This is a genomic window from Vibrio penaeicida, from assembly GCF_030689305.1.
In the GTDB taxonomy this organism is placed as follows: Bacteria; Pseudomonadota; Gammaproteobacteria; order Enterobacterales; family Vibrionaceae; genus Vibrio; species Vibrio penaeicida_B.
This window is the reverse complement of sequence record NZ_JAUYVM010000002.1, coordinates 1-57,671: the sequence shown is the minus strand read 5'-3', so window position 1 is coordinate 57,671 and position 57,671 is coordinate 1. Positions and strand designations below refer to the sequence as shown.

The 57,671-nt window shown below is 43.3% G+C and carries 46 protein-coding genes and 1 pseudogene (1 of these 47 running past the window's edge); 36 read left to right on the top strand and 11 right to left on the bottom strand.

All coding sequences use genetic code 11. The annotated features are described in order from the left end of the window. The 8 genes from Q8W40_RS03450 to Q8W40_RS03415 form a co-directional block, all read left to right on the top strand. Window positions 1–203 carry the 3' portion of a LysR family transcriptional regulator gene (locus Q8W40_RS03450; RefSeq protein WP_305395895.1) on the top strand. It extends 679 nt beyond the left edge of the window, so 203 of the gene's 882 nt are visible here — the last part of the coding sequence; the start codon falls outside the window, past its left edge; the stop codon is at window positions 201–203. A 316-nt stretch (window positions 204–519) separates the two neighbouring features. After that, a complete protein-coding gene (locus tag Q8W40_RS03445; protein WP_305395894.1) occupies window positions 520–1,794 on the top strand; it encodes a cytochrome P450 in 1,275 nt (424 codons plus the stop codon). 75 nt (window positions 1,795–1,869) lie between these two features. Further along, window positions 1,870–2,526: a hypothetical protein gene (locus Q8W40_RS03440; RefSeq protein ID WP_305395893.1), complete on the top strand. Its 657-nt coding sequence runs from the start codon at window positions 1,870–1,872 to the stop codon at window positions 2,524–2,526. A gap of 15 nt (window positions 2,527–2,541) precedes the next feature. Continuing rightward, entirely contained in the window at window positions 2,542–3,237 is a 696-nt protein-coding gene (locus tag Q8W40_RS03435; protein ID WP_101115203.1) for a hypothetical protein, read from the top strand. After that, window positions 3,237–4,838, top strand: coding sequence for a Dyp-type peroxidase (locus Q8W40_RS03430; protein ID WP_305395892.1), 1,602 nt, complete (start codon window positions 3,237–3,239; stop codon window positions 4,836–4,838). The genes Q8W40_RS03435 and Q8W40_RS03430 overlap by 1 nt, the downstream gene beginning before the upstream one ends. 41 nt (window positions 4,839–4,879) lie before the next feature. Next, on the top strand, window positions 4,880–7,195 hold the full coding sequence (locus tag Q8W40_RS03425) for a patatin-like phospholipase family protein (RefSeq protein ID WP_305395891.1): 2,316 nt from the start codon (window positions 4,880–4,882) through the stop codon (window positions 7,193–7,195). Window positions 7,196–7,223: 28 nt separating this feature from the next. After that, on the top strand, window positions 7,224–8,597 hold the full coding sequence (locus tag Q8W40_RS03420; RefSeq protein ID WP_305395890.1) for an OmpP1/FadL family transporter: 1,374 nt from the start codon (window positions 7,224–7,226) through the stop codon (window positions 8,595–8,597). An 11-nt stretch (window positions 8,598–8,608) separates the two neighbouring features. Then, the gene (locus tag Q8W40_RS03415) at window positions 8,609–9,625 is read left to right on the top strand and encodes a hypothetical protein (protein ID WP_305395889.1); all 1,017 of its coding nucleotides are present in this window, start codon (window positions 8,609–8,611) and stop codon (window positions 9,623–9,625) included. Window positions 9,626–10,048: 423 nt separating this feature from the next. Here the strand turns inward: Q8W40_RS03415 and Q8W40_RS03410 are convergent, their stop codons facing one another. Beyond that, complete coding sequence (locus Q8W40_RS03410; protein WP_101115198.1) at window positions 10,049–10,438, bottom strand: hypothetical protein; 390 nt, start codon at window positions 10,436–10,438, stop codon at window positions 10,049–10,051. A 119-nt stretch (window positions 10,439–10,557) separates the two neighbouring features. Next, window positions 10,558–11,703, bottom strand: coding sequence for a glycosyltransferase family 4 protein (locus tag Q8W40_RS03405; RefSeq protein WP_305395888.1), 1,146 nt, complete (start codon window positions 11,701–11,703; stop codon window positions 10,558–10,560). A gap of 345 nt (window positions 11,704–12,048) precedes the next feature. Between Q8W40_RS03405 and Q8W40_RS03400 the strand changes: the two genes are divergently transcribed. The 5 genes from Q8W40_RS03400 to Q8W40_RS03380 all read left to right on the top strand — a co-directional run bounded on the left by Q8W40_RS03400 (window position 12,049) and on the right by Q8W40_RS03380 (window position 17,651). Then, a complete protein-coding gene (locus Q8W40_RS03400) occupies window positions 12,049–13,494 on the top strand; it encodes a lipopolysaccharide biosynthesis protein (RefSeq protein WP_305395887.1) in 1,446 nt (481 codons plus the stop codon). A 416-nt stretch (window positions 13,495–13,910) separates the two neighbouring features. After that, on the top strand, window positions 13,911–15,803 hold the full coding sequence (locus Q8W40_RS03395) for an alkaline phosphatase family protein (protein ID WP_305395886.1): 1,893 nt from the start codon (window positions 13,911–13,913) through the stop codon (window positions 15,801–15,803). A 127-nt stretch (window positions 15,804–15,930) separates the two neighbouring features. Further along, window positions 15,931–16,536 carry a ferritin-like domain-containing protein gene (locus tag Q8W40_RS03390; protein ID WP_305395885.1) on the top strand — a complete coding sequence of 202 codons (606 nt, stop codon included), beginning with the start codon at window positions 15,931–15,933 and terminating at the stop codon, window positions 16,534–16,536. Window positions 16,537–16,624: 88 nt separating this feature from the next. Then, entirely contained in the window at window positions 16,625–17,017 is a 393-nt protein-coding gene (locus tag Q8W40_RS03385) for a c-type cytochrome (protein WP_305395884.1), read from the top strand. Beyond that, window positions 17,007–17,651 carry a sigma-70 family RNA polymerase sigma factor gene (locus Q8W40_RS03380; RefSeq protein WP_305395883.1) on the top strand — a complete coding sequence of 215 codons (645 nt, stop codon included), beginning with the start codon at window positions 17,007–17,009 and terminating at the stop codon, window positions 17,649–17,651. Before Q8W40_RS03385 ends, Q8W40_RS03380 begins: the two co-directional genes overlap by 11 nt. An 11-nt stretch (window positions 17,652–17,662) precedes the next feature. On the opposite strand, the gene Q8W40_RS03375 is transcribed toward Q8W40_RS03380, so the two are convergent. The 4 genes from Q8W40_RS03375 to Q8W40_RS03360 all read right to left on the bottom strand — a co-directional run bounded on the left by Q8W40_RS03375 (window position 17,663) and on the right by Q8W40_RS03360 (window position 20,697). After that, complete coding sequence (locus Q8W40_RS03375) at window positions 17,663–18,529, bottom strand: alpha/beta hydrolase (protein WP_305395882.1); 867 nt, start codon at window positions 18,527–18,529, stop codon at window positions 17,663–17,665. Window positions 18,530–18,613: 84 nt separating this feature from the next. Further along, complete coding sequence (locus Q8W40_RS03370; RefSeq protein WP_305395881.1) at window positions 18,614–19,087, bottom strand: GNAT family N-acetyltransferase; 474 nt, start codon at window positions 19,085–19,087, stop codon at window positions 18,614–18,616. After that, a complete protein-coding gene (locus Q8W40_RS03365; RefSeq protein WP_305395880.1) occupies window positions 19,080–19,634 on the bottom strand; it encodes a GNAT family N-acetyltransferase in 555 nt (184 codons plus the stop codon). Before Q8W40_RS03365 ends, Q8W40_RS03370 begins: the two co-directional genes overlap by 8 nt. Window positions 19,635–19,752: 118 nt before the next feature. Further along, window positions 19,753–20,697, bottom strand: a complete 945-nt coding sequence (locus Q8W40_RS03360) for an NADP-dependent oxidoreductase (RefSeq protein WP_305395879.1) — start codon at window positions 20,695–20,697, stop codon at window positions 19,753–19,755. Between the two features lie 114 nt (window positions 20,698–20,811). Here Q8W40_RS03360 and Q8W40_RS03355 point away from each other — a divergent pair, with 114 nt between their 5' ends. Then, window positions 20,812–21,741, top strand: a complete 930-nt coding sequence (locus tag Q8W40_RS03355; protein WP_305395878.1) for a LysR family transcriptional regulator — start codon at window positions 20,812–20,814, stop codon at window positions 21,739–21,741. 66 nt (window positions 21,742–21,807) lie between these two features. Further along, window positions 21,808–22,599 (top strand): thioesterase II family protein, encoded by a 792-nt coding sequence (locus Q8W40_RS03350; protein ID WP_305395877.1) that lies wholly within the window; start codon window positions 21,808–21,810, stop codon window positions 22,597–22,599. On the opposite strand, the gene Q8W40_RS03345 is transcribed toward Q8W40_RS03350, so the two are convergent. Then, window positions 22,579–23,868 (bottom strand): acyltransferase domain-containing protein, encoded by a 1,290-nt coding sequence (locus tag Q8W40_RS03345; RefSeq protein ID WP_305395876.1) that lies wholly within the window; start codon window positions 23,866–23,868, stop codon window positions 22,579–22,581. The genes Q8W40_RS03350 and Q8W40_RS03345 overlap by 21 nt on opposite strands. A gap of 287 nt (window positions 23,869–24,155) precedes the next feature. On the opposite strand from Q8W40_RS03345, the gene Q8W40_RS03340 reads away from it, so the two are divergent. From Q8W40_RS03340 to pelG, 18 genes are all read left to right on the top strand, one after another. Then, a complete protein-coding gene (locus Q8W40_RS03340) occupies window positions 24,156–25,106 on the top strand; it encodes a LysR family transcriptional regulator (protein ID WP_305395875.1) in 951 nt (316 codons plus the stop codon). Between the two features lie 1,420 nt (window positions 25,107–26,526). Further along, on the top strand, window positions 26,527–27,414 hold the full coding sequence (cyoA, locus tag Q8W40_RS03335) for a ubiquinol oxidase subunit II (protein WP_305395874.1): 888 nt from the start codon (window positions 26,527–26,529) through the stop codon (window positions 27,412–27,414). 28 nt (window positions 27,415–27,442) lie between these two features. Next, the gene (gene cyoB, locus Q8W40_RS03330; RefSeq protein ID WP_201797035.1) at window positions 27,443–29,473 is read left to right on the top strand and encodes a cytochrome o ubiquinol oxidase subunit I; all 2,031 of its coding nucleotides are present in this window, start codon (window positions 27,443–27,445) and stop codon (window positions 29,471–29,473) included. A 16-nt stretch (window positions 29,474–29,489) separates the two neighbouring features. Further along, window positions 29,490–30,107 (top strand): cytochrome o ubiquinol oxidase subunit III, encoded by a 618-nt coding sequence (gene cyoC, locus Q8W40_RS03325; protein WP_305395873.1) that lies wholly within the window; start codon window positions 29,490–29,492, stop codon window positions 30,105–30,107. Next, window positions 30,107–30,445: a cytochrome o ubiquinol oxidase subunit IV gene (cyoD, locus tag Q8W40_RS03320; protein WP_101115180.1), complete on the top strand. Its 339-nt coding sequence runs from the start codon at window positions 30,107–30,109 to the stop codon at window positions 30,443–30,445. Before cyoC ends, cyoD begins: the two co-directional genes overlap by 1 nt. Before the next feature lie 12 nt (window positions 30,446–30,457). After that, entirely contained in the window at window positions 30,458–31,372 is a 915-nt protein-coding gene (cyoE, locus tag Q8W40_RS03315) for a heme o synthase (RefSeq protein WP_101115179.1), read from the top strand. Beyond that, window positions 31,372–32,004, top strand: a complete 633-nt coding sequence (locus Q8W40_RS03310; protein WP_101115178.1) for an SCO family protein — start codon at window positions 31,372–31,374, stop codon at window positions 32,002–32,004. The genes cyoE and Q8W40_RS03310 overlap by 1 nt, the downstream gene beginning before the upstream one ends. Continuing rightward, the gene (locus Q8W40_RS03305; RefSeq protein WP_101115177.1) at window positions 32,001–32,507 is read left to right on the top strand and encodes a copper chaperone PCu(A)C; all 507 of its coding nucleotides are present in this window, start codon (window positions 32,001–32,003) and stop codon (window positions 32,505–32,507) included. The genes Q8W40_RS03310 and Q8W40_RS03305 overlap by 4 nt, the downstream gene beginning before the upstream one ends. A gap of 33 nt (window positions 32,508–32,540) precedes the next feature. Next, window positions 32,541–33,044, top strand: a complete 504-nt coding sequence (locus tag Q8W40_RS03300) for a hypothetical protein (protein ID WP_305395872.1) — start codon at window positions 32,541–32,543, stop codon at window positions 33,042–33,044. Window positions 33,045–33,296: 252 nt separating this feature from the next. After that, entirely contained in the window at window positions 33,297–35,195 is a 1,899-nt protein-coding gene (locus tag Q8W40_RS03295; protein ID WP_305395871.1) for a hypothetical protein, read from the top strand. Between the two features lie 1,211 nt (window positions 35,196–36,406). Beyond that, window positions 36,407–37,204 carry a hypothetical protein gene (locus Q8W40_RS03290; protein ID WP_305395870.1) on the top strand — a complete coding sequence of 266 codons (798 nt, stop codon included), beginning with the start codon at window positions 36,407–36,409 and terminating at the stop codon, window positions 37,202–37,204. 189 nt (window positions 37,205–37,393) lie between these two features. Continuing rightward, the gene (locus Q8W40_RS03285; RefSeq protein WP_305395869.1) at window positions 37,394–40,174 is read left to right on the top strand and encodes an endo alpha-1,4 polygalactosaminidase; all 2,781 of its coding nucleotides are present in this window, start codon (window positions 37,394–37,396) and stop codon (window positions 40,172–40,174) included. A 33-nt stretch (window positions 40,175–40,207) separates the two neighbouring features. After that, entirely contained in the window at window positions 40,208–43,726 is a 3,519-nt protein-coding gene (locus tag Q8W40_RS03280; protein ID WP_305395868.1) for a tetratricopeptide repeat protein, read from the top strand. Between the two features lie 9 nt (window positions 43,727–43,735). Next, the gene (locus tag Q8W40_RS03275) at window positions 43,736–44,284 is read left to right on the top strand and encodes a hypothetical protein (RefSeq protein WP_126607959.1); all 549 of its coding nucleotides are present in this window, start codon (window positions 43,736–43,738) and stop codon (window positions 44,282–44,284) included. Then, entirely contained in the window at window positions 44,281–45,657 is a 1,377-nt protein-coding gene (locus Q8W40_RS03270; RefSeq protein WP_305395867.1) for a PelD GGDEF domain-containing protein, read from the top strand. The genes Q8W40_RS03275 and Q8W40_RS03270 overlap by 4 nt, the downstream gene beginning before the upstream one ends. Further along, complete coding sequence (locus tag Q8W40_RS03265) at window positions 45,620–46,588, top strand: HEAT repeat domain-containing protein (RefSeq protein ID WP_305395866.1); 969 nt, start codon at window positions 45,620–45,622, stop codon at window positions 46,586–46,588. The genes Q8W40_RS03270 and Q8W40_RS03265 overlap by 38 nt, the downstream gene beginning before the upstream one ends. Then, the gene (gene pelF / locus Q8W40_RS03260) at window positions 46,585–48,090 is read left to right on the top strand and encodes a GT4 family glycosyltransferase PelF (protein ID WP_305395864.1); all 1,506 of its coding nucleotides are present in this window, start codon (window positions 46,585–46,587) and stop codon (window positions 48,088–48,090) included. The genes Q8W40_RS03265 and pelF overlap by 4 nt, the downstream gene beginning before the upstream one ends. Beyond that, window positions 48,078–49,451: an exopolysaccharide Pel transporter PelG gene (gene pelG, locus Q8W40_RS03255; protein WP_305395863.1), complete on the top strand. Its 1,374-nt coding sequence runs from the start codon at window positions 48,078–48,080 to the stop codon at window positions 49,449–49,451. The genes pelF and pelG overlap by 13 nt, the downstream gene beginning before the upstream one ends. Window positions 49,452–49,513: 62 nt before the next feature. On the opposite strand, the gene Q8W40_RS03250 is transcribed toward pelG, so the two are convergent. From Q8W40_RS03250 to Q8W40_RS03235, 4 genes are all read right to left on the bottom strand, one after another. Then, window positions 49,514–50,854 carry a thrombospondin type 3 repeat-containing protein gene (locus Q8W40_RS03250; protein ID WP_305395862.1) on the bottom strand — a complete coding sequence of 447 codons (1,341 nt, stop codon included), beginning with the start codon at window positions 50,852–50,854 and terminating at the stop codon, window positions 49,514–49,516. A gap of 392 nt (window positions 50,855–51,246) precedes the next feature. Then, window positions 51,247–51,639 (bottom strand): GFA family protein, encoded by a 393-nt coding sequence (locus Q8W40_RS03245; RefSeq protein WP_305395861.1) that lies wholly within the window; start codon window positions 51,637–51,639, stop codon window positions 51,247–51,249. A gap of 155 nt (window positions 51,640–51,794) precedes the next feature. Then, on the bottom strand, window positions 51,795–52,340 hold the full coding sequence (locus Q8W40_RS03240) for a hypothetical protein (RefSeq protein ID WP_101115165.1): 546 nt from the start codon (window positions 52,338–52,340) through the stop codon (window positions 51,795–51,797). Between the two features lie 2 nt (window positions 52,341–52,342). Next, the gene (locus tag Q8W40_RS03235) at window positions 52,343–53,515 is read right to left on the bottom strand and encodes a DUF1611 domain-containing protein (RefSeq protein WP_305395860.1); all 1,173 of its coding nucleotides are present in this window, start codon (window positions 53,513–53,515) and stop codon (window positions 52,343–52,345) included. 426 nt (window positions 53,516–53,941) lie between these two features. Between Q8W40_RS03235 and Q8W40_RS03230 the strand changes: the two genes are divergently transcribed. The 3 genes and pseudogenes from Q8W40_RS03230 to Q8W40_RS03220 all read left to right on the top strand — a co-directional run. Further along, on the top strand, window positions 53,942–55,729 hold the full coding sequence (locus tag Q8W40_RS03230; protein WP_370693362.1) for a methanol/ethanol family PQQ-dependent dehydrogenase: 1,788 nt from the start codon (window positions 53,942–53,944) through the stop codon (window positions 55,727–55,729). Between the two features lie 43 nt (window positions 55,730–55,772). Then, the gene (locus Q8W40_RS03225) at window positions 55,773–56,411 is read left to right on the top strand and encodes a pentapeptide repeat-containing protein (RefSeq protein WP_101115232.1); all 639 of its coding nucleotides are present in this window, start codon (window positions 55,773–55,775) and stop codon (window positions 56,409–56,411) included. 677 nt (window positions 56,412–57,088) lie between these two features. Beyond that, window positions 57,089–57,671, top strand: a pseudogene (locus Q8W40_RS03220) (hypothetical protein); the annotation flags it as partial.

Sequence of the window (57,671 nt, the reverse complement as noted above, 5' to 3'; positions counted from 1 at the left end):
TGCCTTTGTTGGCACGGAACTGTGGAGTCGCCCTTTTGCCCGATTTTATGGTGAGAAAAGAACTCGATTCTGGAGCGCTCATAAACCCGCTTGACGTGAGATTCGACAGCCCTTATGGCTACTACTTGATCTGCCCAAGCTATAAGTTGAGTGAACCTCATATTACCTCATTCACTCGTTGGGTTCGGTCACTGGAGCGATGAAAACAGCGTGCCCTATAGTGTGTTTTTTGAATAAATGAAGTAGTAATTGAAAATAACTTTATATTAACCTTTCATTTTCATATACAGATCAACATTACGTACCGTTTACATTCATATCAGTTACATTCTCTCTGCCTTGTGATCCTAATCTGAAGATATTTTCAGTTTACCGCACTTAAGACCAATATATTTATAAGGAATGGTTGCATATTAATTTAAACAACCACTCTTCTAACAATAAATACACTGGTTCACATTAGATGAAACACAGATTTCACGGTGTGCGCAAACAGATAAACGTCAATTGGCAGAAATTATGAGCATAATCGCGCGGCTAAAAGCGTGGGCGTCAGACAACGTCCCACTAATATTTTCTATACTCCGGTTTATTCAACCCAATGTTCTTTATAAGAATTACGCACTGATCACCCGATTTAAAGACGTTCAGGAAGCACTGTCTCGTCCCAGTGAGTTAGGCGTAACTTACGCCGATAAGATGCGAGTAATCACCGACGGCAGTAACTTCTTTTTAGGAATGGATGATATACCGGACTACACGAGAGATGTGTCGAATATGCGTTTAGCGGTTAGACGTGACGACCTAGATAAAATCGTAGCGCCACTAACGGATAAACTCGCCAAGCAAATTATGGAAAACAGCACAGGGAGAATTGAGTTAGTCTCTGAGCTGACCAGTGTTGTGCCATGCCAATTCACTGCTGAATATCTAGGCGTTTCTGGGATCGAGCCGGAAAAACTATTTAACTGGACTTGTAACCTATTTCAGTACCTTTTCTACCCAGACTGCCCGAAAGATATTGAAGAAGCCGCGATACGAGACGCCGCTAGCTTGCGCGCTCATATCGATCATTTGATCGAAGAACGCCGACTGCTTTCAGCTAACGAACGTGATCAAAAAGACGATATTTTAGAACGATGTTTGAAGTTACAAGAGTCTGGTACACCTGGAATGACCGACTACGATATCCGCAACAACTTAATTGGCATAATCATAGGCTTAGTCCCTACCACCTCGAAATGCGCTATTCTCGTATTAGATTACCTATTAGATAACAAAGCACTTTTTATAAAGGCGCAACGTGCCGCACATTTAGGCGACATGCACACATTGGAGCAATTCGTTCTTGAAACTTTGCGTTTTAAATCCTTTGGTGCAGGTCTTTTCCGTATTGCCAATTGTGATTACACGATAGCGCAAGGCACATGGCGTTCTAGGAAAATAAAGAAAGGAACACAAGTCTTGGTCGCTACACAGTCTGCAATGCTGGATGGACGCGACTTACCTCACCCCAAATCATTTAAGTTAGATCGCCCAAGGCACGTTTACATGCATTTTGGTTACGGTATGCATACCTGCTTCGGTCAATACATTAACCTAATCCAAATCCCTAATATTCTGAAAGCCATCTTGAAGTCGGAGCATATTCTCAGAGCCGAAGGAGAACTTGGAGTAGTTCAATACCGTGAACCCTATCCGATAAGTCTAACGATCACACACGAGCAATTATCCCGTCACACCGATGAGACATCACCGGATACGACAATAGAGAAACCATCAAAAGTCGCATAATCAACAAGTCTACCGGTCTGCCTAAAGGCGCCAGTAGACAATAATAAAATCCATCACTTTATACAGGAATGTGGTATGTCAAATATTGCGGGTAAGGCGTATGCCATGAACGTAGTTACACCAATAAAATGGTATTGGCGCTGGCTAAACAAATTCATATTTTGGACAGTTAACTCTGGAGCCATGAAATTAGTTGGGGCGTCTTTAAATGGGTTAACCACGCTTTCTCTGATTCATTACGCTCGTTGGGCGATCATAAAACCAAGTGAATTTCCTAGGCTTTCAGAATCACAGCCCAAAGAAACCATTAAGTACAGCTACATGTTCTTCTTTAGCAATTTTAATGGCAGTTGGGCTCAATACGTTGACTCTTTCCATAGCGCGATTCCATCTGGTTTGGATCTATTCTGGAAAAACAACGTGAAATACCCGGGTTCAGTGCCACTGCAACCCTTTCACGATTACATCACATCAAATCAAGTATGGACAAACCACTACTACAGCGCCTACCCAATGGCGGCTTCGAACGACGTAAAGTCTGGGCAGCACATTCGAAGCTCACTCTCAGAATTCATTAAAGAAACGCCAGCCAATGAATCAGCGGACGATTTTCAAAAGCGTTACGACGAATTGACTCTTTCGTTACAAGATCACATTGGAATGATGGCACCTTCTCCAATCGTCAGCCTTTCTGCCGAAGCCGTAGAAAAACGCCTTGCTAAAGCCAGTTAAAGAGAGGAATAAATCATGTCTAATACCAGTGGCAACGCCTACGGCTTAACAGCATTGTGCCCAATCATTAACGGGTGCAAAGACGACACCTCATACAGTGCAATACTTCGAGACTACCTACATGCGCTACCGTTAGATAGGTTCAGCCCGATGGCTAAGGTTCCCAACACGTATTTAGCCCGCTTTTACGTGCTCTCGGATGTGTTTTATCAAGGTCATCCCGCGAGAGAGGAACACTTACAGTCTCAATATCTCGTTTTCAGTAGCAATTTTTATGGCGATCTGGACTCCTACCTCTACGACATGTGGCAACACGCTGAAGGGGAAGTGAAGAAAATCTGGCAACACTGCGTCGCTTTTGACGAAGTAAGCAATGCAGACCAATTCATCGAATACGTTAAAAAATGCCAAATCGATAACCAGCTCTTTTTTAATGGTTCGAACGACTTGTCTCTAAAAGCTCAACTGAAAAGCTTATTTTTGAAGCAAGAATTTTCTCGCTTTGTGTACGCAAACCAGGGTAAGCCAGCTCATGAAATTCAAAAACTGTTTCGAGAGTTTGAACGAGCAATAGACATCGACAATCTTTCATCACCGAGTTGGAGCGCAGGGGCGAGTAGCTTAGAAGAAGTCGCAACAACCGCCCATATCTATAGCCAGAACAGCGCATCTTCTGTCGCTGAAAACAAACCATCACTGGAGACAGAATAATGTCAGATACGCCTTCCCCTGCTGCAATAGATCTCCACGATATCCAAGGTAATATTATTAAGGGTTATGGACGATTTGGTTACCCACATGCGCGCTATCTATTTCTGTCGGTACGAAAAGAAGCCGATGCAAGGCGCTTTTTAAGACAAATCATCAATAACGTCACAACCTCTGTCCCATGGGGGCAGCCAGGTCCAAACCAAGAGCCAGTCCCTAAGCCTTTGGCCACCACCAACGTTGGTTTCACTTATAACGGGTTAAAGGCAATCGGTGTGCCGCAGCAGTCACTTCAATCTTTTCCACAAGCTTTTGCTATGGGTATGCCAGCGAGAAAAGACATACTCGGAGACGATCTATCAAGCGCACCCGAGCATTGGGACCCTATTTGGCATTCACCAGAAAAAGTGCATCTTTGGTTATCGATAAATGGACAAACTCAAGCAGACATTGAAATTCGCTACAAAGAGCTGCTTAGGTTGATAGAAATATGTGATGCCGGCGTAGAGTTGTTGCAAGGTCACCGTGCCAGCAATGGGGAGTTACTCCCTTATCAAGACGCTGCTGCATTAAAAGAAAATGAAAAAGTCACGCCAAAAGAACACTTTGGCTATGTAGATGGCATTAGCGATCCTTTTTTCAAAGGAACAGGTGCACCGGCCGAGCGCGTCCTAGGAGCCGGAAAACCAACAGGGAAAGACCCATCTAAGATGGAAGGTTGGGAGCCACTAGAAACAGGCGAATTTATACTTGGGCATCGAGACGAATCGTTTGAATACCCTAAAGCTCCAACACCACCGCTATTGGCTAAAAATGGCACTTTTATGGTGTATCGAAAGCTCCACCAAAACGTCAAATCTTTCAAGCGTTACACTGAAGAAGTCGGCAAAGATTTTGAAGGTGGAAGCGAAGCGCTATCGGCAAAATTTGTTGGTCGCTGGAAGAATGGTGCCCCAATAGCCTCTTTCCCAACTCAAAAGGAAGCTGATGCGTTTCACGATAAATTACGCAAAGCGCAGAAAGACGCAAAAGAAAATCCGACAACTGCAAATAAAGAAAAGTACCTCGAATTAAAACAGCAACTCACGGCTTTCAACTACAGTGATGACATAAAAGGCTCGGTATGCCCAATGGGCTCACACGTTCGTAGAGCCAACCCACGAGGTGCACTCGAATACGGTGTGAAAGATGCGTTCAATACGCCAGGCGCGTTAGTGAATCGCCGACGTATCCTTCGCCGTGGTCTACCTTATGGCACCGTGAGTGAATCGCCTGAAGACTCCGGTAACCAAGGCATTATATTCATGGCGTTAAATGCCGATATAGAGCGCCAATTCGAGTTTGTTCAACAGCAATGGATGAACTACGGCAACGATTTTAAACGCTCCAATGAGAAAGACCCAATCATCGGCAATATGTCTAATAACCCAGACATCTCAGCAGATGGCAGCATGCTCATTCAAGGGAACGAACAAACCGGCAAGAAGCCATTTTTCTGCTCTCATATCCCAAGATTCGTGGAAACGCGAGGTGGTGATTACTTCTTTATTCCAAGCCTCACTGCATTGCGAATGTTAGCAGAAGGCATTATCGACCCTACTTAGGGTCTCGTGACCTAATACGTGTAAAAAGACAAGGACGTCATATGGCTGATCAAATAACAAAGCACAATCATTATCTCTATCAAGTTGTGCTACCGGAAGAATTGAAACACGTATTGCAACGAAAGGTAGTAAACAGAGATGGTCAGGCATTAGAGCGCTCCCCCCGCTCGTTGCCTGATTTTGAGCAGACGCTGATACCTTGGGATCAGCGTTCTGTTCCTCTTAATCAAACCATCGAGTCCCTTACTGATAAAAACCAAGAACAGATGTGGAATGAGGACTCTAGTGTTCTTCACCCTGGCTTAGTTGGATTATGCTTTTCTGGTGGTGGGATTCGTTCCGCTACATTTAATCTCGGTGTCATTCAAGCATTCAAAAAGAGCGGCCTACTTAACAACGTTGATTATCTCTCTACGGTTTCAGGTGGAGGCTACATTGGTTCTGCATTTTCAAGCGCGATGACGGGGGCGGTGACAAACGAGCAGTACGCCGATAAAAAAACGGAAGCAATCGATGCTCTTTTTACCCATGAGCAAGGCGATGTAGAGCCGAGTGAATTCCGCCACTTACGGAACAATTCGAATTATATGGCTCCCAATGGCGGTCTAGACACAATACGTGTTCCCGCCATTTTTCTTCGGGGTATCGTACTTAACGCCTTAGTTGTGCTGCCTTATCTGCTTATTTTTGCCATGGTAATGGCGTTTCTCTCAACATCACCACTTGGCTTTTATAGCGATTATGCCTCGTGGTTAGAGCACATTGGTTTAGGTGCGCACTTCCCAGTGACGAAATCACTCATGTTGCTTTTGTTGCTTAACTATATTGGTTCTGCACTGACGACAAACGCCACTGAAAACGTAAGCTCCTCGAACAACCAGTCTTGGATTTGGCGAGACAGAATCACCTCAGCAATCGCCATTAACGTTGCAGCGATATTCGGCAGCGCCATTGTTGAAGCTCAACCCTTGGCGCTTGAATGGTATCAAACTCTTGTACTATGGGGGATATCATTGCACCAAATGGGCATTAATGGTTTCGCTATCGCCATTGTATGCAGTTTGCTTCTAGCAAAAGTTATTTCAAACCTAAGCAAGATCAGCAATCAGCTTGTTGTCGGTTGTATCGGCTTTTCCGCTATTTTCGCATGCTGGGTAGTGGTGTTGGATGTAAGTGATTCGCTTGTAACTCAAGAGACAAGCTATACCGCAATCGTGTCGCTAACAATAGCACTCATGTTTCTTAACCAGTTTACTGGCAGTGCCAATTTTACCGCGGTAAATCGATTTTATCGCGATAGGTTAAGCCTCGCTTATTTGTTTAAAAAACAGAGCCCTTTTCCTCATGCCCCCATCATTCATACCGACAAACTAAAGCTCTCAGAATTGGATAGCGAATATGCGCCTTACTCTTTGATCAACTGTACTCTGAATGGTGGACAAAGCGTCAACGCCTATAAAAAAGATCGACTGGGCGAAAACTTCATCTTCTCCAAATGCTTTAGCGGAAGTAATAAAACGGGTTTTTGTAAGACTCAAGATCTTGAAGCGTCTCAGCCAAGCATTAACCTCGGAACCGCCACGGCAATATCGGGAGCAGCAGTTGCGCCAAATATGGGGCGAAACACCGTAAAACCTCTCGTATTCTTACTGGCAATGCTCAATATTCGTTATGACTATTGGGTAAAGAACCCATCTAAAATCCATAACCAAGAACAGAGTTCTAGCCGTACTTGGTGGAAAAAGCTATTCAGAAATGACCGTGTCGGTCCTTCTTACTTTCTCAAAGAGCTGTTAGGCAATATCAATACTAGTCAGAATTACATCAACTTATCTGATGGTGGTCATTTCGAGAACCTAGGATTGTACGAACTGGTTCGTCGTGAATGCAGGCTCATCATCATATCCGATGCAGAAGCAGATTTAGAGGGAACCTTCTCTGGCTTGATGGACGCCATACGAATGATTCAAACCGACTTTGGTATCAAAATCACGATGACAGGGCTAGACGAGATAAAGCAAAAAAATCAAGCGCATGCTCATGGAGAAATCCACTATAGAAATGGGCGAGTCGGCAAAATCCTTTACATAAAATCGGTCATGACCCACCCAGAAGATATGATGTCTACCGACGTTCCTAGCAACAATGATTATTTCGATAAATATCGGTACATCGCAAATTATCAATCCAAAAACCCAGCGTTTCCTAACCAATCATCTGGAGACCAATTCTTCGATGAAGCGCAATTTGAAGCCTATCGCGCACTCGGGTATCAGGTGGCCTATCAGACCCTATTTAATCAAGAACAAAGCATTTCAGAATCAGAAGATTCCTTCTCTAATCGACGAAGCGCTTAAATTAACTTACGGATAAGTGATGTACACAATGAATAATAAAAAATCGATAAACAACGTCAATTTCAAGCTGAATAAAGTAATGTCCTATTCGCTTCTATCTTCAGCAATTGCAGTATTGCCCATCAGTAATGCGTTGGCGAATGGCTATCACTTTTTGCACCAAAGTGCTGAAGGTTTGGGAAGCGCTTATTCAACCAACGGGACAGGCGCTAATGATATCAGCGCCATGTTTTCAAACCCTGCCTCTATTGCACGGTTTGATGGAACACGCTTTTCCATTGGAGCGGTATTAGATATGCCGACGTCCAAACTAAGAAATGCCACTGCAACGGCGCCATATACGTCTGGAACCGTGGATGTTTCAGGGTATCCCGCCGAACCAAAACAGCCAATAGATACCGCCTATGGCAGTGCTTTGTACTTTACCCATGAATACCAGCCGGGGTTAGTACTGGGGCTTAGCATTGGTGCCCCCTACGCATACGTTTCCGATTACCCTGATACCGCCGTTTCTCGTTACACAGCCACCAAAACGGCACTTTTCGCTTATAACTTAAGCCCAACAGTCGCGTGGAAAATGAACGACCAATGGTCTTTTGGGGCGGCGGTAAATCTCCAATATTACACCGTAGAACTAGGCACGATGGTCGCAACATCCACGACATCTCCAAGTGTGGATACCGATGTAGCCAGTACCATTACGGGTAAAGATCTTGCCTTTGGTTTTTCATTAGGAACCGAATACCAGATGACCGAAAACACTCGGTTTGGTTTGTCTTATCGCTCCAAGATTTCACACTCATTCAACGGCGATGTAGAACTTACAGGATCGTCAGCCAACTACGCTGCCTTAGTGAGCGCGGCTGCATCTTTAGGCGTCACCATCAGCAGCCCAACGGGCAGCGCTCAATTTGATATCGATACGCCCTCCATGCTTCAAATTGGGGTATTGCATAAGCTAAATGAAGATTTCGAACTGTATGGAAACGCCAATCGATTTGGCTGGAGCGCATTCACAGATACTACCGTGACTTACGGAAACGGTTTGGCGGATACGATAGTAGACAACAATTGGCACGACAGCTGGTTCGTCGCTGTCGGAATGGGCTATCAATACAACCAAGACATAAAACTACGCACTGGTTTCGCATACGATTGGAACCCTACGCCAGCTGATGCTGTTAGCCCGCGAGCGCCAAATAATGACCGCTGGAATGTTGGATTAGGCATGAGCTATCAATACAACGAAAACGTGAAGCTCGATATGGGTTATCAGTACATCAAATTTACCCCAGTCACGATTGATCTCGAAGGTGGAAACAATATACCTCGCGGTACGTTATCGGCTGATCTGGACCTCTATGCCCATATAATTATGGCACAGCTTAATTACACGTTCTAGGAAGGTGCACAATGGATATACCTCACACCGAAGATCTAGAAAAACAGCAACCCACAATGGTAACCAACAGCGGTTTTTTAGATCAGTTGGAACATGAATGTGAAGCACTTGCACACTACGCATTTTCAAAAGGGATTACCGTTCCAGGAAATTTAATGCGACTGCTTAACTCAGGCTTATCAGAGGAGCAAGATGTCCGCGCACATCAGGTAACCGATATCTACAATCAACTCTCAGAGTTAGTCGCCCCTGCGAAGCCTCAAACTATCCTACTGATGTATGACGAAAACAAAAAGGCACCTCCCTTCTTATTTTTGGGCAGTGTGCCATTGATTCGTAGAATGATGGCAGTAGCGCTCGTTTCCCTTTTTTCATTGATTGGGCTGAGCCTTTCAGGAGCTGTTAACAATGAAAATATGGTCGCTAGCATGTTCGATTTGCAAGGCACCGATTTGTTGTTTGTGCAAGCCATTCTGTTAGCCGCATCTGCGATTGGTGCTTCCTTTGCTGGGCTGTTTAAAGCCAATAGCTTTGTTACCCAAGGCATCTATGATCCAAAACACGAGAGCTCATATTGGGTTCGATTTGTGGTGGGATTAATATCAGGTATTACACTCACTCAGCTTATTCCAATCAACTTAGATGCCGTCGCACAATCCACGACAGACATGATAGCCGTTGATACAAATTCAGAGGCAAATCACGCGGCTATTCGTATAACAACCGCTTTACTTGGAGGGTTTTCTGCAAACTTGGTGTACAACTTACTGGACAGGATCGTCGAAACCCTTAAATCCTTTATTACTCCTAAAAAAGTACAAAACCCAGCGGTACTGAGGCAACAATTAGAAAACCAATATCGGAAAGAAAAACTTCAGTTTGTAACGCAACTGTCGCAAGAGCTTTTGCTTATAAAACAAGAGTTAGCCAGTGACGATGAGATGTGCAAAGACAAAATGCAAAAAATGCTCACCCAGTATTTGGATATTCTCGTTAATGGGGAAAAAAGCATACCGACTAAAAAATAGCTCTTATTCAGCCAGTTATAATGAGCTTAATCTCAATGAGCACAAGTGTTCAGAAAGCGAGACGTTTTTTCATCATTTTACATTTACATTTTGAAATAGAATGGTGTATTGTACAAAATATCGCTTTTAAGCACCTTTGCTTGCAAACTAACCGACAACAAGTCGGTCTCTGACACCGTCAGAAAACTAGAAATAGCAACACTATAAAAAATCAATATCTATAAAAACCAAGATACATTAATGTCAAATCCCCAGCACTAAGCTGGGGATTTTTTTGTGCCTAAGCTTTATTTGTGCCTAAGCTTTACTTGTGACTAAGCTTTGCGCATTTTCTGATTAATAACCTAAGAAGTCGCTCTCTGCGATTACTTGCTAAACAGCGATGCGATGGAATACCAAGCAAGGCGTTGTTTTTAAATCAAATTATTCAATCACTTTAGGCTGACTTGAAAATGTGCCAGTACCATCTTTACGTAGCTCGATGAAGGCGTCGCTATCCCCATGAGAGCAGGCATAACGTGAACCTTGCTCCGACTCAGACTTCAAATCGCAGTTTTCCTGAACAGATCCAGTATCTTGTGGATCATATTCAAATGTTGCCATAACGACATTCGTGTCTAGATCGTGTTTTTCTTGGATATTAATGGCAGATTTAGGCAGAAAAGCTGGAAGCCAGCCCTGCTCGACAATACCGGACGCTTCCATTTCCTGATAGTTCTCAAACTTTGTGCTTACGCTATCGCCAAAAATCCCCGCCCAAATTTGAGTCGATACAAGAAGTGCCAGAGGCACAATTACGTTGCGTGTCTTCATAACGTTTATCCTTTCAATTTAAATTCCAAATTCCCCGTACAGCAGAATTGTTTTATAAAATGAAAGTGCAACTTTTGTCATAGCAACGTCATGGGTAGGTTAAGGTTTTTAACGCGAATTTAAGCCAAATTTTCTATCCAGTTCGAAAGCTGTTTTGCTTGATCGATTGCGTTGAAATGTCTTAGTACTCTATCTCTCGCAGCACGTCCCATTTTTGCTCTCTCCTCAAACGAAAGTTGAGCAAACTCCGAGATTTTTTGTGATAGCTCAGCCACATTCTTTTCCGGAACCAAGTATCCCGTTTCTGGAGTAACTATTTCTTTGCATCCCATAATGTCTGAGCAAATCACGGGGGTTCCCACCGCCATTGCTTCTTTTAGAACCAGTGGACCGGTATCAACACACCCTGTGTCAGAAAAACAAAACGGTGCGACCAAACAATCATATTCGGCCAAGTGATCTTTCACCCAATGATGGGGTTGAGGACCTAAAAATCGAACATAATAGTCCAACCCGAGGCGGTTAACCTGAGATTCTAACTCTCCTCTCATTTCCCCATCTCCAATAATGTCTAAGCTGATATTGTAATGATGGATCAATGGAAGCAGAGCATTGATTAGATAATGAACACCTTTCGTCACCACTAATCTTCCCAAAAACACCAATCGAACATGTTCAGTCGGTGACTTTTCTTGCATAACAAATCGCTCTGTTTTTACTCCACAGTGCAGCAGCTTTATGTTTCCCTTTGCCATGCTGTCGAAGTCACTTTGCATATCTTTGCAAACAGCCACCACAAAATCGCTGGTTTCTATTTTTCTGTCGATATCAAGTGGGGATTCATAAACATCGTGCCCGTGCCCTACAAAAGAACAGCCGATGTTCAATATTTTAGCCGCGACAATAGCATGTGCAGCGGTATGCTGACAGAAATGCGCATGAACGTGGTCGACGCCCTTCTCTGCCAGTTGCAAAGCCAATTTAGCACCGTAATAGTAGAGCGATTTCTTCGGCAATCCATTTTGAGTCGTGACAAAGTGGAGAGCCTTTAATCCGCCGAGCAACGAAGTGCGTCTCAGCATGCGCATCGGGACTTTCTCACCAATAGTGACAACGTCATAATTAAACACATTATTCGAGTGCTCTTTTTCAAAAGTAAACACACAGACTTGATGTCCACACGCTTGAATAGAGTCCACTTCAGTCTGAATGAAGGTTTCACTCAAAGCCGGATAGGTAGGCGTAATAAATGCCACTTTCTTCATGACCAAATTCTCACTTGATGTACCTTGTACCCTACACAGCAAAATACACGCCAATCATTCCTCCCTTTAAAATCAATTAATTAGATTCAAACAACAAAAGAAAAGGTCATAAGTTCTCAATTTGAAAAGCAATATGAATGTACACGGCTTGTTTATCTTCAAATTGTATCGCTTTTTCTTCACCCGTATTTTTTTATCTATTTTTCAAAAAGTTATGGCTTGGCATGTTTTCTGCCTAAGTTAATGTCTATACCCAAGTGACCTCCACCTTGATTTAATTGGTATGAAGCAAATCGCAAGTTGAAGTCCTTATCGCCTGAAATCAAAACAGAAGGCAAGAAGCGAATGAAAGCATTAGCACAGTCGGCGTACTACGCCATTGGAATCATTATGATGAAAGGGGTTTCCCTTATGATGATCCCATATCTCACCAGAAAGCTCTCTGTAGTCGAATACGGATCGCTTGAAATACTGCTTTTGTTAGCCGATATCGGAACCATTATGTTTAGCTTCGGTATCATAAACGCGATGTACCGATATGTTGGGACAGCAGAAGGTGAACACAAGCGCGCGCTCATTTCGAACTGCTTTACTCTCAGTGTTCTTTTTAGTGGCATTGGAGCAATTATTATCTTCATCACGCTCCCTTTACTCATTCGCATGCTGCCAGCAGCATTCGAAAGCTATCAAATCGTATTACTTGCCATTCCCATTTTGTTGGATGGGCTAATTACTATTCCTATGACTCTTATGCGAATGAACGATCTCGCAAAACGGTTTTGTGTATTAAATGTAATGAAAGCCTTAGGGCAAGCACTGATGACTTTCATTTTGCTTGAAGCTGGCTATGGCATTGATGCAGTCTTGATTTCTTGCATGGTATCGAGCGTGCTATTGATGCTGTGTTTGCTTGGGTACCAAAAACAAGAAATGGGGTCTTTTGGTCAGCTTAAATACTCAAAATTGCTATTGAAATTTGCCTTGCCGACGTTAGGCGGATTCTTGTGTATCTACATGATTACGGGGTTAGATCGTTGGCTACTTGCTAGCTTTACAGGTGTAGAAGAGCTTGCGGTGTATGCCATTGCAGTGAAGTTTGCCTTAATTTTAGGGCTGGCTCTTGAACCCTACGCTTTATGGTGGTTCCCCAATCGAATTGCATTGCTACAGCAATACAATGGTAAACAGATCTGTGCCGATAATGCGATGCTTGGTACTAACTTAGGCATTTATCTGGGGATGCTGATGATACTCACGGTGCCTGGTTTTATCACCCTAGCGCTACCACCTGATTATCATATGTCGGCAACGCTTGTTGTGGGGCTGATTTTGGTGAACATGATAAAAACCGCTGGAGATTACTTAAACTTAGGCTGCTTTAGCGGGGATTCCAGCCAAGCACAAATGTGGATCCAGTGTGCCTGCGCAGTATTTGCTGTCGCTGGCTACGTTTGGCTTGTGCCACAATTTGGTGTCATTGCTGTCATTGCGGTTCTTGGTGGTGCTTATTCTGTTCGTTTAATGCTGATCTACTTGGTTAGCCAGCAAAAAGAACCGCTACCTTACCGACACGCCAACTTGGTCAAAAGTATTATGATTGCATTTTCAGCGTGGCAACTGCATCAATGGCTTGATGCATCCCTCACGTTTTTTCCCAGCATAGTGTTGGGCATGATCGTCTCGGTGCTTGCGACCATAGGATTCCTGCTTTTCGGTATTATCCCTATTCCTGAATCACTCAAAATCAAGTTGAGCAACTTTGTGAAATCTCATATGCCTACGGCGCACTAGTGCTACCGAGCACAATCCAAATCAAACGCGATCAAAATGCAAGATTTGCAGACAATACCCGTGCTCTAACGGCACGTTCCGGATAAACTCTATAATTAGGGTCTGTTGATCTTTCGCGGTTAAATTTTGTTCGAGTTCTATGCCTTTTAATCGCGACGCAAGGTGTGACGCCTAGTCATTCTAAGCAAATACCTTGCAACAAAGAGTAAAAGGCATAGAAACGAACCCTTTGGGCAGCATTTGTGGCTTATTTCTACTGCGTTATCGCTTATTGATGTAGAGCGACTACACCGAATAAGCTCTGCCTTGTATAAATCACCCACAAATTGCTGCAAAAATCATCTCGAAAGATCAACAGACCCTAAGATCTGTTTTCGATAGCAAAGCAGTTGTAAGCGTTATTCGATAGAGAGTTTATGAATCAGTCTTCGCCATTACCTTTCCTAATTGCAGGTCCCATGCTCAGAAAAGCCACATCTAATGAATTGGTTTTTTGGGTGGTCACCACAGAGCCACTGTCTGGTCACTTTCAGCTTTATCAGCAAGACTCAGACAAAGCGATCTTCTCTCACGATCTAGACCAGTGTCAGCCGATTCAAGTGGGTACTCGTGCCTTTGTAACCCTTGCTCACTTTCATGGCAATTTCCCTGTAGACGAACGCCTTGAATACGAATTTATCTCTCAGAAAGGTAACTTCATCGAACTGTGTCCGCACTTACTCTATGAAGAAGAAAAAAGACTCTCGATAAAAATACCGTCCACCGCCGATTATATTTTGCACGGTTCATGCCGAAATCCACACCACAATGGAAAAGACGCACTGATCGCGGCGGACGCTAAAATAGCCAAGCAACCTTGGGATGAGCGCCCCGATATGCTGTTAATGGCCGGCGATCAAATCTATGCAGACCATGTCGCTGGTCCGATGCTGAGTGCGATTGTGCAAGTGATCGATTTACTAGGTTTGCCTAATGAAACGTTCAACGATGCCAAAATCGCATCGACCGCAGACTTACACGCCCATGCAGACGGCTTTTACGGTCGCGAATCTTTACTACCTAGCTATCAAGCAGAAAGAAGTTGGTTATTCTCGTTTATGCCCTCTATGCCGTCTCCGGTTTTTAGTTCTAGAGATTGCGGCAACCATTTGATCAGCTTTTCAGAGTTCTTCGCCATGTATTTGCTGGTTTGGTCGCCACAACTTTGGCCGCATGTTGCTTATTCGTGCCCGCCAACGACACTGACAAACAAACTCAAAACTCGATGGGAAAAAGAAAATACCCAAATTACACAATTTGTAGAAGGGCTGCCTTTTGCTCATAGGCTATTTGCACATTTGCCTACTTACATGATCTTTGACGACCACGATGTCACCGATGACTGGAACCTGACCATTGGTTGGGAAAAAGCAGCGTACAACAATGCCTTTTCCAAAAGAATCATTGGTAATGGTTTATTGAGTTACTGGCTTTGTCAGGGATGGGGAAACGAGCCCTCTAATTTCAACTCGGAGTTTTTGGCATTGGCCAATGCCTTTTTTGGTTCGCCAAATGTACAGAATCAAGATGCTTTCATACAGCACTTGTACCAATTCGAGAAATGGCACTACACCATACATACCTCGCCCAAAGTTGTGGTTTTGGATACTCGAACTCGCCGCTGGCGCTCAGAATCAAAAATGAACAAGCCCTCTGGGTTGATGGACTGGGAAGCGTTAATTGAGTTTCAGCAAGAACTAATGCATCAAGACAAAGTTATTGTGGTTTCTGCTGCGCCAATGTTTGGTGTGAAATTTATCGAAGCACTCCAAAAAGCGGCAACTATGATAGGTCAGCCTTTAATGATCGATGCTGAAAACTGGATGGCACACCCCGGCAGCGCAAACACCTTACTCAGCATTTTCACTCACACAAAAACGCCTACCCATTTTGTTATCTTGTCGGGAGATGTTCACTATTCTTTTGCCTACGACATCAAACTACGATTTCGAAAGTGCAGCCCAAACATCCACCAGATTACATGTAGCGGCATCAAGGCTCAGTTTCCAGAACCACTTCTTGGATTCTGCGATCATGCGGATCGGTTGCTCTATTCTCCTCGCTCACCACTGAACTTTTTTACCAAGCGAAAGCGTCTGAAAGTTCAAAAACGCAACCCAAGTATCGAAGGAACTCGAAGACTGGTCAATGCCACAGCCATTGGAGAGGTAAAACTCGATGCGAAAGGAAAACCAGAGCGCGTTTCTATTCTTACAGGGGAAGGTAGCGAAATCGAATTTCTGCCTCTCAGCCGCAGCAGTAAGCAGTAAGCAGTAAGCAGTAAGCAGTAAGCAGCTTATCTTCACTTTTTAAAATTAATTTGTTCCTTTTCTTTGGTGAGTGCGTCTTTACCTATTATGCGCAGTGTATTTGCTGCGCTTTATAAGGAGAAAGCACATGAGCATCAAAGAAACCAACGATATCTATCATAAAGATATGTTCAACCGCCGCGGATTTTTAAAAGGATTTGGCGCAGCAACACTTTCCGCAACCGCACTCACCATGATGAGTGGCTGCTATTCCGCCCAAGCCAATCATCATGGACGAAAAGCTTTGTCAGATAACGCCGTACAAAGTGACATTGTCATTCTCAATACCGCAATAGAGGCAGAACAAGAAGCCGTTGCCGCTTATCAACTTGGTGCAGAAAGCCAATTACTAAGCAAAGATCTATTAAACGTTGCCGTTCAGTTTCAAGGGCATCATAAAGAGCATATTGAATTGCTGGCTTCTGTGGTTACACAGTTAGGTGGAACCCCATCTGAACCCCTCAAACAGTATCAATTTCCAGTCGAGAAATTAAAGCAGCCTTCCGATGTTCTAATGTTTGCCGCTCAACTGGAGCGAGGCGCAGTGAGCGCCTATGCCGGGGCTATACCGCTTTTTGATAATCGCGACTTTTCCAAAGCGGCTGCAAGCATTTTAGCCGACGAAGCCATGCATTGGGCTGTCTTAAGGAACGCATTAGGCTTAGATCCAGTGCCAGGTGCCTTTTTTTCCTAACCCGTATTTGTTGTCGACAACAAAGCCAATGTTAGCAAAGCGATTTTTACTAATGGCTTTGCTTATTCAACTCTATTGAGGAGCCAAAATGCGCCATCTTTATCTATTCTTTATTGGATTGGGTTTTGTGCCTTTTTCACAATCCAGCACGGTTGCCCAAGGAGAACACCTGTACCAAAGCTGCGTTGGGTGTCATTCTCCCTCTTATAACCGGACGGGACCTAAACACTGCTTCTTATTTGGAAGAAAAGTTGGTACTCAAAAAAACTATCGATACAGCAAAGCAATGCTTGACTCGGACTGGGTTTGGAATGAAGACACACTCAATCGTTTTCTAGAAAATCCAAGAAAAGCGATTCCTGCCACTAAAATGACAGTAGCAGGCGTAACAAGCCAAACACAGCGAATCGCCATTATCGCCTATTTAAAAACATTGGATCAGCACTCCGAAGAATGCGAGGGGTTACACGATGACAGATAATACACTCACATCCTACTCCGATCTGGCACTCATTGAACTCACGTTGGCGCGTAACAACCAAGCGGCTGAAGTACTCATCCGTCGCTATAATCAATTGCTGTTTCGGATCGCTCGTGGTTTCACGAACAGTACTGATGACGCCATGGACATCGTTCAGGAAGCTCATCTGCGTGCATTGCAGAATTTATCTACGTTTCGTGGCCCATCAGGATACGCGGGATGGCTTTCCGTCATCACTCGAAATGTCGCGTTAAATCGCCTGAGGTCGGAACAGAGGCTTGAGTATTATGGCGACCGAGAAATACCCAGCGATCAATTTCATCAATCTGTTTCGGAGCCCGTTATGAACCAGAACATACTTCAACTCCTTGAAAATGAAATTGATCAGCTACCGCTTAACTACCGTTCGGTGTTCATATTGCGCTGTGTACAGGGTTTATCTTCCAGCGAAACTGCACACTCTCTGGGGCTCGATGTCACCGTGGTTAAAACACGATATCGGAGAGCGCGAATGCAATTGCAATCGCAAATTCGAATTCATATGGAAAAAGAGTCAATGTCACTCTACGAATTTGCTGGTGACCGATGCGATATCATTACCCATTGCGTTTTGACCGAGTGGAACAAGCCATGAATCGCCTAGGGTTATTCTTCAGGTTCTAAAGATAAATGTGAAGAGAGTAACTGCATAATAAACGTATGGACTTGTTCGGTATAAGGTGAGTCTTCGCCTAACTTCACATTGAGCTTACGGTGAGAAAGCTCGACAGGAAGCACTTTTGCGTAGCCACCAAGAAGATTCACCTTCTTTGCAAACACCTCGGTTTGTTGGCAGGAATCTTGTTTTCGCGTTGAAGAACATACGGCGAGAAACGGAGGAATCGAAGATTGAAGTTGCAGTAACGGTGAAGCGAGTTGCCAAGTTTTTTGGCTCTCACCAAAAGCTTTTCTGTAAAAGCGATTCACTCTATCTGCAGACATGATTTTGACAATGTCATACGCCGCAGTATCAAGTGATACTGTACCAAGCCAAAGTTTTGCACCTCGCTGAGTGATGAGTTCTGGTTGGACAGAAACGAGAGAAATGAGGTGCCCACCCGCTGAATGCCCCATAAGAATGAACTTGTGCGGACTACCACCCCATTTCGAAGCATTATTCTGTGCAAATATTAATGCGTCTCTCACATCTTGAGCCTGAACCAATGGCGGGGTTTCCGGTAACATTCTGTAATTCACCGAAATGAAAACAAACCCTTCTTTTACCCACTTGTCTATTTTGGATTTTACCTGCGAGCGAGCTCCCTTATCACCAACTCTCCATGCGCCACCGTGAACAAAAAAGATCACCGGAGCGTCTTTAGCGAATTGTGGAAAGTAAACGTCCAGCTTTTGCTTCTTGTGCGCACCATACGCAATATCGCGAAAGGCGTTGTGGTCGGTGGATGCGAGTGCAATGGTACTGACAGGTATTGAAATCAACACAACCCAAACTAAGCGTATAAATGAGGACATAGCCACCCTATTCAAAGTGAATTACATCAAGCTTAGTTCTCAGTACATTGAACCTCCAGCATGCAGTTAAATAGTTTTTATCCGTTATTTGAGCGACATTTTCATAATGTGTTGAGGGCCTGCCGGACCACCATGGTAAAGCTCACCATTGTCTTTAAAACCATTGAGCTCATAACAACGATAAGCCCCAGGGTTTTTGCAATTCACCGTAAGATAAATGAATTCAAACGTCTCATAACACTGCTGCAAATAGGAATGAAGCGCAGCCACGGCTTGTTTACCATAGCCACTTCCTTGGTAACGTGTATCAACAAAGAAAGCTCTTAGCCCTAGCGCTCCACAAACAGCAAAGTCGTACTGCTCACCGTAGGTCGTATCGACAAGAAAGAACCCAACCACCTTATCGCTTTCATTCACCATCACGTGCGGGTGTACTTTGTTATCTACGTTCACCAAAATCTCTTCCATTGTACCGACAAACTTTAACTGCTCTTCTGCGACATGCAGCTCGGATACTTGGTTCAAATGTTGTGAGCTCATTGGTTGTAGGCTAATCATCTTGGCTTCCTTTCCTCATTTCCCATTCCGAACGTAACATAGCGTAGATAACGGTATCCCACCAACGTTCTTTAAAGTATCGATGTTCAATAAACTGAGCTTCCTTTCTCATTCCAAATTGGCGACACATCGCTATCGCGGCTTTGTTTGCTCCAATCGTTTCGGCATACAAACGGTGAACCGCCAGCTTTTCAAATCCAAACCCTGCTATAGCTTCTGCTGCTTCTTGCGCGTAACCAGCACCTTGAAACTCACGCGCCACACCACATCCCATCGAAGCTTGCTGATCGGCTTCCAATCGAATGCCACACGTGCCAATCACTTCACCTGTTTGCTGTAAAACGATAGCGAGCTGATATTTACTTCGTGGTAATTCATGCGCTTGCTCAATGAAAAGATTAACCAAAAACTCAGCCTTCTCTATCGAACAATCGTCTTCATCATAGAAGCGCTGATACTTTGAGTCTTGAGTCAACTCTATGTATGAGGAGACATCTTGGATCTCAAAATCCCTTAATATCAGTCGTTCCGTAACAATTTCAAACACTTCCCTCTCCATTTGATATTTCTCTCTCCCTATTGTGGAGCTAGCGCGACTATACAAAAGGGAATGATATCGCGCTACTCACATGTTTAATTGCTTGATCTATTGCATGATGAAGAAATTAATATTTGAAAATCGGATCTACCGTTAACACAATTTTTCCCACCGCCTGGAACGTTTCAACTCTCTCGTGAGCTGTTTGAATGTCATCCAGCGGATAAATTGTATCTATTGGCGTAAGTACAGAGCCAGAATTCACCAGTGACAAGACCGCTTCCAAAGATTCTCGGCTTGGCATGACCATCATACGTGTAAATTCAATTTCTGCTTGTTGAGCTTGAGCGGCAGGGATCTCGTCAAAGGTGGACACAACTTTTCCTCCTTGTTTAACCGCATGAAGGGTACGACGAATCAGGTCATCGCCTGTCTTTGCTACTAAGGCGATATCGAAACGGGCTGTGCCACTCCAATTAGGATCCATTTCTGTGTACACCTCATCTGCCCCAAAAGATCGCACATAGTCGTGCTTATGTGCAGATGATGTTGCAACAACATGCGCACCCGCTGATTTCGCTATTTGAACAGCAAAACTCCCGACCGCACCAGACGCATTATGTATCAAGACTTGTTCACCTTGCTTCAAACCCGCAATATCATGCAGCCCCTGATACGCGGTCATTGATGCCAGAGGTAAAGCAGCCGCTTCCAAAAAGCTCATCTTTTCTGGCTTAATCGATACAATATCCGCATCGGTTACGATGTATTCCGCATTAGTACCTTGCTCTCCGATAGCGGTGTACGCAACAACCTTGTCGCCTACATTGAACTCCGTAACACCAGCTCCGACTTCTTCGATAATACCGGAACAATCCCAACCCAGAATTAGCGGCAAAGTATGCATGCCACTGTCTTTCAACATCCCATTGCGTATATGAAAGTCCACAGGATTAACACCGCTAGCGACGACTTTTATTAGGACCTTTCCTGTCTGAACTTGCGGTTTTTCAATGTCGCCAATCACTAGCTCATCTTTGTTTCCATATTGATTAATAAATGCTGCTTTCATCTGTTTTTCCTTATGATTTGAGAACAGCTTCAGTATTACGCAATCAATTCATTCCAAATAATGCATATATAATATAGTTTTCATTCCCTCAGGGAATAAGTTAAGAATGGAACAATGTCCAAACCAGATTTAAATCTTATATTGATCTTCGATGCCATTATGCGAGAACAATCCATTACGATTGCAGCAGAGCAACTAGCGATGACCCAGCCTTCGGTTTCCAAAGCGGTATCTCGAATGCGCTACATCTGGAAAGATCCGCTGTTTGTTAAAAAAGGGCGAGGCATTCAACCTACCCCCTATGCGATCAATTTATGGGAAACCATCGCTAACCCGATAAAACAGATCGAACAAGCGGTAACACCACAAGCCTTTGACCCAATGAATACGCGAACACAGCTTCGCGTGGCACTGACAGACGGTGTCAGCTATCTGTTTTGGCCGCATTTAAGGCGCGTGATTGAACAAAGAGCAAAAGCCATTGATTTGTATGCCGTACCCTTTAGAGGAGATGGTGAGCAACTGCTCCTTGATGCGCAAGTTGATTTGGTTTTAGATTATTACCCCACATCACACCCGCACATCCACTCAGAGCTCATATTTGATAATCACTTTACATGTGTGATGCCACCATCTCACCCAAGAGCAAAAGACGACATGTCACTTGAAACATTCTGCACAGAAGAGCACTTACTGGTCTCTCTGTCGGGGGATCCGAAAGGCATTGTTGATAACCGTTTAAAAGAAATGAACCTGTCTAGGCGTATCGCCATTACAGTTAACAGCTTTTCTAGCGCAATTCATTTACTCAAACAATCAAACTTAATAAGCGTTATGCCACGTTCCGTGGTTTGTGGAGATATACAAGCCGGTACACTCATCGAAAAACCATTGCCGTTAGTTGTTCCGCCTGCACCTATTTCAATCGCTTGGCATAAAAGAAGTGCCAACAGCCAAGCGCTAAAGTGGCTTATTAATGAAGTTCATACTTGCTTATCGGAACAGAGTGCCGTGTTTAACTGGATGCCAGTATCACCAAATTGAAACAAAGGTATCCATTCTCTGTATTCCTCGCTATTCTCCTTGCCTTCTGACAATAAGGGATTAAATATGCGCAGAAACACTTCACTTAATCGCTGGCTTGCCATTCCAAAACCAAGACCCAATGCCCCGTTACGCTTAATCTGTCTGCCTTATGCCGGAGGCAACGCAAACTCATTTGTTCCCTATAGTGCTTTGCAGGAACTGAATGCCGAAATTTGCGCGGTACAGTTACCAGGAAAAGGCAGCCGATTAAATGAAGCACAGTACGAAAACATGGATACGTTAGTGGAGGATTTAGCGGAAGCATTAGCCCCTATCACCGACAAACCTTATGTCATTTGGGGGCACAGTTTTGGTTCACGAATTGGTTTTGAGCTGATCCGCTATTTCAAAGAGCATAAAATGCCGATGCCTATTCATTTCATTCCGGCGGCATCAAGAGCGCCTCATGAATTGAACACTCGAAACCCGATTCACGGACTGTCGGATGAAGGGTTTAAAATAAAGTTAAAGGAAATGGGCGGAACACCAGACGAAATTATTGAGCATGATGAACTCATGTCCATACTATTGCCTGGTTTGAAAGCGGATTTTAAGCTTGCCGAAACGCACAAAGTTAGCGCTATTGAACAGCTCAACGTTCCCGTTACGCTATTGGGTGGCACTATTGATACCATTATTCCACCTGATTCGTTGCCGAACTGGCAGGCACACTTTTGTGGCGACTTTGAATTGGAGATGATAGAGGGCGACCACTTCTTTATCGACAAGCAATTTGAGTCTGTAAGCAAAAAGCTTGTCGATATTATTCAGCGCGTTACCGAAAAAAGAACGGGTTTAGCTCAACCAGCAATCTGATTCCGTTTTGCTTAATATACGGTCCCAGCGAATATTGACCCCGTATTGACCCAGTGTTTTTACCGATGTCAGAATACAGTCACATGGGAAATTGGCAGGCAGTACCAAGTCTTCAGACAAAATGTCCGGCAGCAAAGGAAAAGCACATAAACTATTAATCCTTTGCTGTTCAACGAGCTTTGACATGCTTTCACCGAGACCAATTTCAATTAGTATACAACTTCCCAAATCTTCAGAGACACATTGTAGCCCTTTTGCAAATTGAACCGTTTGTTGGATTTGACTCGCCCAGTATTGCGAATGTTCAACGTCTCCTTGCTGTACCCATCTTCCCGTTATCGTGGAAACAAAAGGCGTATGAATCGGGTAACTGGGTATGCCCTCGATATAAGTGCCGAGCGTTTTGGATACATCTGTCATCAAATTGGAGTGCAGTGCATACCTTTGAGAGACGTACTCTCCACTTTCTGCATTTTCAACATATTGATCTAACCAACGACTTAGAGGCTCTGCACCTCCCGAAACAACACATCTATGTGGAGTACTCACATAGGAAAGAGAGATTTTTTGATCGGAGCTAGGATGAGTCTTATTCCAATCATCCAACCATTTCACTACCTCCGCTTTCCCCTTAGGAACAGCAAACATTGCGCCAGCTTGCGCATCATCCATCAGCCGTTGGCGAGAACAGACCATGGCAAGCACATCTTCAATGTTCAATAATCCACTTATACAGCCCGCTACGTATTCACCGAGACTGTCACCGATAAGCGCATCAGGCTTAACCCCCCAATGGATAAGCGTTGAGGCGAGAGCATATTCAAATACGTAGAGCTGCACCTGACTTACAGGCTGCTTGCTGTGCACTTGACACTCACTAAAAAAGAACTCCGTTTCATCCGCTAAGTGCACATCAATTTTTGTGAGATGCCATAAACATTCTTCCACTCTCTCGTGAAAAAACTCAAAGTTCTCGTACAAAGATCTCGCGCAACGATGAGGCTGTTCTTCAAGACCGCTAAACATAAAAACAACAGCAGGTTTGGATCTCGAGTATGAAGAACTTCCTCCCATGCTCTCATGAATGTGATTGAAATGGTTAGGTCCATAGCTTGGTGTATTTGTGTTTCCCAGACCTGTTATAGGGCTATCTGTTATAGGGCTATCTATTATTGATCTATCTGTTATTGAACTACCCGATTGCATGAAAAGTGTTTTTGCTTCTTGATTATCCAACATAAAATCTTGACGTTTTTCTGGATGAAACATGGTTTTCGCTCCTTGAATGGAACTACGAGTCTGATGTAGCAAACGTGACTAATAGCTGTCCGAAATGCGGAATACTTGAAAAATTCAGATCGTTATTCCAGATTTTTTATAGTTTATTGATTGATTTAGAAAATTGACGTCGAATCAACGAAAGTCGTGCTCATTTGTGCAAATTTGAAAGATTTTCGGGTCCGAAGCCTACTGCTCGGCTTTTGCCATTTTGTATTGAGAATACTTTTAAATACCGCAGTACATTCAATTATTTATAAATTTAAAATAATCACTAGATGCAAATATGGACATGGAGTGTTGCAATTTTGAATGCTAATAGCTTTTCTCACCTAAAAAGAATGGCAATGTTCGCAGCGATAGTCGAAGCTGGGAGCTTTGCCGCAGCGGCTAGAAAACTAAAAACGGATCGCTCTAAACTCAGTAAACAATTGTCAGAGCTGGAAGCTCAGCTAGGTTCTCGCCTAATACAGCGTTCAACCAGAAAGCTTTCGGTGACAAGAGAAGGACAGAAGGTTTACCAAGAAGTTAAGCAATTACCTTACTTGTTTGAACATATTGAATCCATCATCGCCCCCAAAGAGGTATCTGGGCGAGTATCGTTAACAATGACTTACGATATCGCTCTGAATCAGGTTTTACCTATCTTAGAAGAATTCAGAGAGACCTACCCTGAGGTGGAACTCGATTTGATCCTGAACGACCATAAGTCAGACATAGTGGCAGAAAATATCGATCTGGCGTTACGTGTTGGCAGCCCGCAAGACAGTTCGTTGATCGCCCGACAAATGTTCGAGCAAAGTGCCCACCTATTTGCAAGCCCCGAGTACATCGCAAAACATGGGATGCCCAACACAGCGGAGGAGCTAGAGTCACATTATTGGGTTTTACTCGAACAGCAATCCGCTAGTAACAACCTACAAAAGCTCTATTGCGACGGAAAGATGATCGCTATTGCGCCGAAGAACTATCACTGTTGCAATTCTCCGCTAGTAATGCAGAAGCTCACTTTGATGGGCGTCGGAGTGGGGTTATTGATTCCATGTACCGTACAAAAAGAGATCGATACTGGTGAGTTGATTCAGGTGGCTTGTGGCATTAGAAGCGAACCCAAGATCTTTAACCTAGTGTATCCTTCTAGGAAACAAATTCCGGCACGGATCAGGCACTTGATAGATTTTCTTCTTGCCGCTGATATTTTTTCAGGTATGTCATATAAGGGTTGTTGAGTCAGGTGACGCATATTCCCAAGTAGCCTCAAGATGCTTGGGTATATACCCAAATGGCCTCAAGATGCAGGATTCAGAGCTTCATATTCTGGTCCAATTCAAGCCTTTCTACTTCAAAATCAGGAACGCAGCGTAATGACTGGTCCTTTTCAAGTTTTTTGACGATGAAGTGGTACAGAATATGTGCTCCCAAGGGCGAGTTTAATTGGCTTTCATGCTTCGTTACCGACTCTTGATTTAGACTTACTAGATCTTCAAGCCGGTGCCTTGCCTGAAAGCCAATTAATTCTCGCTGAACCAAGCATCTTGAGGTCACTTGGGTATATGTTAATAAATCAAATTTAACGATCTCAAAAATGCCATGGGTATTGAGCCCTGCCCTTTAACATTTTTGATACCTATTTCATTTAAATATGCGCTCTAGCCACTATTAGAATGGTTAAATTAAAACCAGCTCGATTAATATTCAACCAAAAGCGTTTCATGAAGTTATAAAGATAAATACCTCAAACAAACAATGCTGGTTATTCTTTTTCCTAAATGCTCTGATGAATAATTTAGAAAAGAGTAATTTAATACCATTTGTAACAATAGGCACAATAATATTGTGTCTATATAAAAATTGGAATAGGTAAATAGAGTTTTCAATGATGAGTAACAGTTGGAATTAAATCCGACGAAAAGACACTTTAGGCACTATTCCACTTTGTTGTTAATACGTACTTGAGAGAGGTCGAAAGAAACTTAGCACGTTAACGTATGACAATACCCATAAAAGGAACAAGCTTAATCACTTCACAAACCATCACCCTACTGGGAGCATGGATAAATCACTCAAAATAATTTAATGTAAAACCATAAAGAAAAGCCAGTATGATATTACGATTTCTTTGCCAACTAAAAGTTTAATAATAGTTATACATGCCAAAAGGAAATATCCCTATTGACGCCAACTTTTAACCACTAATTAATTATGGTTAATAACCAGAAAAAGACCCACCAAGAAAACATTCTCACAATAAAATAAGGGGTATTAGGTGGCTTATATATAATTCGCTCTGTAAAACAGGTCACTGCAGGTCTAAGTCTTGCTCTACCTCATTTTTTGGAAAAATGAAATTAATATTTTTGTAATTTATACATAGATTGAAATTTACAGTTCTGAACAAGTTAAAGCTTGCTAATTTAACAATTTGGTACTTTAATTCACGCTTTAGTATCTAAGTTCCAATATCACTGCATTTTGTAAGTTAATTGTTTCAAATGATAATGAATTGTTAACAAAGTTTTTCCTTTTTGTTTGACGTCATTTCACGTGCAATTTTCTTCAAAGCGAAGTGATTGATCTATGTATTTGGATACTTCGTATTTTAAGTATTGTCTTTGAATTTATTCTGGTTGTGAGTTCCAGGGAGGACAAATGAAAATAAAATGTAACATAAAAGTTGCATTAATATTAACATCAGTCATCGGGCTGATTTTATTAGGCGTACTATTCTTCGGTAGTAACATGGTGTTATTCGATCCTAAGGGACCCGTTGGTCAAGCTCAGGAATCGTTGATTATCACTTCTGTTTTACTCATGGCCATCATCATTGTTCCGGTGTTGTTCATGTGCGTGTACTTCCCGTACAAGTACCGCTCTTCTAACAAAGAGGCTGAGTACAAACCAAACTGGGAGCACTCCACTAAAATCGAAGTGATAGTCTGGGCTGTTCCTTGTCTTATCATTTTGGCATTGGGTTGGATTACTTATGAAACGTCCCACTCTCTTGATCCACGCCGTGAAATCGAGTCAGACAAGACACCTCTAACTATCCAAGTTGTTTCCATGAACTGGAAATGGTTGTTCATCTACCCTGAACAACAAATTGCAACTGTAAACGAAGTTGCTTTCCCAGCCGATCGTCCTGTGGAGTTTCTCGTTACTTCTGACACCACAATGAATTCGTTTTTTATTCCCCAGCTTGGTAGCCAAATCTACGCAATGGCGGGAATGGAAAATCGCGTCAACTTGATGGCTACAGAAGAAGGCGTCTACCGCGGTATGTCTGCTAACTACAGCGGTTTCGGATTCGCAAACATGCACTTTAAGGCTCATGCCGTTAGTGAGTCTGGTTTTGACGAATGGGTGAACAAAGTGAAATTGTCCGAGCAAGTGCTGAATGACACTAGCTACGACGCTTTGACTGCTAATGCAAAAGAGCAGATCAAAAAATACCACCCTGTGACCTACTACTCTTCTGTCGATCCACTGCGATTCAAAGATATCATCGAGAAACATTCAGGAGCTCAAAATGGCCTATAAAGGCGACGTACATGCCGAACCTGATTTAATATTCGGAAAACTAAACTGGGACGTCATTCCGTACACTGACCCAGTTATTTTGCCCGTTATGATTGCCGCGATCCTTGGTGGTCTCGGTCTGCTAGGTTTGATTACCTACATGGGTAAATGGAAATACTTGTGGGCTGAATGGTTAACCTCTGTTGACCACAAGAAAATCGGTATCATGTACATCATCGTTGCGCTAGTCATGATGGTTCGGGGCTTTTCCGACGCCATATTGATGCGTTCGCAGCAAGCATTAGCTACGGTAGATGCCTCGTATCTGCCCCCCGAACACTACGACCAAATTTTTACGGCTCACGGCGTAATCATGATTTTCTTCGTGGCCATGCCTTTGGTTGTCGGTTTGATGAACGTTGTTGTGCCTCTTCAAATTGGTGCGCGCGACGTTGCTTTCCCATTCCTAAACTCCTTGAGTTTCTGGTTATTCGTTGTAGGTGCAATCCTAATCAACCTTTCTTTGTTCGTTGGTGAATTCGCTTCGACAGGTTGGTTGGCATATCCGCCTCTTTCAGGAATGGAATACAGCCCGTGGGTTGGTGTGGATTATTGGCTCTGGTCGCTCCAGATCTCTGGTATCGGTACGCTTCTAACAGGTGTTAACTTCGTTGTTACTATCTTGCGTATGCGTGCTCCAGGTATGAAGCTGATGCAAATGCCAGTATTCACTTGGACGTCTTTGTGTGCCAACGCACTCATCATCGTTGCTTTCCCTATTCTTACCGTTACGCTGACACTTCTGACTCTTGACCGCTACATTGGTACGCATTTCTTTACCAATGACATGGGCGGCAACCAGATGATGTACGTGAACTTGATTTGGGCATGGGGCCACCCAGAGGTATACATTCTGGTTCTACCAGCGTTTGGTATCTTCTCGGAAATCTGTGCAACGTTCTCTCGTAAACGACTGTTTGGTTATACGTCTCTTGTATGGGCGACGGCAGTAATCATGGTTCTTTCGTTTGTCGTTTGGCTACACCACTTCTTTACCATGGGGGCCGGGGCAAGTGTTAACGCCTTCTTCGGAATAGCCACCATGATAATATCCATACCCACCGGGGTTAAGATATTTAACTGGCTCTTCACCATGTATAAAGGACGTGTAGAGTTCACGGCAAGTATGTGGTGGACAATGGCATTCCTTGTTACCTTCACCATTGGTGGTATGACAGGTGTAATGCTCGCGGTACCTGCTGCAAACTTTGTACTACACAACAGCTTGTTCGTAATCGCTCACTTCCACAATGTAATCATTGGTGGTGCAGTATTCGGTTACTTTGCTGGCTTTACATATTGGTTCCCTAAAGCAACTGGCTTCAAACTGAACGAGAAGTGGGGCAAGGTTTCTTGTGCACTTTGGACTATCGGTTTCTTCGTTGCCTTTATGCCGGTATACGTACTTGGTTTCAACGGCATGACTCGCCGTCTAAATGCAACAGACAACCCAGAGTGGGCACCATTACTTATGATTGCTGCATTCGGTGTTGCCATCATCGCAGCTGGTATTGCCGCTCAGTTCTACCAAGTCTTCATCAGTATTCGTGACCGTAAGCAAAATATGGACGAAACAGGTGACCCTTGGAATGGTCGTACTCTTGAGTGGGCGACGTCTTCTCCACCTCCATTCTACAACTTTGCAACTCTGCCAAAAATTCATGACAGAGACGAGCACCACTACCGCAAAGAACATGGAATGGCGTATCAAAAACCTGACCGCTACAAGCGAATCCACATGCCAAGTAACACTTGGGCAGGTGTAGTAATCAGCTTCTTCTCGCTGATTATGGGCTTCGCATTTGTATGGCATATCTGGTGGATGGTTGTTGTTGGCTTCCTTGGCATGATCGTGTCTTGGATCGTATACAGCTTCCAGCGCAATAAAGATTACTACGTTGAAGTTTCTGAAGTTGAGGCAATTGAAGGTCCTCATCTAGACAAGGTTTATCAGGAACGTCCTGAATTTAACCCAGCGTCGAAAGAAACTGACACGAAACCTGCATCCCCAGCGGTTTAAGGATTTAGGAGATAATATGACTGCACATGATAAATCAGTGCTGGACAATGGTGGTCACGATGATCATGACCACCATGATTACGCTGGCGACACAATCTTTGGCTTTTGGATTTATATCCTAAGCGACTGTTTGTTATTCGGTACGTTGTTTGCCACATTTGCTGTTTTCTCAAATAGCTTTGCTGGCATCGTAGAACCAAGTGAACTATTCAACCTGTGGTTTGTAGCGGGCGGTACCGCTTTGCTACTGCTTAGTAGTTTCACCTTCGGCATGGGTATGCTGAAAGCGAAAGAGCGTGATGCGAAAGGCATGTGGTTCTGGCTTTGGACAACCTTTGCTTTAGGTCTGGGCTTCTTGATTATGGAACTTTATGAGTTCCATCACTTCAGCGCAGCAGGTGCAACGTTTGACAGCAGTGCATACTGGTCGTCTTTCTATGCACTAGTAGCCACGCACGGTTTGCACGTTTTCGCTGGTTTGATTTGGATGATCGTTTTGTATTTCCACTTTAAACGAGATGGCTTTACTGAAGACAACGAAGCGCGTCTGTCTTGCTTAAGCTTGTTCTGGCACTTCCTAGATGTAATCTGGATTTGTGTGTTTAGTGTGGTTTATCTAATGGGAGTGATGTAATGGCACAGACTGCAGAACACGGTCATGGCGGTCAAGCACATGGCAGCGTTAAAGAATATGTAATGGGTCTTATTTATTCCGTCTTACTCACAGTGATCCCATTCGCTATGGTAATGATGGATATAGGCTCTCCACAGTTGAAAATCGGCGTTATCTTGATCTGTGCTGTTGCGCAAATTTTGGTTCAGCTGGTGTTCTTCTTGCACATGAATACCTCTTCCGAGCAGATGTGGAACACGACCTCGGCAGTATTCGTGGTCGTCTTAGTTGCCATCATATTAATTGGTTCGCTTTGGATTATGGAACACCTGAACCACAATATGCTGATGGGTCACTAATCGGAATACATAATGATTTCGAACTATTTACAACTCACTAAACCTGGCATTATCCGCGGCAACCTAGTTGCTGCGGCTGGTGGCTTCTTTCTGGCCTCTCAAGGCCAGATTGACTGGGCCCTTTTCCTTGCCGTGTGTTTAGGTACGACATTCATCGTTGCGTCAGGCTGCGTTTTCAATAACTTCATCGATAAAGACATCGATGCCAAGATGAAGCGCACTTGCCAACGTGAGCTAGTACAAAAAGTCGTCCCAGTGTCCAATGCTTTAGCTTGGGCTACCATTCTGGGTATTGCAGGGTTTTCTACTCTGTTTTTCTTCACCTCTACCGTCGCTTTCTGGTTCGGTGTTCTTGGGTTTGTTGTGTATGTTGGCTTCTACAGCCTTTACTACAAAAGGCACTCTGTACATGGAACGTTAATCGGTGGCTTGTCTGGTGCTTGTCCTCCGGTCATTGGGTATTGCGCAGTAACCAACCAATTGGATCTTGGTGCTGCAATTGTGTTCCTTACCTTTTGTATTTGGCAGATACCACACTCATACGCAATCGCCATTTATCGTTTCGATGATTACAAAGCGGCATCGATTCCTGTATTGCCGATTAAAGAAGGTGTAGATAAAGCGCGTACTCATATCATGGGTTATATCGTTGCTTTTGCTATCGCTTCTTTAGCTCTAACTTACTTAGGCTATGCCGGTAGTTGGTATGCTTTAGGTATGGGTCTGGTCAGCATGTACTGGTTGTACTTAGCGAAAGTAAGTTTTCAAAAAATGCCTACCGAGCAATGGGGTAAGCAACAAATGCTGTTCTCTATCGTTTGTATTATGGTGTTCTGCATTTTGATTTCTATCGACTTCTCTCCGTCAGAAATCCATGAAACTCAACAAGCATCGGTGAACATACTTCAACTCAAGGAATTCATCTAATGATTCGAAACCCAGTGAAGATAGTATTAGCATTGGGTGTCCTTGCTCTGGCAGGTATTCTTGCACTCTACGTGGACAATACAACGCTCCCTATAGGAGAGAAGCCTCGCCAGTTCAAAGACTTAGGTGGAAAATTCCACTTAAACAGTGCTAGTGGCTCTGTCGACCTTGACGAATATAAAGACAAGGTTGTTGTTTTGTACTTTGGTTACCTAAATTGTGCTGAAGTTTGCCCTTCATCAATGGGGGTAATGTCTGCATCGTTCAAATACCTATCTGAAGAGATATACGATAAGACGCAAGGGTTCTTTGTGAGCGTCGACCCAGAGCGAGACGACTTAGAATCAATTAATGAGTTTGCACAGTATTTCGACAAACAAATTTTGGGTTTAACTGGCACAGAAGAAGAGATTCAAACCATTACCGATCAATACGGTGTTTATATTGATTTGGTTGACATGTCATCGTCTGAGCTTGCCTATACAGTAGACCACGCTTCCCGGTTTTATATCATCGACCCTGCAGGTCAGCTCGTTGACTCTCTAAGCCACAGTACAACGCCTATCGAGCTAGCGGCTCGTATTGAGAGAGCGTTGGAAGAGTACAATTCAAATACCGGAAATGCTTCATGAAATTAGCCAAAATTGGCATTGTGTGTTTTATCGCATTTTTGCTGGCTTTTTCCGTCGCCTACTACGAAAAAACCAAAAAGCCTTTCTATCAGCCTGATCCTTTACCATCAAGTGAAGTTCAGCGCTTAACGGACAAGGCTTACGTCGATTACGCTCGAATCAAAGCCACAATTCCAGGCATTAAAGTGACGTCAGGTTATCTGAACATCACAAATAAAGGTGCAGATACAATTCGCTTTACGCACGTCGAGACCGATGCTGCGAAGCATACTGAATTCCACCGTATGTTCTTACGCGACAGCCGAATGGCAATGCGAAAAATAGAGGTGATTGAAGTCAAACCTAACGAGACTTTCAAGTTAGAGCCCAACGGATATCACTTAATGCTAATGGGATTAACTCAGCGTTTTAAAGCGGGTGAAACCATAAAAGTCACATTGATACGCGATAACGGAGAGCGCTATACTCTCGACTTTCCTGTTATGGCTGTCAAAGCAAAATAGTTTGAAGATACATCTGAATACCAAGGAGCATGCATGAAACCTACGTTAGTTCTGCTTTCTGGCTCGCTCGTGTTTTCCCCTGCTCTCGTTGCAGAAGAAGCACCTGTGACGACATCAATGGACATCATTGCAACCGAGCAAGCTCTACCATGTGCAGAAGAATTGCGAGAGCTTGCACGCTCCAGCTTAAAAAAGAACCCACACCGTATGCTCGCATACAAAAGCGACTCTAACGATATACATTTGTTCAACGCTTTAGCCGTGACCAACTACCGCGATAGAGACAGCCATGTGACATTCCACGGTATAAAAAATGCCAATGGAACCTGTGACACCTCGGTAACCGAAAGCTATGTGTTGCAAACACCTTGTGCAGATGCGCGTCACGAAGCATTTAGTAAGTGGGACTTCCAAGGAAAACTCACCGACAGAACACTAGTACTCAACAGTAAACGAGTGGCCGGTAAACAAGCATTTTTAACCGATCAGTTTACAACTCTATGCTTAGTCACCACTCGACAACTCGTTAAAAACTAACGGTTAAAGTTAAGTAATTCCAGCTGCTCAATACAGATTTATCTAAAGAGCAGCGTAAAGCTTCCTACCTGCACTACTTAACGCCCCCAATTTAGGCAACAAAGCCCCACTACTCTATTCAGCGTGAGTTTGTTGAGTATTATTTATTCGCCCTTGAGCTTATAAATAAACTACACTTTTATCTATAACTAATAATTAGGGCAAGCCCAAATCAACATCATTGGACCTATACATTTAAACATGGAAAGGGCAATGCGACATCATCTCACAATTTTTCTATCACTATCACTGACCAGTTGCTATACCGATGGACACTGTACTTTAGTCCCAAGGACGGATAACGGTAAAATAGAAATAGTGTGCTCAGCTCTTGAAGATATCACGCAAGATACCCCAACCACATCCGATGAAAATGACGTGCCTCCAACATCGGAGGACTCCGAAAGTACTCCCCAACAACCAGAACTTGTGGAGCCTAACCCGGAAGTAGAGCCTGAACCTGAGCCAGAGCCTGAACCTGAACCTGAACCAGAGCCTGAACCCGAACCTGAACCAGAGCCTGAACCCGAACCTGAACCTGAACCAGAACCAGAGCCTGAACCAGAGCCTGAGCCATCACTGTCAGAGATTTCTGAGATATCAATTTCTGGGGATATGGTTCCAGGTTCGACCATCATCCCAACGATTAGCTGTACTGAATGTGCAGGAACAACATTCTATCGGTGGCTTATTGATGATGTAGAAGTGAGTACAAGCCCGCAGTATCTTTTCACTCTATCTGATTTTGAAAAAACGCTAACCCTTGAGGTTAAAGTAACAGATTCTAATGGGACAATTTCTGATACGAGCTTTGCGAAATTCAAGCGAACACATGTAAGTAACATTATTACGAACCCTTTCGCTTATGCCGCACTTATGAATGACAAGAGTGTTGTAACTTGGGGAATCGCAAATAATGGGGGAAACTCAAGTTCAGTTGCTTCTCAGTTAACCGATATAGATTCAATAGTCGCTGGCTACGGCTCTTTTGCTGCGATAAAAACCGATGGAAGCGTAGTAACTTGGGGGCTGACATCCAGTGGGGGAGATTCTAGTTCAGTCAAAGATGACCTCACCAACGTAACGGCAATCACTTCAAACAACCATGCTTTTGCAGCATTGAGATCCGATGGAACAGTCGTAACCTGGGGGAATAGCTCGCGAGGAGGTGACAGCAGTGCCGTCCAATTGAACTTAACCAATGTAACCGAAATTGTTAGCACGGAGTTTGCGTTCGCCGCGAGAAAATCTGATGGAACAATTGTCGTGTGGGGTGATCCACTACGAGGTGGTGATTTAGAGGGCTTATCTCTTTCTAACATTACTCGTGTCATCGGTGGTAAGTATGCTTTTGCCGCGATAGACCAAACAAATACCGTTTATTTTTGGGGTCTTGACTCTGCCGGAGGTTTACCGATTTCTGCAATTCCAAATTATGCAGCATCAGGCGTCTCAACTATCATCGGTAATGACCTTTCCTTCGCCATGATCAAGACAAACAAAGAGCTGACAGCACATGGCTTTAATAACTACGGTGGCGATATGGATACGCTCGCCAATCGCATAACAAATACTTCCTCTGTTTACGGCTCAAGATTTGGGTTCGCTGCATTGCTGGAAGATGGCTCCGTCGTAGGTTGGGGTTCAATTGATGACGTTCTATATGGCACGGCAGCGAAACCAAATTTTTACACCCCGACTGTTACCAATATTTCAACGATTACAACAACACGAGATGCGTTTGCTGCTCTCGAAACCACTGGTACAGTTGTGACCTGGGGAGATGCCGATGATGGTGGTGATAGTACATCCGTTACGGCAGAATTGGTCAACGTTTCATCAATACATTCCGCTCGAAGTGCATTTGTAGCATTAAAAGAGGACGGCAGTGTTGTCACTTGGGGAGATACTAGTAGAGGTGGTGATAGCTCGTTGAATTTGACGGGTACCTTGGCAAATATCGAAAGCGTATATAGCTCTCTTTACGCATTCTCGGTTATCACAGAGCAAAAAGACATAGTCACATGGGGGCTACTTTCCCACTCCGATATCAGTTCAGTGATAAGTAGTCTTGAACCCACAGTGGAACGAATAGAAACATCATACGATTAGCTCCATCGTAAATATTTTCAAATGCAATATGAGTACACTCAAATAGTTGTGAGAAATCATTTATTTAGACAATTCTAATTAGTCAAAAATCTCCATCAGTATTTAAACTTTGCAAATAGAAAAACTGTCCACCAAAAAAAATAAGAGCCTGATTTAAAACAAAAAATAAACCAACACCTTTTGCCATAAATTTTATTATTTAGCACCAGATTCAAATTGTAGGGTTTTAGGTTCATCTGACTAAAATAAGGTAAGAAAACCACTAACACATTAACCAATTGTTTTTAAATAAAAAATATCAGACATCACAACAAAACCATCCAACAAGGTCAATATCCCACAAAACTTCAAGATTTAGCTGTATTGAAGAAGGTATTATTGAAGCCGATAATACTTGGGTTGGGAACATTCCCTATTGGAATGATAGTCCCCTACTTTCCCTTCAACACCTTAATCAATCTGGGTTTATACCCTACCCAAAGCCAGAACTCTGTTTCTGGCTTTTTAACGTGATGTAAGTAAAGAATAACCAGCCCGGCTTGAGCTTTAAGAAAAATTTGATGGCTATAATCTTTAATGATTTCTCGGATGTCAGTGGAAACTAAATTTGATGTATCTTTCTTAAGGTTTGTTCTTATAGACGACGAGCAAGATATTCGTCTATTCCACCTTGGAAAGGTTAAACAATTAATCCAAACTGGTTAACAACTGGAATCTAAAGACGTATCCCCTAGCGCTAAAAAAGCCAGTATCGATGCTCGAACAGAACGGTTGGCTTTTTCATTGCGCTCAAAAAACCGTCTATTTTTCACAAACCACAGATCAATTTCGAATGCTAATCGTACAAATAACAAATAGTTGCCGTCCGTTTCTTTTATTAACAACCAGTGAGAAAAATGAAGATTATTGAATTGTAGCTCTGCCTGCATATGTTACTAATGCGTTATTTCCCCCGTACAATACCAACCTCAAATTTCGCTGTATATTTAGTCTCAGCTTTCAGCTACACTTCTCCGCTTTGCCGAAAAGCTTGAAAAACAAAGTCGTGCGGATAGCCCTCTATTCTCATGGTTCTTGAGCTACTGCATGTCCGACATTAAGCTCAATCAGAAACTCAATATTGTGTATTCATTTCAACGGAAGACACATAGAAAGCACAAAGATTTATACCGACAAATTGGAAACCGAAGCGAAACTTCAATCGAAAAAATATGACTAACAGCACCTACTACCCTCCTTTATCATCACTCTTATTCTTGATGTTTTGCTTAGCTTACGCGCAAGGGTTTTACACGCTTGTAGAAAGCTCTGTATGGGTAGGTTTTTTCCTTACGCTCGCTCTGCCAGCTTTATTTTGGTCATTTGTAAAACCCGTTGATAATGCACGTGAACTCAAACGTATTTTTTTGCTAGAAACCAGCTTTAACCTACTCTGCTTTTTGCTTTTAACAGGCATCATTGGTTTAGGCAGCTTCGATATTGGCATGAAAACATTCATCATTGCCCACACCGTAGGCTTCCTGTACGTACAATGGAAAAAACAGGCACATTCTTCGTTCTTTTTGTCGGCATACCTCGCGATATCCATATACCTTTGGCTTGTAAGCGGAAAAGAAACATACCTGAATGAGAATGGCTCTATCATACTTTTTGGCACCAGCGTGCCTTGGCAGCTCATCGTGCTCTATTGCGCATGGGTACTGCAAATGTTGCTAGTAGAATATAAGTGGGTACTCCCTAAGCTCACCTTACTGATCACCCAAACAGCTTCTATTGCGGTCGCCATTTACGCAGATGACTTCTTTCATGCACGAATTGTTACGTCCAGCCACTTAATGTTCTTAAGTTTATGTTTTCACATGAAAGACAGAGATTGGGGAGGACGCAACTTTATGGTGGCACCCGCGTTAACGCAACACATCATAAAACCCGATGTTCAATACGGTATTACCGCAGTACTCGTTGTTATTTCAGCGTGCACATCATTCAGTTTGTTTTTCTGGCGTTGATATAATCTCTAAAAGCATTTGAGGCAGTGATGCGCTCGCCTCGCTATCACAGATAAACGTGCATTTCTTAAATTTTCCATAAACTTACACCAACGTATCTTTTACTTTATTTCCTCAAAACTTTGCATCTACCGCCTGCTGTAACTACATTTTTACTATAACCAATATAAAAACTGATGCGTATTTATTATGCCTACTCTGAGAATATGGATTTTTCTCATAAGTTTGTTGCCTACTTCTGTTTTTGCTGCAAAAGATCCTGAGTTTGCTGCCAAAAAAAGTGAATCTATCGCCTTCTATTATGGGGCGATAGATTCTGTCAGAGAGCTCATTAATTATGACCGCGTTGTCGTCACACCCACACTAATCTCAGATCGGAACATTAAAGCCTTGCACAAAGCCAACACTCGCGTTTTTGCTTATTTGAGTGTCGGAGAGCTAAGCGGTCAAACCATACCTAAGTCTTTGATACGTTCAGTTAAAACAAAGAACAAAAACTGGAACAGTCATGTCATGGATTTGTCATCCAAACCATGGCAACAGCACTTACTCTTAGAGGCTGAGAATTACAGTAAACGAGGGTTTGACGGTATATTTCTTGACACACTAGACAGTTACTTTTTATTCGCGCATACAGAAACGCAAAAAACACATCAGCAAGCCGCCCTTATCGACATCATTCGCTCACTAGCAAAAACCTCCGACTCACCAGAAATATTAGTTAACCGAGGCTTTGAGGTGCTGCCTAGCGTGACATCAAAAATTGCTGGCGTCGTCGCAGAGTCTCTTTACTACGGGTACAAGCCAACCAATCAACAATACGTAAAAATGAGCTCTTCTGACTCCAATTGGTTAAGCAAAAAACTTAAACCCATAAAAAATTCGGGATTAGAGGTCATAGTGATCGACTATCTCCCAGCAAGCCAGAGAGACGAGCAGCGAAACGCCGCAAAAAAGCTTCTGAAGGAAGGCTATACACCTTACATCAGTGACGGAATGCTTTATCAGTTCGGCATAAGTACAATAGAGCCCATTCCAAAGCGTGTGCTTGGAGTATATGACAGCAGCTTTGAAACCTATACGCAGTCCCGATGCCATCGAATGTTCTCAATGCCAATTGAATACAATGGATATGTGCCGGAATGTATGGATGTCAACCAGCCTCAATTCACTGATCTTGATTTAACCCGTTATGCAGCCATCTTTTTTTGGCTTGAACAAGAAACTTACACCAGCACACCGCTACTCACCGACTGGATAAGAAGCGCACTTAACCGTATTCCTATTTTATTCATCAAAACGCTGCCTCAGGATCAAGATCTTCTGATCAAGATGGGGTTAAAACAAGATGGATTTCTATCAGGTAAATTAGACATATCTCGCGGTAATGAATGGCTTTCAAACCACTACCCTTTGCCTCTTAGTGAGTTTGAGCGCTACCCCAAATGGCAGCCCACTGATAAAAACATCACACCTTTAATTCAAATCACAGATTCAACCGGACGCTCTTCCACATTGATGTTTAAAGCCAAGTGGGGCGGTGCTTCACTTAGTCCGTTACCTGTATTAAACCTTGCAAATCAGCGAGAAACTTGGCTTATAGACCCCTTTCAAATGATGGACAAACTGCTTGATCTTCCTGATATTCCTATCGCTGACGTCACCACAAATTCTGGGCGACGGATTTTGACGAGCCACGTCGATGGTGATGGCTTCCCATCGGTAAGTTGGTTTCCGAAAAAGCAATATACCGCCGAGACGCTATACCAAAAGGTGTTCAAACAATTTAAGTTGCCTCAAACCGTTTCTATCATTCAAGGCGAGATATCCAAAGAGGGTATTTTCCCCTCTAAAAGTGCCGAATTAGAAGTCATCGCAAAAAAAATATTTGCCTTACCCAACGTTGAGATTGCCTCTCACACCTTTAGCCACCCATTCTTTTGGGATAAAAGACAAACCGTTGAAGAGAAAATATATGGAGATAATCTTCCTATTGAAGGCTACAAATTAGATTTTCACAAAGAAATCAAAGGTAGCGCCGACTATATAAATCAACGTCTAGCCCCGAAAGGCAAACAGACCAAACTCATGCTCTGGTCAGGCGTTGCAAACCCGACAGAAAATGTACTTAGGATTGCGGAAGACGCAAACTTACTCAACGTGAATGGTGGAAATACATTTTTAGTCAATGGCGGAGGGAAATTTGCGCCTATATCACCCACCATTGCTTGGTATACAAGCGCAGTACAAGTCTATGCGCCCGTTCTAAATGAAAATATGTATACCAACCTATGGACAGAACATTTTGATGGGTATCAACGTGTTTTAGAGACATACAAACTAACAGGCGAACCGCGCCGCATAAAAAGTGTCAGTATTTACTATCATATGTATTCCGGTGCTTACCCTGCCTCTTTAAAAGTGATCATCAACCTGCACGAGTGGGCAGCAAAACAAACGTTAATTCCTCTTTATCTGAGCGATTACGCCCAACAAGCACAGTCCTTATACGAAACAGGTATAGCCAAAACATTGGATGGAGATTGGCTTGTTAGCAGTACAGGGATCCGAAGTGTGCGATTTAACGACACAAGCTTTATACCCGATATACAACTCAGCCAATTGGCAGGATGGAACAAAGGACCAGACGGTAACTACTTCATTCTCACATCACCAAAAACAAGATTCGTCGAAAGATCGCAAAAGAAAAACCAAACAAGACTCGTTCACTCAAATGGAAAAATCCTTAAATGGGAAACAGCACAATGTACGAAAGGTAACTGCACACAGTCATATAAAGTGCATTGGGAAATTGAAAGCTATGTGCCTTTAGAAATGGTCATTGCCAATGCTGCGCAGTGTCAGTTGCAAACAACACTGCCTTTTGAAACTCAAACTATCAAAAAGAATCGCACCAAATATTTAATGAAAACGTCTGGCTATGTGAGTGGGTCTCTTACTTGCCCCTAAATATGAACGCTAAAAGACTCAGGAGCGCAGTGTATGTGCAGCCAAAAGAAGACCGTTCGATATGATATTGATCATGAAGGTAATCTGTTCATCAACAAAACAACACTGGTTGCTTTGGTGGTTTACGCGACGTTAGCGCTGTGGATCGTTACCCCTGATGAAAAAAATCTTACCGAACAATTGTCTCGTTCTGAATCACCAAGCGTTTCACTCGCATTTTTGAAAGAACTTCGTAGCAAAGCCCCTGACAATAGAGACATATCACGGCAGATGATCGCCACTTTAAGCGATAGCGGCGATTACGAAACAGCAAAAAACTTAGCGAAACCTTTGCTGCTCAAAACGGATGGTACGAAAGATTGGGATACCCAAGTTTTGTATCTCGATATTTTACTAAAGAGCTACCACTTAGAGAAAAGTGACCAGGAAACAAAAGCCGAAATTCGCGATTTCATCAGCAGTTCTATACCAATAAAAAGTCGGGAATACGCGCTCGCATTCGCCGATGGAGCCCAATCCATAGCGCTTCCCAGCCTGAGCTTTGAGATATTGCAACCCCATGCTAAAAGCCCTGATCATTACTTCGAACTTATCGATCTAGCACTTCAGAGTGCGGATTACCAAAGTGCCTTAGCCATACAGCGGAACATTTTTGAAGAGACTCCCTCTCTAGAGAATGCCAAACGTCTGCTTGATTTGTTCACGTCATCGGGCTCTTTCAACGAAGGGGAAACATTTGTAAAAACCTACGAAGGAGAGTTAAAACTTCGCCCTGAATACATTCGGTTAACGGTAGAGTACGCAATATCAGTGGGAAACACGCCACTTGCCATCTCCCAACTTAAAGTACTGTCAAAGCTTGCTCCTTCCCCTCCCCTGATAAGTATTACGGCTAGGCTCGCCGTTTCACAAGGGCGACTTCAAGAAAGTATTTCGTTGCTAGAAACAACCTTGGCATCCGATCCCTATCCTGAAGACATAATACAATTGCACAAACTCTATACGTGGGTAAACGACATACCCAACGCATTAAGAATGAGCTTGGCATTACTTTCGCACAACCCAAGTAATCAGCAACTTAGAAGTGGTATTCAGGAGTCTAGAGCCTTAGGCGATTTAGCCAGTGAAAGTACATTCTATCAACGCTTAGTTGAACGAAATAACCTAAAAGCTACGGAGTACTCCAATTGGTTAAACGCTTCAGAAAAAGCGAGAGGCACCATTTATACCCTGTCACGTTTGAAGCGGCTACAAGCATTCAGACCTAATGACACCGCCTTGCTCTTTCATGAAGCTCGGCTTTTGTCTTACTTAGGCCAAACCAAGCAGGTCATTGCCCTATGGCAAGATTTGATTTTACAACACACTCCAACAACGAAAGAATCTGAGTTCTTCTATACGTTTTTCATTCAGAGTTTCGAACCAAACAAAGCACTAGAAGTGCTCACCACCCCAAAAGATTGGCTTAATGCAGGCAACGAATACCTAAACAAAGTCTTATCACTTGCATGGGAAACCAACAACCGAGAATTGGCACTCCTTGCCATTAATAAGCAAATCGAATCTTCCTATCATCAGGTTGATATCTACCGCTATGTTCGCCTCAATACGCCATTAACACCAAACACGATTGACGTGCTTACATCCATTTTCCAAAAGAACCAAAATGGCGCAGCATTGTATGAAGCACTGCAAGCTGCTTGGAATATAAAAGATAAAAAAAGATTTAAAGCCATTAAAGCATTAGCGTTGAAAGAAGGCGTTTTTGATAGCAATACCAACGCTCAAATCTACTACGCCCTGTCGGAGGTAGATAAAGGCAATATCGGGCTGGCTTATGCCCATTATGACCAAGCACTGAAAATCTCTCCTCATAATCCGGCAGCCGTTAGCGGTTTGCTGTGGCTATCGCTCGAATACCAAGATCTCCCAACAGTAGAAAGTGCGTATAACAACAACAAACACCCGCTAAGTCAGTCCCCTGAAATGTGGCTAGTTTTCGCTAACTCTGCCAAAACGCTCAAGTACACCAAAGAAGCCGACTTTTGGTACACAAAACTGCTACAAACCAATGAAAGAAACAATGCTCCTGCACTCCTTAGCTACGCTGAATCGTTGGAAAACTCTGGTGAAATACGGAAAGCTTATGAGCTCAGAAAGTACGTCGCCATACAGTTGACCGACCAACTATTTCAATCAAAAAACGGCCGCGCAGCGTATCAGTCCTTAGTGGCGTATTTTGTTTCACCATCAATTGCTAAGCCAAAGGTCCAATCGGATATTTTGGCGCAAACTTCCACCAAAGACGTTGAGCAGCGGTTTCAAGTTTATATGAACAACGTAAGCCCAGATGACGCGGTATTTTGGTATCACTGGAGCAAGACTCACAATATCGTTTTGCCGGATTCTCAAGCCCTCTCGCTGGCCATACAAACCAACGACAAAGAAGAAGTCCAACGCTTGTTGAGTGAAAGCTTAAACTTGAGTATTACAGAACAGTATCAAGCGCTTCAGTTCACTGGTCAGCATTATAATGCGTGGCAGCTTGGTCAAAACGCACTTGGGGATATAGGACAACCCGCTCTTGAATATCAATTAAGAAAAATGCATGCCCCAAAGAGGCAAGACTACGCCCATGGCATCAAATCGTCGATTCTCACTAATACCCAATGGGATATGTCGACCTATTCCGTTGAATATTTTTCGCCTCATCAAAATGGAAATTGGAAAGCGAGTACCCATTATCAAATCACGGAATCGGTGGACACATTCCCTACAGCGTATGCCTCCAGAGAAAAGCGCGTCAAAGGCAATTACGCACACCTAAAAGATACACGCTCTTGGTTACTTGCCTTCGATTTAGCAGACGGCATTGGTGACAATAGAATGGGTGTCAGCGCCATATATAAGCCAAAGCTAAATAAACAATGGCAATTGTCGCTCAATGTGGGGATGGATAATGCTATTTCAGCAAGCCAACTTCTACATTTAATCGGTCAATCTAACAGAATTGGTGGAAATATTACTTACCAACCGACCGCTTATGAGTCACTCACTGCTCAGCTCAATTGGCATGACATTACTACTCGGTTTGGGGAAAACGTCGGGCATGGGTGGGATCTCAACATTCGAGCTGCAGAGCAATTGTTCTTTAATGACCCGGCATGGCAGCTTTACGCCAATTATGCGACGCAAAAAGCACACCTTTCAGATGACCCTCTGGATAAAACCAATAAATGGCTCTCTTCTCGTTTTCCTATTACCACCAGCACCCTCATTAATGAAGATTACGAACAAATTTCGCTAGGACACCGGCTTTGGCACGGAGCTCCGGGCGCTGCTGGTACATCGACACCGTCACCCAATTATTGGCTCGATATGGCAGCAAATTACAATACGAAAACACATCGCTCTGGGCTCACTGTAAGCTCTGGCATTGGCTGGAGGTTAGTAGGGAACGACGAGTTGTCTCTTACTGTGGATTGGCAAAGCCAAGATCGAAACGGGCAAGAATCCATGCAAATTTCTCTTGGTTATCAATATGGATTTTAAGGATACCTTATGAAATATCTGACCATTGCACTGACACTTTTAGGGCTTACTGCATGTGCCACTTACCACGTGCCAGACAGCGTCACTTTATACTCCAATAAAACATGGGTCATCATGCCGATGCAGAACCACTCAAACACAGTATTGGCTGCCGAGAAAGTGGAGCGAATTCTAAGAGCTCAGCTATACAAAAAAGGCGTGAATGCAGAACTTTACCCCGTCATGGAGAACAACGATTTAGCCAGCATATTGGATACTTCCATCAAACAGAATCATGCCAAAGATTGGCTCTTACAGCAGAATGCAGACTACATCATAACGGGGTCCATCGAGGAGTGGCATTACAAGAGTGGTTTGGATGGGGAGCCCGCAGTCGGCATCTCTTTAGAGATCATATCGGCAGACAAACAAACCGTGTATTGGCGCGCAACAGGGTCACGAAGTGGATGGGGAAGAGAAAGCGTCAGTCGCACAGGGCATATCGTTCTTGAAGCCTTACTTGATGGCATCGACATTGAACAACTGCCAGAGCCCACAAGCTCCAGTGACCCTGAATGAGAAAATTCTTACGTCATCTCGTCATGGGGTTTAAGCACGATACCGTTGCTTGGCTAGAAACGCTTGTTGTAGCGATAATTTCGACCTATGTTTGGACACGCTCTGGTGTGTTATTACCGAATTCCCATGACAGTTTCTTGTGGCCAATCATTGGTCCTCTTCTGATTTCTCTTCGATATGGCTTTGCTAAAGGCGTGATCTGCGCACTTGCTATGTCTGCTATGCTCGCAGCACTTTTAGAACGGTCAAATCTGATTGAATACTTCCCTAGCTATATCTCAGTTGGAATGATGTTAATCATCATGATTGCTGGAGAATTTCGCGACCAGTGGGACGATATTACACAAAAAAACTTAGCAGAGTTTGAATACATAAATCAAAGAAGGGCAAGCCTAGCGCAGAGTTATCAATTACTTAAAGTCTCTCATGACCAACTTGAACAAAGAACAGCCGGTCAAACGGTTAGCTTACGGGCAAGCGTCAGTGAGCTGCAAAAGATTGCAACACTGCACAACGAGCGCCGATTGGAATTCTTAGGAGAACCAATTCTCAACTTACTGTCAGAAATTGGAGGTATCGAAGTCGGCGGTATCTACAGTGTTGATAGCAAAGATACTGTGCACGGAAAACAGCGCGCTGGTTATGAAAAGCTGAACCCGCTACCCCACGCCGAGATCGGCACCGATCATTTGTTGGATACGAGCGACCCCATGTTCAAGGACATGATGGAGCGCAAACAACTGCTCTCCCCTGCTAAGTTAGATGAACACCACACCCACAGCTCACGCTACCAACTTTGTATTCCGATGGTCGACACACACGATGACCTGCAAGGGTGTATTGTTGCGGAAAGTGCCAAGTTCTTTATGTTGACGCCTGCTAATATTGCGCTTTTGTCTCTCGTTGCCAATCATGCTGCCGACTTGCTTTGCGACGCCATCGTCGCGCCCATTTTGCAAGAATCCGACAAAGAAGCTTTTCTTCGATACATTGACCGAGCCGAGCAAAACAGGCTTGACCAAGGTATTGACAGCACCCTTGTGTATTGTGTTGATCATGTTGGCACTCACCACGAAACACTTCAATCTATCGTCAAGTTTCGCAGGGGTGCCGATGTCTATTGGTCGTTTACAACGTCCTCAGGAAAACCAGCGCTAGCCGTATTATTACCGCTCACCAATGCCAGCCACGCAGCACAGTATGTTGGACGCTTAGAAAAGCTTCTTCAAGACGATCTAGGTGACAACCGAAATGAAGTCAGTATTTGGGGGCCTTGGGTCATAGATCGAGATGATCAAGACATCGATGTCGCCATGCGAGAACTAGGAATTGTAAATGACCATATGGCTATTTTTGCAAGCCATCGCTACTGAAGCCATGGCGGTATACCCTCTGATGCAGCCTTCGCCTGTAGCCTCGGAGTGGGTAGTCGCTTTAGGTTTACACATTTTTTCCAGCGTTAGTATGGCGTTATTTGTTTGGAAAGCGATGCCACAAAATTTGCAAGTTCATCGGACAACGACGTTCGTTTTCCTTTTCACCTTCCACCTTTTTCTGCCGATTGTTGGCTTCATAGGATCAACGATAAGTATCGTCGTGTCCCTTCATTTCCCCCACCCTCACTCCGACATTACGTGGCAAGCTTGTAAGCACCTTGATTTATCTTCCCCCGACAAAGAAAAAATTGAACCCCACTTTGGTGCGGGGGCACTACGAGAAATTCTTTTATACAACAAAGATTCAGCCAGAAGACTGCTTGCCATTCAAGCCGTACAGTATTTGCCTAAGCAGCAATCTGTTCCCCTTCTTCAATTGGCGTTAAAAGACTTAGACGACGATGTTCGGCTTTTAGCTTATGCGTCGCTAGAAACCATAGAAACCGACGTTAACCAATCAATCTCTCTATTTAAGAAGCAGTATAAACAAAGTAATAAAGCCGAAATTGCCTTTGATATTGCCCAGCAATACTGGGAACTCTGTTATTTGGGTATCGCGGATGGCGTTATTAAAAATTACTACTTAGAGCAAGCCGAGGCGTTTTTAATTTCAGCCAACAACAATCAAGAAAAAGCGCCATTCAACCTGTTGCTAGGGCGAGTATATTTAGAACAAAAGAAGACCGAGCTAGCAGAGTTCCACCTATCCAAAGCTCAAACTGGAGGGTTAAAGATGACACAAGTTGCTCCCTACCTTGCCGAAGCCGCCTACATAGCCAAAGATTACCAAAAACTTCGGCAATACTTGACTTACTTCCCATCCGGTCAAAGCTCCAAGTTAAGCCAGCTTAAGGCATTTTGGTCATGAAAAAAGACGTCGATGTTTGCCTATTATTGGAAGGGACTTACCCCTATGTAAGAGGTGGGGTATCGAGCTGGGTGCATCAAATCATTTCAGGGCTCCCTGATTTCACTTTTCACCTAATTTTTATTGGCGGGCACCCCGATTTTTATGATGAAGCTAAGTACACCTTCCCAGATAACGTAGTTGGATTTGAAGTACATTACTTGCTCAATGAGCACCCAAACACGGGAAATGCTCATACGAAGAGCGACAAAGAAGCATTCCTAATTTGGAAAACACTTCTCGATTCCTTTGAAAATCCAGACACCCCAATTTCAGGCGATTTGCTCAAACAATTTGCTCTAGCAGTAGGAAACCGAAAATTGTGCCTTAACGATTTTCTCCATAGTAAAAACTCATGGCAGATCCTGACAGAGAAATACATTAACAACGCGCCTACAGAATCTTTCGTTGATTTTTTTTGGACATTTCGAAACATCTATCAACCGCTTTTCATTCTTGCAGGCATCAGCCAGTCTTTACCGCCAGCTAAGATATACCACAGTATTTCTACTGGGTACGCAGGATTCCTAGGTAGCCTTTGCCATCAGGTAACCGGTCGACCTCTGGTCATTTCGGAGCACGGCATATACACCAAAGAACGGAAAATAGACCTTTCGCAAGCCAGTTGGATTAAAGACCGACACAGCGTTATTGATATCAGTATGCATCGAGAAATGGAGGCGGTAAGAAAGACATGGATACAATTTTTCGAGCAACTAGGGTTAACAGCCTATCACCAAGCATCTCAGGTCATTTCCTTATTCGAAGGGAACCGCCAGCGGCAGCATCGAGATGGGGCCCCCGAAACAAAAACCAAAGTGATTGTAAATGGCATAAATCTATCTCGATTCGAACAGGCTTACCAGCAAAGACCGAACACACCGCCTCATATCATTGGGCTAATTGGACGGGTTGTCCCAATCAAAGACATCAAAACCTTCATTCGAACCATTCGAATCGCGGCGGAATCGGTCCCTGATATCAAGGGGTGGATTATCGGCCCATCAGAAGAAGATGAGAACTACCTCAAGGAATGCCAGTTACTCATAGAGAGCCTTGGACTGTGCGATAAGGTTTCTTTATTGGGTAACCAAGACGTGACTGAAATGATGCCAAAGCTAGGTGCACTCATCCTAACGTCTATCAGCGAAGCACAGCCACTCGTGCTGTTAGAAGCAATGGCATCTGGCATCCCTTGTATTTCAACTGAAGTCGGAGCCTGCCGCGAAATCATTGAAGGTGCAGGCAACAGCGATGATGCCTTTGGCTCTTCAGGCGCGGTCATCCCTATGGCAAGCCCTACGGAAGGGGCAAAAGCCATTGTTGAGTTACTCAAGGATCCGAAGGTTTGGCAAGAAAAAGGGGACAATGGACGGCAACGTGTCTGTAAATACTACCAAGACAAGGACATGTTTGAGGTATATCAAGATTTATACAAGGAATCCATTCAATGGCAGGAATAGGCTTCGAAATAAAAAAGATACTGAAAAGGGATTCACTGCTTTCCATATTTGAAGCGTATGGGTTAGCGGGCATGGTCAGTTCAGGACCCTGGATTATGTCTATTCTGGCCCTGCTTACGATAGGGATTATCAGCGCTTCCGTTGTTTCTCCGGCCATTGTTATTGTGCAATTTTTAGTGATTGTGACTTATATGATGGCCTGCTCTCTCATCATAAGTGGGCTTATCCAGCTTCTCATTACCCGTTTTATCTCTGATCTTATCTACGCGAAAGAAGAACGTCATATTATTCCCAACTTATTTGGTGCGATGACCGTCGTAAGTATCCTTGGAGGAGGTATATGCAGTATTGCCCTGTTCTTATCACCTGAGCTACCTGCTCTGGTTAAGGTCACTATTTTTGTTACAACAGTTCTGCTTTGTAACCAATGGCTTGTCATCATTTTTTTAAGTGGCATGAAAGAGTATTACCGCATTTTCACGGTTATCGCTGTCAGCTATTGTTCAATGGTGCTGGCGAATTACATCATTGAGCCCAATGGTCTTTTCGGGCTTTTGTTTATTTTTTGTCTAGGGCAAGCGTTACTCACTTTCACCTTTCTTTTTTATGTTATTCGTCACTACCCACCCACCCACATTGTTGCATTTGATTTTCTAAACCCTCGCAAAGCCTTTTACTCACTGATTTTTTGCGGAGCTTTCTACTACTTAGGCGTGTGGTTAGATAAGTTCGTATTTTGGGCACGAGAGGAAACCTCACATCAAGTTATCGCCATCTTTCGAGCATCGTATATTTACGATTTGCCTATATTTATAGCCTACCTAGCCATCATGCCCGGCATGGCGGTATTTATACTCCGTATGGAAACCGACTTCGCAGCGGCTTGCTTAAAATTTTATGACGCCGTACGCGAAGGCGAAACGCTAGAAACCATCGTTCACTTGAAAAACAACATTGTCGTCGCATGTAGGCAAAGTATTTACGAAATATTCAAAGTTCAAGGCATTACGTTAGCGTTACTCATTGTATGGGCAGAAGACATTCTCAACATACTCGGTATCGACTTAGCCTATTTACACTTGCTGTATGTAGATTTAGTGGGCGTGAGTTTTCAAGTATTAGTTATGGCCATATTAAACGTGATGTTCTATTTGGATAAACGGTATTCGGCTCTGGTACTTTCATTCATCATGGCTGTACTCAACTTTTCATTTGCTCATATCAGCATTGATTATGGTCCCATATATTACGGATACGGCTTTGTCATATCGATGGTGCTCACCAGTATTGTTGGATTTTTGATGCTGAATAAGCATTTTTCAAACTTGGTGTATCACACCTTTATGTTGCAACGCGCCTAGCAAAAAGCCCTACGCTAAGGTAGGGCTTCACATCATCGTAGTTTCAGACTTAGAACGTAAAACTAAGGCTTGCTTGTCGCATTGGTTGGATCTGTTCCTGCTTGATATTCTTGCAGGTTAGTCGCACCGTCGCTGTCTGTATCCAAAGCTGCATCAAGTGCCGAAAGATCATTCAAGCCATGTTGATTTTCAAAGGCTTGAGACATGCCATCGCCGTCTAAATCCGCAATGTAATTAAATGAAGCGTTCAGACCGATGTTGTAGTAAACCGTACCGCGATTCGCGAAATCCGCATGGTACATTTCTAAACGAGCACGAATCGGCTTCTTAAAGTCATTGGTTTCTTCAAAGTTCACTTGCTGAGAGCGTTCGCATCCGTAAACACCAATTTGTTTATTGGTCGCATCATACAGTCGAATGCGGCAGTTAAGCGCCGAGCTTATATCGGAACGTGGCATGATAACAAACGACTTCAACGTATCGTATGGCGTTGCGGCATTGAAGTATGTTGTTTTGTTCACGCGGCCTTGCAGGCTAACACTGCCCGAGAAAGTACCTGGTGCGTATTTGTAGCTAGGAGAAACCACCTCAGGTGCACCCACAGATAAGGCATACGATTCGGTTGTTGCCGCAGCAGATGCATTGGCTGTAACGCGCACTAACATACGCTCTTGATTTGCTAGCCCTAAAATCAAGTGTTCTACCCCACCTTGGTATTCCACCCACGTTGGAGAATTCACGCGCAATACTTCGAGTTTCCAGCTATTTGGTGCCAATTGGTCATCAAGGAATAGCTTAATACCATCGGTACTGGTTGCTTCATACAAGTAGTAGTCGGCATCAATTCCTGTATCCATGTTAGCTGTTACGCTGTGCCATCCCTCAGAAAATGGTGTAGAGGTTTCGAACGTGTCGTTGATTTCGTGTTCATCAAAATGCTTCGTCGTGATGGATCCGAACAAAATGGCATCGTTGGTTGCTTTAGCAACAGTAATTTGCCAATAGTACTCGCCAGCTTGGTTCAAGCTGTGTAGAACTTCGCTCCCCTTTCCTGCCACAACAGATTCCGTTCCAACTTGTTTAAACTGACCATTAATATGGTGATAAAGCTTTAACGAAGCATCCGTCACATCATCCAGCTGGTTCATAATACTGGTGATCTTGGTAGGCTCAGCAACTGAAAAGTGAACACAAACGCCGCTACCAGTATTCAATGTGGCATTGTAGGAAGCATCGAGTTGAATTGTCTGACAAACAGGTTTATAGGCTGCTTCTGTTGAACCAGTCGCAAAAGCACTGGCATTAAGCTGCTGAGGAACTGGTGCTGCCTGAGCGATATCTTCAACCTGTCCGATAGGTAAGAATGAAGTTGCCAATGCTGACATGAGAACTGCATTTATCATAATTATTTCCATCTTTTATACAATTAGGCACATATGTAATAAAAATGGATAAATCACGCACTCTCTAATTCTTTAATGCTGCTTCATTGTCACAATTTAAAAATCAAATCCGACCAGTTCATCACACTAAAAATCGATCACAACCTTACTATCAAAAACCGCTTTTCAAATATGTATCAGAATATTTCACTACTAAGTGAAATATCACTATTCATCCGGACACAAATTTCCTTTCTAATCAGCTCAAGATCTTTCAAATCACAGTGGCAAAGCTTTTCAATTCGCAGTTACCTCTCGATGTTTTGTGGCTCTTAGTTCTAAGGAAAAATAAAAGCCCAAACATTTCGGTTTGGGCTTTAAGAGGTAAAAGCGAGTTTGTTGAGATTGATGTTTTAATGAGGATCGGCTTCAAACACTTTTGCGCCACTATGAATGAGCTGCCATGACGGTCTGGTGGCGGCATGCTCATGGAACAGAACCTTAAGATTAGGATCGGAATCCAAGACATTTGCTACAACAGGGAATTCCGACTCATCCGACAAAACCTCGCCAAGGCTCGAACCACACTTTTTACAAAAACATCGCTTAAAAATGAAAGGAGGCTCAGGGGCATACTCAACCACTTCATCCCTGCCAGATACCCATTCAAAACTCGCTTTTTCAACCATAAAGAACTCCGATGCACCTAATTTTCGGCATCGGCTGCAATGGCAAATACCAAGAAACTTCGGCTTCGAGTGAAGTACAAATTTAACGGTTCCACAGCAACAGCTTCCCTGAATCATATGAGCCTTCCTTTTCTGTAGGAGAACGGAAGGTTAATGGTGTCATACAACCCCGACAAAACCTGTCAGGAGAGGTGGGAGGAGTGGGATGAGCCAGCTAAAATTGATACAAAAATCTAACAGCACAGCTAATTCAAAATGTGTATTTCGTTCTTTTACCTATGGACATTTAACATGAGTTTTAACACCAGTAATTGGTATTCATCAAGAATATCTTCATATTCCATTTCGGATCGAAGTGATTCATTTAACGCAGCACGCAGCGCCTTCATATCCTCTGGTGAATAGGATTCTAGGACGTTTATATTTATGACGTCATCAATGCTCATGTCGTAGTAATCAATTCTCTCCTCTATCTGGTCTAACAAAATCTGATATCGCCGATTATGCGCGCGCCACTCGGCTTCTATCAATTTGCTTCTCATCAACTGAAGTCGAGCACGATTGGTCGCCATTTTTCCAGCTAACGAAACTTTCAAATCTAATATGGGTAACGAATCTTGTATGGGTAACGAATCTTGAGTGTCCTGCCCTCGCTCTGCTACAAAGTACCTCCCTAAAGAAACTAAGACCAATAGTGTTACTCCATAGATAAGAATAACTTTATACAGCAAAGGAAGGCTGTTACCACGATATCGACGTAATATCGGTATCCCCTTCTTTTGCTTCCGATTTTGTAACCCATTTGTTTTGTCACTCATTTTCATCGCCTCAGGTACGGAAATGTCGTGAGAACACATTCAAGGAGAAGTTTGTCTGATTGCGCAAACAAATCGGATACTGGTCGACCACTATTAATCGCTAAATCGCTCATGGCGGATTGCCGCTGTTTTGTCGAAAGACTTTGTGTGTTCAGCGTCACTAGAATGACATGAGATTTTGAATACATTTCGATCAATTGAATTTCATCATACAACCCTAAGTCAGGAACCGGGCTAAGACCAAATTTAGGCATCTTTTTAGGGGTGTGATTTAAGATAATGGCACTAGGGTTAGCACCGCAGATTATGGCTGCACTAGTGTAAAAAGACGGAGACCGAAACATTCCGTGCCCTTCGACAACAAAGAGATCCGGACACTCAGCAACGTTAGCTTTTAAGATGACGCTCTCGAGTTCTCCTGCGTAAAACTTAGGGGGAACAAATTCAAGCGCAGCACCATAGAGAGTGCCATGCGTTAACCCAACTTGACTCGTTGCAATTTTAGTAACGTTCAAGCCATACTCAGTCAGTACTTTTGCTAACGTATTAGCGGTTGAAAGGCGACTGATTGCCGAATCATCTCCCATGATGACAATACGTGGGGCGGAGACCTCTTTTATTTTATTAGTAAATCGATGAAAAGGTTCACCTGAATGCAAAAAACTCCAGTCTCTGATTTGAACATCGTATTTTTTACATGCCGTGGTAATGACCGGATCTTGATTGAGAGTATCGTATCCGCCATGAATGATATGAATACCATATTCAATAGCAGTTAATATAACCCGCCTTTCCTGTTCACTGATAACCTTGCCAGAGACATACCAACCGAATACAAGAAAATCTGGGATATTGTCCGAGTATAAGAGTGCAGTCGCTAAATCACGGCATATTGGAATGCCGTTTGCTACACCAAATAGAACCACACCACTGTCTTGCCCCGCCTTTGTGCTATCAATAACAGCAAGCACTTCAAAATGCGCACTCGCAACAATAAGCCCGTTGGCGAGATGGCAAATATCATCCCCAAAATGACCTTCGCAATATATGATCGCCGTCTGAATTCGCCCATCTTCCGGCTCTATAAAGACGGAAAAGTCGGATCTAATGAGGCAGTCATCCCCGTTGCCTTTTTCATTACCACAACCAACAACATCCTTGTCTAAGTTACACATATTGTCACCCAGAAAACTGTTCGTTTAGGGGGACATTAACCAATTACTGACAGCAGCCTTTGTCCACACTAAAACTATGGAAATTTTATGCTAGCACAGACATTTCGTGCTGCATATACACCTCCAATGCTAATAATAATCATTGTGAACAAATCCACATTTCTGACCAAAATAGCTCAAACCCGACTTGGTTACTAAGACTAAGGGATGAGAAAAGCACTTCTTCCGTCGGATTTCGTGCGGGTTGTGGTAGGCGCACAATATTCAACTTGCCCCCTATATGTATCAACGCTTAGGAAGCAAACTCTCCCTTCGATAGATACCACAATTGGCGATAAACACGAGGTTTATTATGCAACTGAAAAAGCTAATGGGAACGTTATACGGTTGGCTCATTGATGCCAGAGCCAAGATACGCTCTCTGAGATACAATTTATTATTTTGTTTTTTTTAACACAGCCCATGACAGCGGTAGGTGTCACTTGGCAAGACATAGCGAATGACGCCGTCACACCTGAAAACGTGCTGATGTATGGTATGGGACCCAAAGCGCAGCGGTACAGCCCTTTAACTGACATTCACATAGGAAACGTGAGTAAACTCACTCCGGCCTGGTCTTTTTCTTTTGGTGATGAAAAGCAACGAGGACAAGAAACACAGGCGTTAGTGTACGATGGGATCATTTACGTCACTGCTTCTTATTCGCGGATATTTGCGTTGGATGCTAAAACGGGCAAAAAGCTTTGGAGCTACGCACATCGGCTTCCCGAAGGAATACGACCTTGCTGTGACGTAGTCAATCGAGGCGCTGCTATTTTTGGAGACAACGTCTTTTTCGGTACGTTAGATGCGGGCATGGTCGCGCTAAATCGAAAGAGCGGTAAAGTGGTCTGGAAAGTCCGGTTTGAAGACTACAAAGCAGGCTACACGATGACGGGTGCGCCAGCGATTGTCAAAGACAGTAAAACAGGTCAAGTTCTTCTTATTCATGGCTCGTCAGGTGACGAATTTGGCGTTGTTGGGAAACTTTATGCGCGTGATCCGAATACCGGAAAAGAGATCTGGATGCGACCTTTTGTCGAAGGTCATATGGGCAGACTAAACGGTAAGGAAAGCACACCAACAGGTGATCCAAATGCCCCCTCTTGGCCTCGGGATAAAGACGGCAATCTCGTTGAAGCATGGCATCACGGAGGCGGCGCACCTTGGCAAAGTGCCAGCTATGACGTAGATACAAACACCATTATAATTGGAGCAGGCAACCCTGCACCTTGGAATACGTGGAAACGCACATCAGAAGGCGGTAATCCTCGAGATTACGATAACCTATACACGTCCGGTCAAGTAGGTGTCGACCCTACAACTGGCGAAGTGAAATGGTTTTATCAACATACTCCGAACGACGCATGGGACTTTTCTGGTAATAACGAATTGATTTTATTTGAATACCAAGAAGATGGAAAAACGGTCAAAGCAACAGCTCATGCAGACAGAAATGGCTTTTTCTACGTTATAAACCGTGAAGATGGCGATTTTATTCGAGCCTTTCCCTTTGTAGACAACATCACATGGGCCACCCATATCGATAACACAGGACGACCTGCGGAAGTAGAGGGGCAACGCCCACCAAAACCTGCACAAGGAGAAAGACAAGGTAAGGCTATCGAAGTCTCCCCTCCGTTTCTGGGTGGTAAGAACTGGAATCCTATGGCATACAGTCAAGATACTGGATGGTTTTATGTTCCAGGTAATCACTGGAAAGAAGACTATTGGACTGAGCATGTCACCTATAAAAAAGGCGCTGCTTATCTAGGGCAAGGATTTCGGATCAAGAGAATGTACGAAGACCATGTTGGTATATTACGGGCGATGGATCCCATCACCGGAGGAATCAAATGGGAGCATAAAGAACCGCTGCCACTTTGGGCGGGCGTGTTAGCGACCAAAGGAAATTTGATATTTACTGGCACTGGTGATGGCTACCTAAAAGCCTTTAACGCTAAAACAGGCCAGGAGCTTTGGAAGTTCCAAACGGGCTCCGGCATCATCTCTTGCCCTGTAACTTGGACACTAAACGGTAAGCAATATATCGGTGTCGCGTCTGGCTATGGGGGTGCCGTTCCCTTGTGGGGAGGTGATATGGCCGAGTTGACCAAACCAGTACCTCAAGGAGGAAGCTTTTGGGTTTTCGAAATACCGGATTGGGCTAACTGATATGTACCCGACACTAAGAAGCCAATCAAAAGTAGAGGCTAACATGCGTATTTCCTTATATTCGCTTGTTCTGTTAAGTGCACCATTTTCAATTGCCGAAGAGCTCCCATTCCCTACAATCAATGGTTGTGAAATGAAGCCTTATACTCAATGCACGGAGATGGACTTTAGCGGTCAAGATTTATCCAATTTGGAACTCACTGGTGCTGATTTTCAGCGTTCTAATTTTAGAGGTGCAAACCTAAGCCATTCCATTTTAAAAAATGCTAATTTAAAGAAAGCAGATTTTACTCAAGCAAAGCTGTTTAGAACCGACCTTCGTCACGCCAATGCAAGGGTTGCTAAGTTTGATAAGGCCAAAATGAAAGCGATAAAAGGCTGGGCGATGTTTGCTCAAGTCGCTTCTTTCAATGGTGCCGATCTTACAGGGGCAAACCTTGAATTTGCCCGTGTTTCCAAAGCGACTTTTCATGGAGCCATATTGGAAGCCGCAAATTTAGAAATGGTATGGGCGACAAAAACGGACTTTTTTAAGTCCAACATGAGGAATTCGAACCTTCAAGAAGCGAAGTTTTATGGTGCTAACTTAAAGGATGTCGATATGACAGGTTCCCGAAAGCACTATGCCATTTTTCAAGATGCGAATATGCAGGATTGTACTCATTGCCCTCATAATTGGTAATACATATAACCAGTTCTAACCTCCTCAGAACTGGTTTTTTTTAGCTTCATGAAAATATATAAAGCACTGATCTGTAAATTTATATTGTTAACACCCTACCAAAACCCTTCTTTTTAAGCTCAAAAACAACCAAAAAAAGCTCTTATAGTTAAGAATTTAAATATTAAAACCATATTTAAAACATAATTTCAATATAAAAGAAAAATAACTTCACAATCACCACAGTCACATAATCACTCTCAAAAGCCCACTTCATACACAATGAAAAATAAGTTCATAAAAATTATATGTGATTGTTTTTAAAAGAAATAAATAACTGTACCATTAAAACACGGCAATCCTCAAAACACCTAACCACTTATTTTATAAGGTTTTATTTAAATACTAAATAGTATGTTTTCTAAGCGCCTTTTTGACACATTTATAATTAAAATGTTAGCATATTTACAATAATTACAATTTAGCACACTTTTTTACACACATTCCGGAGAGGAGAATAAATCATCGATTCGAAATTAGTTATTAAAACTTCAAACACTCGTTTATATTTTACTTATTTTTCACCTGTAGATTATGTAACTCCTAATTGACTGACTTCTTATTCAATTAACGTGAATAATTAATTTCCATTACTCATATAACAGTCAAAAATAGATTTACGAGGAATTTTTATAGGCATGTTTAAACTATTCATACCCTTAACAATGATCATCCTAGTCGGTTGTAATGCAGACTCTGAGACGAATACCGTTCCTGCAAAAAACGCTATTACATTGGATCAAAGTACTAACTCAACACAACCAAAAGAAACTGTAACTGTTCTGCCGGAGGTAAATACAACGACCGTTATTGAAGGTGGCGAAACGTCCAACAGCAATGATAAAAACACCATAAAGAATCAAAAGACTTTCATCTCTGATAATTCGAGCACTTCTAACGAAAGTGAATCTGAGTCCACCAATGAAGTAGACGAGCCAGACGTCGATCATTCAACTGACAACACCAATACGGACAGTGATTCTGACACTCACTCCAGCACCTCTAACGAAAGCGAATCTGACTCCACTAGTGAAGTAGACGAACCAGACGTCGATTACTCAACTGACAGTACCAACACCGATCAGGAACCCACAACCACAGATAACACTGAACAAGCGACAACCGAATCTACCGAGTCGACCAACGCAGCGACCACGTCAGAATCAACCGACTCTGAAACGACTACTGAGCAAGCAACGACTGAGTCTGAGTCAAACTCTG

Excerpts from the sequence above, each read along its gene's own strand:
- Q8W40_RS03415 (WP_305395889.1), top strand. The coding sequence starts at position 8,609 with ATGGATATACCTCACACCGAAGATCTAGAAAAACAGCAACCCACAATG.
- Q8W40_RS03240 (WP_101115165.1), bottom strand. The coding sequence starts at position 52,340 with ATGAGTGACAAAACAAATGGGTTACAAAATCGGAAGCAAAAGAAGGGG.
- Q8W40_RS03275 (WP_126607959.1), top strand. The coding sequence starts at position 43,736 with ATGAAATATCTGACCATTGCACTGACACTTTTAGGGCTTACTGCATGT.
- Q8W40_RS03395 (WP_305395886.1), top strand. The coding sequence starts at position 13,911 with ATGAATCAGTCTTCGCCATTACCTTTCCTAATTGCAGGTCCCATGCTC.
- Q8W40_RS03445 (WP_305395894.1), top strand. The coding sequence starts at position 520 with ATGAGCATAATCGCGCGGCTAAAAGCGTGGGCGTCAGACAACGTCCCA.
- Q8W40_RS03440 (WP_305395893.1), top strand. The coding sequence starts at position 1,870 with ATGTCAAATATTGCGGGTAAGGCGTATGCCATGAACGTAGTTACACCA.
- Q8W40_RS03430 (WP_305395892.1), top strand. The coding sequence starts at position 3,237 with ATGTCAGATACGCCTTCCCCTGCTGCAATAGATCTCCACGATATCCAA.
- Q8W40_RS03410 (WP_101115198.1), bottom strand. The coding sequence starts at position 10,438 with ATGAAGACACGCAACGTAATTGTGCCTCTGGCACTTCTTGTATCGACT.
- Q8W40_RS03235 (WP_305395860.1), bottom strand. The coding sequence starts at position 53,515 with ATGTGTAACTTAGACAAGGATGTTGTTGGTTGTGGTAATGAAAAAGGC.
- Q8W40_RS03295 (WP_305395871.1), top strand. The coding sequence starts at position 33,297 with ATGCGACATCATCTCACAATTTTTCTATCACTATCACTGACCAGTTGC.
- Q8W40_RS03345 (WP_305395876.1), bottom strand. The coding sequence starts at position 23,868 with ATGTTTCATCCAGAAAAACGTCAAGATTTTATGTTGGATAATCAAGAA.
- Q8W40_RS03245 (WP_305395861.1), bottom strand. The coding sequence starts at position 51,639 with ATGATTCAGGGAAGCTGTTGCTGTGGAACCGTTAAATTTGTACTTCAC.
- Q8W40_RS03285 (WP_305395869.1), top strand. The coding sequence starts at position 37,394 with ATGCCTACTCTGAGAATATGGATTTTTCTCATAAGTTTGTTGCCTACT.
- Q8W40_RS03250 (WP_305395862.1), bottom strand. The coding sequence starts at position 50,854 with ATGATAAATGCAGTTCTCATGTCAGCATTGGCAACTTCATTCTTACCT.
- Q8W40_RS03425 (WP_305395891.1), top strand. The coding sequence starts at position 4,880 with ATGGCTGATCAAATAACAAAGCACAATCATTATCTCTATCAAGTTGTG.
- Q8W40_RS03300 (WP_305395872.1), top strand. The coding sequence starts at position 32,541 with ATGAAACCTACGTTAGTTCTGCTTTCTGGCTCGCTCGTGTTTTCCCCT.
- Q8W40_RS03305 (WP_101115177.1), top strand. The coding sequence starts at position 32,001 with ATGAAATTAGCCAAAATTGGCATTGTGTGTTTTATCGCATTTTTGCTG.
- Q8W40_RS03290 (WP_305395870.1), top strand. The coding sequence starts at position 36,407 with ATGACTAACAGCACCTACTACCCTCCTTTATCATCACTCTTATTCTTG.
- Q8W40_RS03435 (WP_101115203.1), top strand. The coding sequence starts at position 2,542 with ATGTCTAATACCAGTGGCAACGCCTACGGCTTAACAGCATTGTGCCCA.
- cyoD (WP_101115180.1), top strand. The coding sequence starts at position 30,107 with ATGGCACAGACTGCAGAACACGGTCATGGCGGTCAAGCACATGGCAGC.
- Q8W40_RS03420 (WP_305395890.1), top strand. The coding sequence starts at position 7,224 with ATGAATAATAAAAAATCGATAAACAACGTCAATTTCAAGCTGAATAAA.
- Q8W40_RS03370 (WP_305395881.1), bottom strand. The coding sequence starts at position 19,087 with ATGATTAGCCTACAACCAATGAGCTCACAACATTTGAACCAAGTATCC.
- Q8W40_RS03360 (WP_305395879.1), bottom strand. The coding sequence starts at position 20,697 with ATGAAAGCAGCATTTATTAATCAATATGGAAACAAAGATGAGCTAGTG.
- cyoE (WP_101115179.1), top strand. The coding sequence starts at position 30,458 with ATGATTTCGAACTATTTACAACTCACTAAACCTGGCATTATCCGCGGC.
- Q8W40_RS03390 (WP_305395885.1), top strand. The coding sequence starts at position 15,931 with ATGAGCATCAAAGAAACCAACGATATCTATCATAAAGATATGTTCAAC.
- Q8W40_RS03225 (WP_101115232.1), top strand. The coding sequence starts at position 55,773 with ATGCGTATTTCCTTATATTCGCTTGTTCTGTTAAGTGCACCATTTTCA.
- Q8W40_RS03340 (WP_305395875.1), top strand. The coding sequence starts at position 24,156 with ATGCAAATATGGACATGGAGTGTTGCAATTTTGAATGCTAATAGCTTT.
- Q8W40_RS03400 (WP_305395887.1), top strand. The coding sequence starts at position 12,049 with ATGAAAGCATTAGCACAGTCGGCGTACTACGCCATTGGAATCATTATG.
- Q8W40_RS03380 (WP_305395883.1), top strand. The coding sequence starts at position 17,007 with ATGACAGATAATACACTCACATCCTACTCCGATCTGGCACTCATTGAA.
- pelF (WP_305395864.1), top strand. The coding sequence starts at position 46,585 with ATGAAAAAAGACGTCGATGTTTGCCTATTATTGGAAGGGACTTACCCC.
- Q8W40_RS03265 (WP_305395866.1), top strand. The coding sequence starts at position 45,620 with ATGACCATATGGCTATTTTTGCAAGCCATCGCTACTGAAGCCATGGCG.
- Q8W40_RS03350 (WP_305395877.1), top strand. The coding sequence starts at position 21,808 with ATGCGCAGAAACACTTCACTTAATCGCTGGCTTGCCATTCCAAAACCA.
- Q8W40_RS03375 (WP_305395882.1), bottom strand. The coding sequence starts at position 18,529 with ATGTCCTCATTTATACGCTTAGTTTGGGTTGTGTTGATTTCAATACCT.
- cyoC (WP_305395873.1), top strand. The coding sequence starts at position 29,490 with ATGACTGCACATGATAAATCAGTGCTGGACAATGGTGGTCACGATGAT.
- cyoA (WP_305395874.1), top strand. The coding sequence starts at position 26,527 with ATGAAAATAAAATGTAACATAAAAGTTGCATTAATATTAACATCAGTC.
- Q8W40_RS03385 (WP_305395884.1), top strand. The coding sequence starts at position 16,625 with ATGCGCCATCTTTATCTATTCTTTATTGGATTGGGTTTTGTGCCTTTT.
- Q8W40_RS03355 (WP_305395878.1), top strand. The coding sequence starts at position 20,812 with ATGTCCAAACCAGATTTAAATCTTATATTGATCTTCGATGCCATTATG.
- Q8W40_RS03280 (WP_305395868.1), top strand. The coding sequence starts at position 40,208 with ATGTGCAGCCAAAAGAAGACCGTTCGATATGATATTGATCATGAAGGT.
- Q8W40_RS03270 (WP_305395867.1), top strand. The coding sequence starts at position 44,281 with ATGAGAAAATTCTTACGTCATCTCGTCATGGGGTTTAAGCACGATACC.
- pelG (WP_305395863.1), top strand. The coding sequence starts at position 48,078 with ATGGCAGGAATAGGCTTCGAAATAAAAAAGATACTGAAAAGGGATTCA.
- Q8W40_RS03310 (WP_101115178.1), top strand. The coding sequence starts at position 31,372 with ATGATTCGAAACCCAGTGAAGATAGTATTAGCATTGGGTGTCCTTGCT.
- Q8W40_RS03405 (WP_305395888.1), bottom strand. The coding sequence starts at position 11,703 with ATGAAGAAAGTGGCATTTATTACGCCTACCTATCCGGCTTTGAGTGAA.